This window comes from Asanoa hainanensis (assembly GCF_900188485.1).
Taxonomy (GTDB): domain Bacteria; phylum Actinomycetota; class Actinomycetes; order Mycobacteriales; family Micromonosporaceae; genus Asanoa; species Asanoa hainanensis.
On record NZ_FZPH01000010.1, the window covers coordinates 146,624 to 204,294 of the forward strand.

Below are 57,671 nucleotides of genomic sequence, written 5' to 3' on the forward strand. Positions count from 1 at the left end.
GGGATCGGTCACCGGGACCACGTCGGTTGTCGCGCCGGGAACGGCCACCGCGACCGCATCGTGCGTCGGGTTTGAGTTCGCCGCCGCGCCGGTCACGATCGGTTCCGCCTCCGACGGCGGCTCGGTCGCCGTGGCCGCCAGCGCCGCGCTCGGAGGTTCGGTCGTGCCGTGCGTCGCCGTGGTGGCGGTCGCCAGGTTGGCGAGGACCACGTCCAGGACCTTGACCGCCTCGGCCTTGGCCAGGGGGTTGTTGCCGTTGCCGCACTTCGGGGACTGCACGCACGACGGACAACCAGCCTCACAACCGCATTCCGCGATCACGTCCCGGGTCGCCCGTAGCCAGGAGGACGCCGCCGCGAAGGCTCGTTCGGCGAAGCCCGCTCCGCCCGGGTGGCCGTCGTAGACGAAGACCGTGGGTAGGCCCGTGTCCGGGTGGTTCGCCGTGGAGATGCCGCCGATGTCCCAGCGGTCGCACGTCGCCACCAGCGGCAGCAGACCGATAGCGGCGTGTTCGGCGGCGTGCAACGCGCCGGGTATGTCGGCCTGGGCGACAGAGGGCAGCGCGTCGGGGGACACCGTGAACCAGACCGCGACCGTGCGCAGTTCGCGGGCCGGCAGGTCCAGCGGCCGCGTGTCGATGACCTCGCCGGAGCCGTGGCGCCGGCGTTGGTACGACACCACCTGGCTGGTCACGTCGACCTCGCCCAGATGCATGGCGACGGGGCCGGCGGTCACCGACGAGCCGACCCCGGCCACCGACAGGGTGGTCACGTCGCGGGCGTGGGTGGAGTAGTCCGGCTCGTCGGCATGGACCAGCGCGCAACCGTCTTCGAAATCCAGGGAGTCGACCACGTACGACGCGCCCTGGTGCACGTACACCGCGCCCTCGTGGAGCATGAAGTGCGACGACGCCGCGTCCGTCATGCCCAGCAGGCGCCCGGTCGACGACTCGACGATGCAGATGGGTTGGCCGCCGCTGCCGCGCAGGTCGACGTCGGGGCGTTTGTAGGGGCGCCAGTACCAGCCCGACGGGCGGCGCCGCAGCAGGCCCGCGGCGACCAGCTCCTCCAGCACCGGCAGGGCGGCGGGGCCGAACAGGGAAAGATCGGCCTGGGTCAGCGGGCCCTCGGCGGCCGCGCAGCAGAGTTGGGGGCCCAGGACGTACGGGTTCGACGGGTCCAGCACCGTCGCCTCGACCGCCTGGCCGAACAGCGCTTCCGGGTGGTGCACGAGATACGTGTCGAGCGGGTCGTCGCGGGCCACCAGGACCGCCAGCGCGTCGTCGCCCGCTCGGCCTGCCCGGCCGGCCTGCTGCCACAACGAGGCGCGCGTCCCGGGGTAACCGCAGATCAGCACGGCGTCCAGGCCGACCAGGTCGACGCCGAGCTCCAACGCGTTCGTGGACGCGAGGCCGAGCAGCGAGCCGGAGAGCAGACCCTCTTCGAGGGAGCGCCGCTCCTCGCGCAGATAGCCCGCCCGATAGGCGGCGACCCGACCGGCCAACGCGGGGGAGACCTCTTCCAGCGAGCGCCGCGCCACGGTCGCCACCGTCTCGGCGCCGCGGCGGGAGCGGACGAACGCGACCGTGCGTACACCGGCGGTCACCGCGTCGGTCAGCAGTGACGCCGTCTCGCGGACCGCGGACCGCCGGACCGGGGTCGCGGACGTGGCCGACGGCTCCAGCGGCGGCTCCCACAGCGCGAACGTCACACCACCGCGCGGCGACGCGTCCTCGGTGACGGCCTCGACCCGCAGGCCGGTCAGCCGCGCGGCCGCCGTCTCCGGATCACCGGCCGTCGCGGAGGCCAGCACGAACACGGGTGTACGCCCGTAGCGCGCCGCCGCCCGCCGCAACCGCCGCAGCACGTGCGCGACATGCGAACCGAACACGCCCCGATAGGTGTGGCACTCGTCGACGACGACGAACGACAACCGGCGCAGGAACGTGCCCCAGGCGGCATGCCCAGGCAGGATGCTTCGGTGCAACATGTCGGGATTTGTCAGGACGAAACGCGAGTGCTGGCGGATCCACTCCCGTTCAGCCCGGGGCGTGTCACCGTCGTACGACGCCGGGCGTACATCATCGACGGACAGCGCGGCCACGGAGCGTAACTGGTCCGCGGCCAACGCCTTGGTCGGCGCGAGATAAAGCGCGGTGGCCCGGGGGTCGAGAACCAACCGCGACAGGGAAGGCAACTGGTACGCCAGCGACTTGCCCGACGCCGTGCCGGTCGCGACCACCACGTGCCGACCCTCGAAGGCCAGCGAGGCCGCCGCCGCCTGATGCCGCCACGGAGCCGAGACCCCACGCGACGCGTACGCGGAGACCACCGAAGGAGGGACCCACGACGGCCACGGAACCGGGTCGCCGGCCCGGGCGGCGACCTCCTCGACGTGGGTGACCGGAGGCCGGCTGAGCAGGCCGGCGAGCAGGGCAGCCGGCCCTCCAACCGTGGTGGTCATGCCTGCACTCTCGCACTGATGTACTGATCAGTCGACGGCGGGTCAGGTCGTCGCTGCGTACACCGCGTGTCGATGGTTAGATCGCAGGGACGACGAAGACTGCGGGAGGCGTTCGATGGAGCTGTCGCTCTCGACCCGGATCCAGGGCGAGCACACCGTGCTGGAGGTCGGCGGCGAGGTCGACGTCTACACGGCTCCGCGCCTGCGTGAACGGCTGATCGAGTTGATCGACGCCGGCGCCACGCAGATCGTCGTCGACCTCGGCCGGGTCGACTTCCTCGACTCCACCGGGCTCGGTGTGCTGGTCGGCGCGCTCAAGCGGCTGCGCGCCGCGGGTGGTGGCCTCAGCCTCGTGTGCGACAAGGAGCCGTTGCTGAAGATCTTCCGGATCACCGCGCTCGACCAGGTCTTCCCCCTGTTCGCGACCGTCGACGCGGCAACCGAGGCCGGTCCGGCCGCGTGATGGCGACAGTTCGTCTTTCCTTTTCACCCGCTCCGGTGCATGTCCGGACCGCCCGCCTGGTCGGCGTGGCCGTGGCTCGGCGCGCCGGGGTCGCGGAGGAACTGCTCGACGAGGTACGGCTCGCGATCGGTGAGGCGTGCACCCGGGCGGTCGCGCTGCACCGGCAGTACGGGCTGGCCAACCTGGTGCAGGTCGAGATGTCGGACGGCGGCAACTACGTCGTGCGGGTCATCGACCGGGCGCCGATCGAGGCGGGCCTCGGCATCGCCGCGCTGCCGCCGGAAGAGCTGGCGAAGGAGTCGCTGACCGACGAGGCGCTGACCGTCGGTGTCGGATTCGCCCTGCTCGCGGGATTGGTCGAGGATCTCCAGGTGCGTCCCGTCGACGAGGGCATCGGCACCGAAGTCCGCATGGTTTGGCCCGTCGCGCGCTAGCAGAGATCACGTTTTGTGCGCGACAACCCCGCGCCGATGTGAATACCGACACGGTGTACGGCTAGAGTACGCGGGTTATCAGCTAGCGCCCTGACCTCGCCATCCGTCCGGTCAGGTGCGTCATTGCTCTCCACCTGGAGACGTCCCACGCCGGGCTAGTCCTCCGGCGGGACGCGTTGGTCGGTTATTGGAGGACATAGATGTCCGGGTCCGGGACCTTGGCCGCCGAAGGCGGCGGGCTGTCCCTCTCCAGCGCGAACTTCTCGTACGTGATCGTGGCTCTGGTCATCGCCCTTGTGGCGCTTGGCTTCGCGGCCGCACTTCGGCGGGCGGTTCTGGCAACTGGTCAGGGCACCACCAACATGCAGGAGATCGCCGCTGCCGTCCAAGAGGGCGCCTCGGCCTACCTGCGCCGCCAGTTCAGAACACTCGCGATCTTCGTCGTGATCGCGGTGGTTCTGCTGTTCGTCCTGCCGGTGCACGGCGCGGACGGCAACGAGACGATGGTCAAGCTCGGCCGCTCGGCGTTCTTCATCGTCGGTGCGGTGTTCAGCGCGTTCATCGGCGGCGCCGGGATGGCCCTGGCCACCCGCGCCAACCTCCGGGTCGCCGCCGCGGCCCGGGAAGCCACCGGCGGCCGCGAGAAGGCGATGCAGATCGCGTTCCGCACCGGCGGCGTCGTCGGCTTCCTCACCGTCGGCCTCGGCCTGGTCGGTGCGACCCTCGTCGTGCTGCTCTACAAGGGCGACGCGCCGACCGTGCTCGAAGGCTTCGGCTTCGGCGCGGCGCTGCTCGCGATGTTCATGCGGGTCGGCGGCGGCATCTTCACCAAGGCCGCCGACGTCGGCGCCGACCTGGTCGGCAAGGTCGAGCAGGGCATCCCGGAGGACGACCCGCGCAACGCGGCGACCATCGCCGACAACGTGGGCGACAACGTCGGTGACTGCGCCGGCATGGCGGCCGACCTGTTCGAGTCGTACGCCGTGACCCTGGTCGCCGCCCTGATCCTGGGCCGGGCCGCGTTCGGCGAGGACGGCCTGGTCTTCCCGCTGATCGTCTCCGCCATCGGCGCGATCATCGCGATCGTCGGCGTATTCATCACCCGGCTCCGGGCCAGCGACCGCAACGGCCTGCAGGCGATCAACCGCGCCTTCTACATCTCGGCGGGTATCTCCGCGGTCGTGGTCGCGGTGGTCTCCTGGTTCTACCTCAAGCCGTCGTTCGCCGAGTTCAACGGGGTGTCCCCGGAGATCGCCGGCATCACCCGCGACCCGCGCTGGGTCGCCATCGGCGCGGTCGTCATCGGCATCGTGCTGGCCGCCGCCATCCAGGCGCTGACCGGCTACTTCACCGAGGTCGAGCGGCGTCCGGTGCAGGACATCGGCAAGAGCTCGCAGACCGGTGCGGCCACCGTCGTGCTCGCCGGCATCAGCGTGGGCCTCGAGTCGGCCGTCTACTCCGCGCTGCTGATCGGCGCCGGCGTGTTCGGTGCGTTCCTGCTCGGTGGCGGTTCGCTGATCCTGTCGCTGTTCGCGGTCGCGCTGGCCGGCATCGGCCTGCTGACCACGGTCGGCGTCATCGTCGCGATGGACACCTTCGGCCCGATCTCCGACAACGCGCAGGGCATCGCCGAGATGTCCGGTGACATCGACGAGGACGGCGCCAAGACGCTGACCGAGCTCGACGCGGTCGGCAACACCACGAAGGCCATCACCAAGGGCATCGCGATCGCTACGGCCGTCCTCGCCGCGACCGCGCTGTTCGGCTCGTACACGAGCTCGGTGGCCACCTCGTTGACCGACGCCGGCATCGCCGACGTCGACAACTACATCCTCAACCTGCTGAACATCAGCAACCCGCGGAACCTGGTCGGCCTGATCGTCGGTGCCGCGGTGGTGTTCCTCTTCTCCGGTCTCGCGATCAACGCGGTGGCCCGGTCCGCCGGCGCCGTCGTGGTCGAGGTCCGTCGCCAGTTCCGGGAGTTCCCGGGGATCATGGACCGCACCCAGCGGCCGGAGTACGGCAAGGTCGTCGACATCTGCACCCGTGACGCGCAGCGCGAGCTGCTCACCCCGGGTCTGCTGGCGATCCTGGCCCCGATCGCGGTCGGCTTCGGGCTCGGTGCCGGCGCGCTGGCGTCCTACCTGGCCGGTGCGATCGGCGCGGGCACCCTGATGGCGGTCTTCCTGGCCAACTCCGGTGGCGCCTGGGACAACGCGAAGAAGCTGGTCGAGGACGGCCACTACGGCGGCAAGGGCTCCGAGGCCCACGCGGCGACCGTCATCGGCGACACCGTCGGTGACCCGTTCAAGGACACCGCCGGCCCGGCCATCAACCCGCTCATCAAGGTGATGAACCTGGTCGCGCTGCTGATCGCCCCGGCGGTCATCACGTTCAGCGTCGGCGACGACTCGAACACCGGCCTGCGGATCGGCATCGCCGTCATCGCGGTCGCCGTGATCGTCGGTGCGGTGCTGTTCAGCAAGCGCAAGCCGATCGCCATGTCGGAGGCCGATTCGGGAAAAGCGGATGAGGGCACGGACGCTTCCGAAGAGGAGCGCGTGAACGCCTGATCCGGCACCCACGCGGTAACAGCCCCCGGCCAGACGCAGGCGCGTCGGCCGGGGGCTGTTGCTTCTATGCTGCACCCCATGCGTACCCCTCGCGCAGTCCTGTCCGCGGTGTTGGTCGTGCTGTCGCTCGCCGGCTGCGGTGGCGACCGGCCTGCCCCGCGGATCTGGGCGGCGGACGTGTGCGAGGCGTTGAGTCCCTGGCGGGACGAGATCGACACCCTCTCGTCGGGCACCCAGCAGCAGATGACCGCCAAGACCACCCCGGCGCAGGCGAAAGAGAACCTGGTCCGGTTGCTCGGCGGTGCCGAGCAGGCCAGTGAGACCGCTCGGTCGCAGGTCGAGCAGGCGGGAGTGCCCGACGTGGACGAGGGCCCGGCGGTCGTCGACGGCTTCGTCGGCTCGCTGGCCGGCGTGCGCGACGCCTACGGCAAGGCCAAGCGGACCATCGAGGGCCTGGACACCGACTCGGCGTTCTACGACGGGGTCGGTGTCGCGGTCGAGACCCTGAACAAGGAGTACGACGCCAGCGCGCTGGACACCAGCAAGCTCGACTCGCCGGAGTTGGCCCGCGCCTTCGACGAGGTACCGGAGTGTCGCTGACGCCGCGGCAGCTCTCGCTGTTCGGCGTCGAGGCCCGCGAACCCACGCCGGGAGACCTCGCGGGCCTGCTCGCGGGTCCCGGCCAGGTGGTGCGGATGGGCGGCACGGCCCGGGTCTCGGTGGTGGTCGACGCGGCCTGGCGGGTGCACGTGCTGGTCGCCGAGCTCACCGGGCGCGGGCTGGCGCCGACCTGGTCGCCGACCGAGGTCGAGGGCCACCTGGGCGTGCGTACCTCTTATTCCACGGCGCTCGCCGGCCTGGGTGTCGCGTGGCTGCGCGGTGCCGTGAAGCGCCCGCCGCCCAGTTTCTTCCTCGATGGGCGCAGGCTCCGGCTTTGGGTGGCAGCGGCCGGTGCGCCCGATGAATCCGGGTTTGCCCTGAGATTGGGAGCTAACGACGAGGGCCAGTGGGATCAGGTCGGTGCCGCACTGGCCGCCGTCGGCCTGCCAGCCGCGCTGCTCGGCCCGCGGGCCGGTGGTCCGGCCTACCGGGTGACGGGTCGGCGCCGACTGGCCCGGTTGGCGGAGCTTGTCGGAGATCGTCCACTACCCGCACCGGGGGAATGCTGGCCTGGGTGAACGTGTTGTTCAGCTGTTCGATCGACACCGGTTCCGGTGCGGTGGCACCCGTCACCCTTCTACCTGGGTGTACGGTGTCGCCGTCCAGCGTGACGCTGTGCTGCCGTGGAGTATCGCGACCTTCTCTCCATGCCGCGCGTTACCTTGGACATCCACGGACATGTGAGGGAGTGCAGTGCCGAGCAACGCCAGGAGCACCCGTCTTGTCATCGTCGAGTCACCGGCGAAGGCAAAGACGATCTCGGGCTATCTCGGCCCGGGCTACGTGGTGGAGGCCAGCCTGGGCCACATCCGTGACCTCCCGCGCAACGCCGCGGACGTCCCTGCCAAATACAAGGACCTACCCTGGGCGCGCCTCGGCGTCGACGTCGACAACGGGTTCGCCGCGCTCTACGTCGTCTCCGCCGACCGCAAGCAGCAGATCACCAAGCTGACCAAGTTGGCCAAGGAGGTCGACGAGGTCTTCCTCGCGACGGATGAGGACCGCGAGGGCGAGGCGATCGCCTGGCACCTGGTCGAGACCCTCAAGCCCAAGGTCCCGGTCAAGCGGATGGTCTTCCACGAGATCACCCGGCAGGCCATCCAGGCCGCCGTGGCCAACCCGCGCGACATCGACCGCGACCTGGTCGACGCGCAGGAGGCCCGCCGGATCCTCGACCGGCTCTACGGCTACGAGGTGTCGCCGGTCCTCTGGAAGAAGGTCATGCCGCGGCTCTCCGCCGGCCGCGTGCAGTCGGTCGCGACCCGCATCGTGGTCGAGCGCGAGCGCCAGCGGATGGCGTTCCGCTCCGCGAGCTACTGGGACATCCAGGCGACCCTCGCCGTCGACGCGGCCGCCGCCAAGGAGGGTCCGCGCACCTTCACCGCGACGCTGGTCGCGCTCGACGGCGACCGGATCGCCACCGGCAAGGACTTCGAGCCCACGACGGGTCACGTGCGGCCCGGCGCCGCGGTGGTCCACCTCGACGAGGCCGGTGCCCGTGGGCTGGCCGCCCGGCTCGAGGACCGGCCGTTCACCGTCACCCGGGTCGAGGAGAAGCCGTACCGGCGCCGGCCGTACGCGCCGTTCATCACCTCCACGCTCCAGCAGGAGGCGGCGCGCAAGCTGCGCTTCTCGTCGCAGCAGACGATGCGCACGGCGCAGCGGCTCTACGAGAACGGCTACATCACTTATATGCGTACGGACTCCGTCAACCTGTCGGAGACCGCGATCGCTGCCGCCCGCCGGCAGATCGCCGAGCTCTACGGCCAGGGCAGCGTCCCGCCGGAGCCGCGCCGCTACACCGGCAAGGTGAAGAACGCCCAGGAGGCGCACGAGGCCATCCGCCCCGCCGGCGACCACTTCCGCACGCCCGGCGAGGTGGCCAAGGAGCTCTCCGCCGAGGAGTTCAAGCTCTACGAGCTGATCTGGCGGCGCACGATCGCGTCGCAGATGACCGACGCGGTCGGCATGTCGGTGTCGATCCGGATCCGGGCCGTCTCGTCGACCGGTGAAGAGGCCGACTTCGGCGCGACCGGCAAGACGATCACCGACCCGGGCTTCCTGCGGGCCTACGTCGAGTCCTCCGACGACGAGTCCGCCGAGGCCGAAGACGCCGAGCGCCGGCTGCCCAACCTGGTCAAGGACCAGCCGCTGACCGCCGAGCAGCTCGAGGCGCTGGGTCACACGACGCAGCCGCCGTCCCGCTACACCGAGGCGTCGCTGGTCAAGCAGCTCGAAGAGCTGGGCATCGGCCGTCCCTCGACGTACGCGTCGATCATGGCGACCATCCAGGACCGGGGGTACGTGGTCAAGCGCGGTCAGGCGCTGATCCCGTCGTTCCTGGCGTTCGCGGTGATAGGGCTGCTGGAGGGGCACTACCCCCGGCTGGTCGACTACAACTTCACCGCCGCCATGGAAAACGAGCTCGACGAGATCGCCGGCGGCGACATGGCCGCGGCCGACTTCCTGACCTCGTTCTACTTCGGCAGCGACGTCTCCGCCGACGGCACGATCGCCGCCTCGGGCGGGCTCAAGCGCCTCGTCACCGACAACCTCAGCGAGATCGACGCGCGCAGCGTCAACTCGATCCCGCTGTTCCGCGACGAGCAGGGGCGCGACATCGTCGTACGGGTCGGCCGCTACGGCCCGTACCTGCAGCGCGGCACCGACCACGCGGCGGCCAACGGCCACAGTGAGAACGGCGACGGTGGCAGCGCCGACCACGAGGACCGGGCGTCGATCCCCGAGGGCCTCGCGCCCGACGAGCTCACCCCGGAGAAGGTCGACGAGCTGTTCCTGGGCGGGGGCGGCGAGCGCTCGCTGGGCACCCACCCCGAGACCGGCGAAGACATCGTGCTCAAGTCCGGCCGCTACGGGCCGTACGTGGCCAGCGGCGAGCGCAAGTCGTCGCTGCTCAAGTCGCACACCCCGGACGCGCTCTCGCTCGAGGAGGCGCTGCGGCTGCTGTCGCTGCCCCGGGTGGTGGGCAAGGACGACGAGGGCGCCGAGATCCTGGCCGCCAACGGGCGCTACGGGCCGTACGTGAAGAAGGGCGACGAGTTCCGCTCGCTGGAGTCCGAGGAGAAGCTCTTCACGGTCACCCTCGACGAGGCCAAGGCGCTGCTGGCGGCGCCCAAGACCCGGCAGCGCCGGGCGGCCGCCCCGCCGCTGCGCGAGATGGGCAACGACCCGCTGACCGAGAAGCCGCTGGTGATCAAGGACGGCCGGTTCGGTCCGTACGTCACTGACGGCGAGGTCAACGCGTCGCTGCGCCGGGGCATGACGCCGGAGTCGCTGTCGATCGAGCAGGCGTCCGAGATGCTCGCCGAGAAGCGGGCCAAGGGCCCGGCGCCGCGCAAGAAGGCGGCGGCCAAGAAGGCGACCACCACCAAGGCCACGACCGCCAAGAAGACGGCGGCGAAGAAGACCACCGCGAAGAAGGCGACGGCCGCCAAGAAGACGACCGCCGCCGCGAAGAAGGCAGCGCCGAAGAAGGCGAGTGCGGCGAAGAAGACGACCGACTAGCGTCTCTCCGATGTGGTCCACCACGTCGGACGTCGATGAGTTCCACGCCGTGGCGGGTGCCGCGCTGCGCGCCCGCCCGGTCGAGAACACCCTGCTGCTGACCATCGCGGCCAAGGTCGCCGACACCGGCGGGGGCGTCCCCGGCGGGTCGCCGCCGGCCTTCGGCTGGCACACCGACGGCAGCGCCTTCGTCTGGACGCCGCCGCGGGCGCTGCTGATCGGCGGATCGGCCACCGTCGCCGCTTCGACGGAGCTGGCCGAGCTGCTCGACGACGTGCCGGGCGTCAACTCCACCGACGAGGCGGCGCGCGCGTTCGCGGATGCCTGGTGCCGGCGCACCGGCGTCACCGCGCGGCCCGGCCTCCGGTCCCGCCTCTACCGGCTGGGCGAACTGGTCCCGCCAGTGGTGGCCGGCCGGGCTCGGGTCGCCGGCGCGGGCGACCGTGACCTGTTGGTGGCCTGGCTGACCACGTGTGCCGAGGAGCTGCACGAGCCGTTGGCGTCGCCGGGCCGGGCGGCCGACCTGGGCGTGCGGGACGGCGCCTACGGCCTGTGGGAGGTCGACGGCACCCCTGTGGCCCTGGCTGGGAGGCGCCGGCCGGCCGGCGGTGTCGTGCGGATCGGTCCGGTCTACACACCGCGGCAGCACCGCGGCCGCGGTTACGGGTCCGCCGTCACGGCGGCGGTGAGCGCCTGGTCGTTGCCGCACGAGGTGGTGCTGTTCACCGACCTGTCCAACCCGACCAGCAACTCGATCTACACCAAGATCGGCTACCGGCCGGTCGAAGACCGCCAGCTTTTCGAGTTCTGACGGGCGGCATCGGGCATCCTGGCGTCATGGCCGGCAAGGTGCTGGTCTGTTTCGCGGCCTGGAAGAAGTTCGTCTCGCTCTACCCGGCGCCGCGCGCCAGCGCGGGCAATGAGAAGGGGCCCCGTCCGACGGACGGGGCCCCTTTCGGTTCAACTCAGCCCAGCAGGTGACGCATGGCCCGCTTGACCAGGTCGTTGCGCTCCGCGGGCGCGAGGCCCTCGAAGCCGAACCCGGAGTAGAGGCTGTCCCTGGTGGCGATCACGGCGCCTTCCTCGAACCCGAGCTGGGTCCGGCTCCAGTCCGTGACGTTCGGGCCGGAACCCGGCGGAGGGCCGGGCACCGCGAAGCCGCCGAGGTCGGTCTCGAACCCGGTCGACGCGAACGGCTGGCCATCGCGGGTGACGCGGACGTCGTCGACGAACACGCCCAGGCCCTCGGTGCCCCAGTCGGTCATGTAGGTGATGGACAGCTCGACCTGCTTGCCCGCGTACGGGGTCAGGTCGGTCACCCACTCCTTCCAGCCGCCGGACGAGCCGGTGGCCGCGTGCCAGTCGCCGGTCGTGCCGGTGTTGAGGCACGGCGCGTTGCCGCCCTGGTAGGTGACGTAGTGGTTGAGCTGCGGGTGCAGCCGGCCCGGCGAGTTGGCCGCACAACTGTCTCCCGGGTCGTCGCCGGTCTTGCCGTTGGCGTCGACCAGCGTCGTCCAGTTCTCGGTGCCCACCTCGCGCGCCTCGACGAACAGGAAGTCCCAGTTCGCCTCGATGTCGTACGAGGTGAAGAAGCGCAGCTCGCCGCTGGAGGCACCGGCCAGGTCGACCGTGCGGCTCAGCCGCTTGTAGGCCTCGTCACCGCGCCCGCTGAAGGCGTAGTAGTCGCCCTCGTACGGGTCGAACGGCGGCGCACCCGGACGGACCCAACCGACCGGGGCCGAGCTGGGGCCGAACCACGGGAAGTCGGCCTCCGGCAGGACGCTCGACGTGGCCAGGAACGACGCGGTGTGGTCCTGGTTCTGCGCGGAGCCCGGTGCGTTGAGGGTGCCGGTGAAGCCGGTGAACCGCCCCTTGCTGCCACTGAGCGGGAGCGGGTTGCCGTCGTCGTCGGAACCCGAGCCGTCGATGTACGCGTACGCACCCAAGTAATATTGCTGGAAGTCGTTGAACAGCGGCAGGCACGGCGGGTCGCTCGGGCTCGTGCACTCGGGCTGAGTCGGGAAGTCCGGCTCGTAGTAGTAGGCGCCGTTGATCCCCTGGGCGTACATCGCGTACTTGCCCGTGATGAAGATCTTGCCGCCCTCGTTGACGTAGTCGCGGACGGCCAACTCGGTGTCCAACGCCGCCTTCGTCGCCGTGCCGCCGACCTGACCCTGCGACCGCGGGATGATGTCGTCGCCGGTCTCCCACACGACGGCCTTGTAGTGCGACAGCACGCCCAGCGGGTGGGGTGCCTTGCGGCCGCGGGTGTCGAAGTCGTAGACGTCGCTGCTGCGGCCCGCGGCGGTCAGCGAGGCCACCATCTCGTCGGCGTACTTGGCCGACGTGGCGCCGGTCTGCACCGGGCTGATGCCGGTCACGTCCTCGGCCGCCAGCACCAGCACGTCGCCGCCGATGTCCTGCGACACCGTGTAGGTGAAGTGCTCGCTGGCCACCGCGCCCTTGCCGGGCTTCTTGCCCGTAAACCAGACCTCGACCGAGTCGCCCTTCTTGGTGCCGGTCACCTTGCCGCGCAGCTCGGCGTAGTAGTCGCGGCCCTCGTTGCCGTAGCGCTCACCGCCACGCCACTCGCGGACGTTCGCGGTGCGGGGCCGGCCGCCGTTGACGACATAGTGCATCCGGACGTTCTTGAGCGCCCGCCTGGCGATCACCGCGACCGGCTGCTTGGTGCCGTAGGAGACGTCGAACTTGTCGACGACGAAGTCCGGCGTGGTGCGGCCGACCACCGAGATCGGGTCGTCCGGGTCGAGCGCCGAGCGTCCGGTCGCGATCGCGAACGGGATGTTCTTCTCGAACTCCGCCTGGATCAGGCCCTCGTCGTCCGGGAAGATGAAGTCGCTGACGCAGTCCTCGGCGAGCCACTCGTCGTCGGGCACCGAGTTGGCCGCCGCCGTGCAGGTGCTCATCTCCGGCGTGAAGCCCAGGCCGCCCCAGCGGGCCGACAGGCCCGAGTCGGCGTCACCGTTGGTGGTGTAGAGCTCGGCCGAGATGTCCGGGTCGTAGCCGGGCACCGCCGGGTGGTCGTCGTCGCCGGCCATCGCGATCGAGATGACGTCGTCCGGCGACGGGGTGCTGACCTGCCAGCCCACGCCGTAGAGCAGGAGCTGGGCGGCCGAGTGGTAGTTGATGAAGAACTCGGGCCGGATCTTGCTGTAGAGCGAGTGCAGCCCCTTGGTCTCCGGCTCGGAGTCGGGACCCGGCCCGCGGTACGTGTCGCTGGTGATCTGCGGCGACGAGCCCTCGTTGTCGTAGCCCCACTTGTAGCCGAAGTTGCGGTTGAGGTCGACGCCGTCGACGGAGGTGATCTGGCCGTCACCGTCGTTGTCACGCAGGTTCTTGCGCCACAGCCGGTTGTCGGGGGTGAACGTGTAGTCGTAGCCGTCCGGGTTGACGACCGGCACGAACCACAGCTCGGTCTTGTCGACCAGGTTGGTGATCACCGGGTCTTTGCCGTAGTTGTCGAGCACGTAGTGCAGCAGGCGCCGCGTCATCTCGACGGTGATCCACTCACGGGCGTGCTGAGCGCCGACATAGAGCGTCGCGGGGCGGGAGCCGTCGCGCACGTTGTCGGCGTTCTTCGTCACCCGGACCGCGGTGAGCTGCTTGCCCTGGGTGGAGCGCCCGTAGTTGACCACCTCGGTGAGCTTCGGGTAGCGGGCCGCGGTGGCGACGAGCTCGTCGCGGATGCCGCCCGGCTCGTTGTACGGCCGGAAGGCCTCCCAGCCGGCTGCCGCCTGCTCGCGCAGCACCTGCGAAGCCACCTTGCCACGGATCTTCTTGACCGCCAGCTTCACGCCCTGGTCGGCGAGCCGGTCGGCCTCGCGCTTGCTGAGCACGGTCTCGACCTTGGTGTTGGCGCCATCGGCCCCGACGGTCGCCTCGCCGGCGTCGACGCCCGCCTTGCGCAGCTCCTCGAGCTGGGCCGGCGTCACCGTCCCGACATACACCTCGAGGCGGTCAGCCGCGTTGGGCTCCGCCGCCCGAGCCGGCGACACCGCGACAAACGCGGTGACCAGCGTGGCAGCGGTCAACGCCGCCAGCCATCGTCTCGATCTCATCCATCCCCCTCGCTCATGACAAGGGGCTCCTCCCCTTCGAAGAGCACCAATGTGGAGCCTGCCGACTGCGTAGGCGAGGGTCAATGGATCGCGACCCTTGACGAATCCCTACGGTTTACGGCTGGCTACGCGGGGTCAACGACGGAGTCCGGTCGGTGTGGCGGACGGCCCAGAGCGCGGCCTCGGTCCGGGAGGCCGTGCCGGTCTTGCGCAGCAGGTTGGAGACGTGCACGGTGACGGTACGCACGGAGATGCCCAGGGCCCGGGCGATCTGCTTGTTGGCCATCCCGTCGCGCAGGCAGACCAGCACCTCGGCCTCGCGCGCGGTGAGATCAGGGCCGCCGTCGGCGGGCTCGCGCAGCAGCGTGGCCACGTCGTCGGCCGCCGTGGTGGCGATGAGCTCGGTCAGCCGGTACGCGTTGCCGGCGGTGCGGTCCCACACCTCCCGGGCTGCCCCTGCACCGATGTCCAGCCCCGGGTAGACCTGGGCCAGCACCTCGGCGACGTCGGCGGGCCGGAGCGGCCCGAGGTGCTGGCGCACCGCGCCGGGTGTCCCGGCGAGCCGGGCCAATGTCCGGGCGACCAGCGGGTCGGCGCTCGGCCGGCTCGTCACCAGCAGCAGGGCCGGCAGGCCGGGTGCGGCGGCCAGGTCAGCGACCAGGTTGAGGCTGGCGGGGTCGAGCGCGTGCAGGTCCTCGACCACGAGCACGGCCGGGCCGGTGCCGGCCAGCGCGCGGACCACCCGGGTGGCGACCCGGAGCAGGGCGCCGGGCGCGAACCGCTCGACCGGGGCGGCGTCGTGCTGGGCGAGCCAGGCCAGCGCCGGCCCCGGTGCCGGCAGGCCACGGGTGTCGCGGCCGCTGAGCACGGCGGCCAGCCAGTCGTACGGTGCCGGGGAGTGGATCCGGGCCTGGCCGTGCAGCACGGTCACCGGAGCGGGGTCGAGGTCGGCCAGCGCGGCCGCGACGAGGGCGCTCTTCCCGGTGCCGGGGTCCCCGGTCAGCACCGCGACCTGGGGGCCGGTGGCACCGTCGGCCGCCTGAGCCCAGGCGGCAGCCAGCTCGGCGCGTTCCCGCGTCCGACCGACCAGCGTCACCGGCATCACGCACACACCCTACGAAATACTGCGTAGAGACTGCGATCGACGGGTTTGAGATGCTCGTAACCATGCCGCCCTTGATCTTGCAGGCCGTGACCGTGACCGACGTCGGCCCGGCCCGGCCCAACAACGAGGACGCCGCGTTCGCCGGCCGCCGCCTGGTGGTGATCGCCGACGGCGTCGGTGGCATGCCGGCGGGTGAGATGGCCAGCGAGATCGTCATCTCCACGCTGGGCGAGCTGGAGGAGGTCGACAGCGTCGACCCCGCCGCGGCCCTGGCCGAGGCGGTCGCGCGGGCCAACGCCCAGATCGCCGCGGAGGGGCAGGGCGCCGGCACCACCGTCACCGCCGGCCTGCTGCACGGCGACCAGCTCGGGCTGCTGCACGTCGGCGACTCGCGCGGCTACCTGCTCGCCGCCGGCGCCACCGAGATGGTGCGGCTGACCCGGGACGACACGTTCGTCCAGCTCCTGGTCGACCGGGGCGCGTTGACCGCCGAGGAGGCCCGGGGGCACCCGCGCCGCTCGATGATCACGCAGGCCGTGCAGGGCGAGAGCTACCGCGCGGCGACCGCCCTGCTGCCGGTGGAGGCCGGCGACCGGCTGCTGCTGTGCAGCGACGGGCTGTCCGACTACGTGGAGGACGTCGTCATCGGGCGGACGCTGCGGGAGGTCCGCGACCTGGACGCGTGCGCCAAGGAACTCGTGGCGCTCGCGCTGGCGGCGGGCACGTACGACAACGTCACCGTCGTCGTCGCCGACGTCGCGGAGGCATAAGGGGAACAGCCGACGTTTCCGCTGCTCAGGCTCCTAGGACACGCTCCGTGTACGCGTTGGCGAACACCCGGTGCGGGTCAAGCCGGTCGCGCAACGCGACGAACTCGTCGAACCGTGGGTAGACCGGGCGCAGCGACTCGGCGTCCCGGTAGTGCAGCTTTCCCCAGTGCGGGCGGCCGCCCAGCTCGCGGGCGAGCGCCTCGACGGCCCGGAAGTACGGCTCGTACGGCGCGCCGGCGAACTGGTGCACGGCGACGTAGACGGAGTCCCGCCCGTACCCGTGCGACAGCGGGATGTCGTCGCCGGCGGTGAACCGCACCTCGACCGGGAACTGCACCTTGAACGGCAGCCGGTCGATGATCTTGGGCAGCTCGCCGAGCATCGTCGGGAACGCGTCGCGGGGCAGGCCGTACTCCATCTCGGTGAACCGCACCCGGCGCGGCGTGCAGAAGACCGCGTCGGACCGTCCGGTGTAGACCCGCTCGGTGAGCGCCCGGGCCGAGATCGCGTTGATCGGGCCGACCGCGGCGGGCACCGCGCGGCCCAGCCGGCAGACGCCCGCGAAGACGGTGTTGGCGAGGAAGTCGTCGTCGAGCCAGCCGCGCCAGCCGGGCAGCGGGCGGTCGTCGGCCGGCACCCGGTTGTTCGTCTTGACCTGGACCCGATCGGTGTACGGGAACCAGTAGAGGTCGCAGTGGTCGTTGTCGGCGACCAGCGCCGGCCAGTCGGCCAGCACGTCGGCCACCCGGCCGGGGCGCTCGTGCGCCCGCAGGGTGAACGCGTCGACGCACTGGAGGGTCACCTCGGTGAGCACGCCGAGCGCGCCGAGGCCGACCCGGGCCGCGCTGAACACCTCGGGGTTGGTCCGCTCGTCGCAGCGCAGCACCTCGCCGGTGCCGGTCACCAGGGTGAGGCCGGCGACGAACGTGGACAGGCAGCCGTACGCCGCGCCGGTGCCGTGCGTCCCGGTGGAGATGGCGCCGGCGATCGTCTGCGCGTCGATGTCGCCGAGGTTGGGCAGCGCCAGGCCGTGGGTGGTGAGCAAGCCGTTGAGCGTCGCCAGCGTCATGCCCGCCGGCACGGTCACCCGGCGGTGCTCCCGGTCGACGTCGACCCGACCGGGCAGCGCCGCCAGGTCGACGCGTACGCCGTCCGTGACGGCGATGTCGGTGAACGAGTGCCCCGACCCGACCGGCTTGACCCGCTCCCCGGCGGCCGCGGCCTCGGTGACGATCGCGGCGAGCTCGTCGAGTCCGGACGGACGCGTCTCGCGCGTCGTCGCCCGCTGGTTGCCCGCCCAGTTGCGCCATTGCGGCACGCTGGTCGCGGTTGCTCGACTCGCGGTCACGGCGCCCTCCATAATATGAATAGCCTTCATATCAGTGTTTGGTTCCGCGCGTAAGAGCGTCGCACCCCGTACTCCCTGCAAATACCGCCCTTCTGCTGAATACCTCTCATCCGGGTTGCTCGTTGAGCCGAGTAACGTTCCCCCCGCGCGGCGGGGCCGAAAGAGGAAGGATGTGGTGAGGCATGACGACATCAGCCGTCACCACGGGCCCCCTGCGCCGGGTGCCGGTGCAGGGCCGCAGCGTGGCCCGCGTTCAGCGGATGCTCGATGCGTGCGCCGAGATCGTCGACGAGGTCGGCTACGAGGGCCTGACGACCACATTGCTCGCCGAGCGCGCCGAAGTGGCGATCGGCTCCGTCTACCAGTTCTTCCCCGACAAGCGGGCCATCGTGCAGGCACTCACGCTGCGCAACATGGAGGCCTATCTGGAGCGGTTGGCCAACCGCTTCGGCAGCGGCACGTTCGCTGACTGGTGGGAAGGCGTCGACGCGGGCATCGACGAATACATCGAGATGCACCGCACCGTGCCCGGCTTCCGGACCCTGCACTTCGGCGACGTCGTCGACGTGCACCTGCTCGACGAGGAGCGCGACAACAACGCGGTCATCGCCGAGCAGCTCGCCCGGCTGCTCGTCGAGCAGTTCCACGTGGCCGACGAGCCACGCCTGCGGTTCGCGCTGGAGATCGCCGTCGAGGCGGCCGACGCGCTGATCAAGCTGGCGTTCCGTCGCCGCACCGACGGCGACGAGCAGGTGCTGGCGGAGGCCAAGGCCTTGATCCGCGAGTACCTGCACCGGCACGTCTCGGTGTAACCCGTTCAGAGGAAGGCGTGGCCCGCACCTCGGTAGGTGCGGGCCACGGCCGTCACGGCGCCGTCCTCGACCAGGTGCAGCTCGTTGACGTGCTCGCAGAGCTCACCGGCCTTCGCATGGCGGAACCAGACCCGGTCGCCGACCCGCAGCTCGTCGGCGGCGGCGCCGCGCAGGGGCGTCTGCACCTCGCCGGCGCCCTCGGTGCCGATCATCTTCAGCCCGCGGGGCAGCCAGGGCGTCGGCTGCCGGCTCGGCTCGGTCGGGCCGGAGGCGATCCAGCCGCCGCCCAGCACGGTCACGACGCCCGGCCCGGGCCGGCGGACCACCGGCTGGGCGAAGAACGCGGCCGGGGTCGGGCGCCAGGCGGTGTACGCGTCGAACAGGGTCGGTCCATAGAGGCCCGAGCCGGCGGTGATCTCGGTGACCGAGGGGTCGGCGCCCGTGAGGCGTACGCTGCCGGTGCCGCCGCCGTTGACGAACTCGAGGTCCGCGACGGCCCGCACCGCGTCGACCGCGGCGCCGCGCCGCGCCAGCAGCTCGCGGTAGGAGCGGCGCTGGATGGCCCGGATGGCCAGCCCCCGGGCGCGCCGGCCGGGTGGCGCGTCGCCCAGGCCGGCGATCTGGGCCTCGTACGACATGATGCCGACCAACCGGAATCCAGGACGCTTGGCGATGGTCTCGGCGAGCGTGCGGGCCTGGCCGGGCTCGCGCACCGGAGAGCGGAACACGCCGAGGTGCACCCGGCCGCCGGCGAGCCGGTAGGACGCGTCGAGGTCGATGCAGAGCCGGATCTCGGTCTCGGCCGTCACCGATGCGATGAGGTCGAGCTGTTCGACACTGTCCACCATCAGGGTGACGCCGGCCCGCAGCCGGTCGTCGTGGGCCAGGTCACGCAGGGCGGCCCGGTCCGCAGTCGGATAGGCGACGACGGCGTCATCCGTAACGCCGCTGCGCACGAGCCAGTTGGCTTCGGCGAGCGTGTATGCCAGCACCCCCTGCCAGCCCGGCCGGCGCAGCACGCGGGTGAGCAGCTCGGTGCAGCGCACCGACTTGCTGGCCACCCGCAGCGGCTTGCCGCCGGCCCGCTCCACCAGCGCATCCGCGTTGGCGTCGAACGCGGCGAGGTCCACGACGGCGAAGGGCGGATCGAGTTCCGCGGTCGCCTTGTCGAGAGTTTCTCTTTGGGAGGTTCCGGACACATCTGCACGGTAGCGGGTGGGCTCGCAATGCGAAACACCCTCGCGTACTACGGGGCCCTCTGAGGCGTATCAGGGCAGCCAGGGTCAGGGGAATGTCGGGGTGGGCGAGGTCGTCCGCGCCGCTAAAGTGTGGTCCGGGGGAGCCCAGCGATGGGCCGGACGCGGAGGTACGGCCATCGACACGAACGTGAGCGGCGAAGAGTTAGAAGAGCGGCCTGCCCGGTCCGGGAGCGCCGCCGCCAATCGCTCGCAGCAGGTGGACCTCTCCGGCGTCAGCGCGTTGCGTGCCGTGCTCCGGATCCGCCCGTTCCGCCGGCTGTGGCTCGTGCTCGGTGTGGCGTCCCTCGGCGACTGGCTCGGCCTGCTGGCCACCTCGATCTTCGCGTCGGCCCAGGTCAGCGGCGACACCGCGAAGGGCCTGGCGTTCGGTGGCGTGATCGCCGTGCGGCTGCTGCCCGCGCTCGTGCTCGGGCCGGTGGCCGGCGTGCTCGCCGACCGGTTCGACCGCCGCTACACGATGGTCATCTGCGACCTGCTGCGGTTCGTGCTGTTCGCGTCGATCCCGGTGGTCGCGCTGCTCGGCTTCTCCGGCGGGATCGTCGTCGGTTGGGCGGCGATCGCCACCTTCATGATCGAGGCCATCACGCTGATCTGGATCCCGGCCAAGGAGGCCGCGGTACCCAACCTGATCCCCAAGTCCCGCCTCGAGGTCTCCAACCAGCTGACCTTGATCACCACGTACGGCCTCACGCCGGTGCTCGCGGCCGTCGGCCTGGCCGCCCTGGACGCCAGCGTCCGCGGCATCACCGGCACCGCGCCGGCGGACTGGGCCGAGCCCGCCCAACTCGCGCTCTGGTTCAACGCGTTCTCCCGGCTGGCCACGGCGATCGTGGTGTTCTACGGCATCAAGGAGATCAGCGGCCGCACCGCACCCGGGGACCGCGAGAACACCAGCATGCTGCGGCAGTTCGTCGACGGCTGGAAGTTCATCGGCAACTCGCCACTGGTACGCGGCCTCGTGCTGGGCATCTTCGGCGCCTTCGCCGGCGGCGGCGTGGTGATCGGCACCGCCCGGTTCTTCACCCAGTCCCTCAGCGCCGGTGACGCCGCCTTCTACCTGCTCTTCGCGTTCCTGTTCATCGGGCTCTCGGTCGGCATCGGCCTCGGTCCGGCGATCATCAAGGACCTCTCGCGGCGCCGCTGGTTCGGCATGAGCATCGTGCTCGCCGCCGCGTCCGTGATCGTCCTCGCCGCCTCGATCCACCTCTCGATGGCGATCGTCGGCGCGGTCCTGGTCGGTGCCGGAGCGGGCATGGCCTTCCTGGCCGGCATCACGCTGCTCGGCATCGAGGTCGCCGACGAGGTGCGGGGGCGGGTCTTCGCGGTCGTGCAGACCGGCACCCGGGTCGTGCTGATGATCGCGATCGCCCTGAGCAGCCTGCTGGTCGGCGTCGGCGGCTCGCGCAAGCTGGAGATGGCCTCGCTGGGCGTCTCCATCTCATCGACCCGCCTGCTGCTGCTGATCGCCGGCGTCGCCGGCATCCTCTCCGGCATCAGCGCGTTCAAGCAGATGGACGACAAGCCCGGCGTCGGCGTGCTGGCCGACCTCTGGGGCTCGATGCGCGGCCGGCCACTCTCCGCCTCCGAGCCGTCCGCCTGGCGCGGCGTGTTCGTGGTCTTCGAGGGCGGCGAGGGCAGCGGCAAGTCCACCCAGGTCGCCGCGCTGGCCGACGCACTGCGGGCGGAGGGCCGCGACGTCGTGGTCACCCGCGAGCCGGGCGCGACCGAGATCGGGCGGCGGATCCGCGAGATGGTGCTCGAGGGCGACAGCGAGCTGTCACCCCGATCCGAGGCGCTGTTGTACGCGGCCGACCGCGCCAACCACGTCGCCACCGTCGTCCGGCCGGCACTGGCCCGCGGTGCGGTGGTGGTCAGCGACCGCTACGTCGACTCCTCCCTGGCCTATCAGGGCGCCGGTCGTACGCTGCCGGTCGAAGAGGTGTCCTGGCTCTCGTCCTGGGCGACCGGCGGCCTCAAGCCCGACCTGGTGGTCCTGCTCGACATCGAGCCGACGGTCGGCCTGTCCCGCGCCGCCGCCCGCGGCGCCCACGACCGGCTGGAGACCGAGGCGCTCTCGTTCCACGAGCGGGTCCGCTACGCGTTCCTCGACCTGGCCGCCGGTGACCCGCGCCGCTACCTGGTGCTCGACGCGACCCGGCCCGCCGACGAGATCGCGCTCGCCGTGTTCGACCGCGTGACGCCGATGCTCGGCGACCCTGGCCCGGAGCACCCCGGCCCGGCCAAGCAGCCCGACACCACGACCGAGCCGGAGCTCTCCGAGGAGGAGATAGCCTCGATAGCCGAGGCGGCGAGCCGGGGCGAGCCGGCCACGGACGAGTCTTCACCCGACGGCCCGGCCCCTGACGACGGCAAGCCGTCCGCGCTGAGTGCCCAGCGTGCCGTGCCGCCACCAGATCGGGAGTTGGAACCACGTGGCTGACGTCTTCGCCGACCTGGTCGGGCAGGAAGAGGCCGTCGACACCCTGCGCCGCGCGGCGGCGGGTGCGGTGGCCATCCTCGACGGCTCGGGCACCGGATCGGCGATGACGCACGCGTGGATCTTCACGGGTCCGCCCGGCTCCGGCCGCTCGGTCGCCGCCCGGGCCCTCGCCGCGGCGCTGCAGTGCGCCACCGGGGTGGGCTGCGGGGAGTGCACCGGCTGCCACACCACCCTCGCCGGCACCAACGCCGACGTGCGGATGGTCACCCCGGACGGGCTGTCCATCGGCGTCAACGAGATGCGCGCGCTGGTGCTCCGGGCGGCCAGCTCACCGACCGGCGGCCGCTGGCAGGTGGTGGTCATCGAAGACGCCGACCGGCTCACCGAGCAGGCCGGCAACGCGCTGCTCAAGGCGATCGAGGAACCGCCCCCGCGCACCGTTTTCCTGCTCTGCACGCCCTCGACGCATCCCGACGACATCTCCGTGACGATCCGGTCCCGCTGCCGGGTGGTCACCCTGCGCCAGCCGCGCGCCCTCGCGGTCGCCTCGGTGCTGACGTCCCGCGACGGCGTGGAGCCCGACACCGCCGCCTGGGCCGCCGCGGCCGCCCAGGGGCACGTCGGCCGGGCCCGCCGGCTGGCCCGCGACGCCGACGCCCGCCGTCGCCGCGAGGCGGTGCTGGCCGTACCGCGCCGGCTGACCGGCGTCGGTGCCTGTTTCGACGCCGCGTCGGCGCTGATCGAGGCGGCCGAGGCCGAGGCGGAGGCCGCGGTGTCCGAGATGGACAGCAGCGAACGCAGCGCGCTGGAGACCGCACTCGGCGCCGGCGGCACGGGCCGCGGCGCGACCGGCGCGATCCGGGGCGCCGCCGGCCAGCTCAAAGACCTGGAGAAGCGACAGAAGTCGCGGGCCACCCGCGCGCAGCGCGACGCCCTCGACCGCGCGCTGGTCGACCTGGCCGGCTTTTATCGTGACGTGCTGGTCCGCACGCTCGCGGCGCCGGTCGCTCCGGTCCACACCGACGCGACGCCGCTGGCGGAGGCCGCGGCCCGCAAGTGGTCACCCGACGACGCACTGCGCCGCCTGGAAGCGGTCCTCGAATGCCGCACGGCGATCGAGGCCAACGTCAAGCCCCGCATCGCCGTAGAAGCGATGATGCTCTCCCTCTGGCGGTAGTTATCCACAGGCGGGGTTTCGCCCCGCTGCTCGCAGCGGTACGGTTCGATGCCTGGACGACGTGTGGTGGTGGTCGCGACACCGTCGGTGAGGGAGCCGAATGCCGCGAGAGATCGACGAAGCCTGGGTCGAAGAGGCGATCACGCGCTACCGCCGCATCGAGTCCCTGCGTGCCGAGTTCGACCAGGCGGTGCGGGCGACCGAGGTGACGGTCCGCTCGCCCGACGGCCTGGTCGAGGTGGTGGTGACCGCGGCGGGGGAGGTGACGGCGGTGCGCGTGGTGGGCAACCTGCAGGGCCTTGGCAACCGCGACATCTCGGTGTCGCTGACCAGCACGATCGCGGCGGCGGCCGACGCGGGCCCGCTGGGCCCGCGACAAACTACGCGCCGAGACCTTCGGCGACTACCCGGCGATGGGGGAGCTGTGACGTCACCACTCGGCCCCGCCGCCGCCCGGCTCGACGCGCTCGCCGTCCATCTTGGCGGCTCTCCCGCGGCCTTCGACCCGGGCCCACGCGCCTTCGGCGCTGACCTGCCGGGGCGGCTGGGTGAGCTCGGTCGCGAGCTGCACGGGCGCTGGTCGGCCGAGCTGTCCGCCGGGGCCGACACGGCGGCGATGCTCGCGGCCCGGTTGACCGAGACGGCGACGACGCTCCGCGCCGCCAGCAGCGGCTACGCGGGCGTCGAGGACGACGCCGCCCGCCGCACGACCCTGGCCGGTGAGCCATGAGCGACGCGCTCGACCACCTCGCTCGTCCGGCCGGGCACCTGCTGGCGCGGGTCGACGATCTCTTGACCCGGTTCGGTGCGGCTGATGACGACCCGATCTGGCCGCTGTTGCGGCGGGTGCGGGCACTGCCTGGAGAGGCCACGGCGGCGCTGACCTCGACGCTGCGGGCCGAGCCGATCACCGCGGCCGGCGCGGCGGTGCGGGCGCGGACGACGACCTACGACGAGGCTCGGGCGGCGGTGAGTGCGCCGGTGGCCTGGGAAGGCCCGGCGGGGGACGCCTTCGAGGCGCACGCCGCGCGGCTGGCGGCCGACCTGACCGCCGCCACCGACCACCTTGCGGCGACCGCCCGGCTGGCCGACGAAGCGGCCGACTGGGTGGTGCGCACCCGGGCGAGACTGGCCGCCGTCCTGGCCGAGGTGCTCACCTCGGGCGAGGCGGTCGCGGTCGTGCTCGGCGCCAACGATGCCGCCCGGGCGGCGGTAACCATCGCCACGCGGGTGCTGACCGCACTCGACTCGGCCGGCGTCGACGCCGAGACGATCTCGCACCCGGGCCGCGGTCTCAGATCGGGGCCGGTCTCGGCGTTGCCCCCGGCGAACTACGAACGCATCACCCGGCTGAGTTACTGAGCGACTCGAGTGGGGCCAGCGGGTCGGCCAGCCGGGCCGGGTCGACGATCTCGCGCGAGCGGATCAGCTTCTGGATCGGCTCGGTGACGTCCCAGACGTTGACGTTCATGCCGGCCAGGACCCGCCCACCGGCCAGCCAGAAGGCGACGAACTCGCCTGACGCCCGGTCGCCGCGGAACACCACCTGGTCGTAGCCGTCCGGCTCGACGTAGCCCGTGTACTCCATGCCCAGGTCGTACTGGTCGGTGTAGAAGTACGGCAACCGGTCGTAGGAAACCTCCTGGCCGAGCATCGCCCGGGCGGCGGCCTGCGGCCGGTTGAGGGCATTGGCCCAGTGCTCGACACGGATGTGCCGACCCAGGAACGGGTGGTACGCGTTGGCTACGTCGCCGGCGGCGTAGACGTCCACCGCGGACGCACGCAGATGTTCGTCGGTCACGATCCCGTTGTCGACGGCCAGGCCCGCCACGGTGGCCAGGTCGGTGTTGGGGCTGATGCCGACACCTACGACCACCGCGTCGGCCGGGATCCGGGTGCCGTCTGCCAGCAGCACGGCGTCGACCGTGCGGGCGTTGCCGGTGAGCTCGGCGATCCGCGCGCTCGTGCGCAGGTCGACCCCTCGTGCGCGGTGCAGGTCCGCGAAGATCCGGGCCACCTCGCGGCCGAGTACCCGCAGCAGCGGCAGTTCGGCGGCCTCCAACACCGTGACCCGCGCGCCCGCGGACACCGCGGCGGCGGCCGTCTCCAGGCCGATCCGCCCCGCGCCGATCACCACGATCCGGGCGCCAGGCTGGAAGGCGTCTTTGAGGCGGTCGCTCTCGTGGGCCTGGCGCAGGTAGTGCACCCCGGCCAGCTCGGCGCCCGGCACCGCGAGCGGGCGGGGCGTGGAGCCGGTGGTCAACAGCAGCTTGGCGTACGCGAGAACGCTGCCGTCGGCCATGGTCACCTGGTGGGCGGCGGGGTCGACCGCGGTCACCCGGGTGCCGAGGCGTAGGTCGACGTCGTGCTCGGCGTACCAGTGCGGTGTGTGGACGTAGATCTTCTCGCGTTCGTCCTTGCCCAGCAGATAGCCCTTGGACAGCGGCGGCCGTTCGTAGGGCCGCTCATGCTCGTCGCCGATCAGCACGACCGGCCCGGTGAACCCCTCTTCGCGCAGGGTCTGTGCGGCCTTCGCCCCGCCCAACCCAGCTCCGACGATCACATGTGCGTTGGTCATGACGGTCCTTCCGGCGCTTGAGGTCAGCGGACGACCCCGGTGAGGGCGAGAAACTCGCTGCGCGAGCGGGCGTCGTCGCGGAGCAGGCCGAGCAGGGTGGAGGTGATGGTCGACGAGCCGTCGGCGCGGACGCCGCGCAGGGTCATGCACGTGTGCTCGGCTTCGATGACCACGCCGACGCCCTTCGGGTCGAGCTGGGTCCGCAGCCAGTCGGCGACCTGCTTGGTCAGGCGTTCCTGCACCTGCGGCCGGCAGGCGAAGTGCTCGACGACCCGGGCCAGTTTGGACAGTCCGAGAATCCGCTGACCCGGCAGGTAGCCGACGTGCGCCGTGCCGACGAACGGCAGCAGGTGGTGCTTGCAGACCGACCGCACGGGGATCGAGCGAGCCAGGACGAGTTCGTCGTAGCCCTCGTCGTTCGGGAACGTGGTCAGGTCGAACGGCCGAGGGCTGAACAGCTCGGCGTAGGCGTGGGCCATCCGCCTGGGCGTACGTCGCATGCTCTCGGTGTCGGTGCGGACCCCGAGGGCGCGCAGGAACTGGCCGGCGGCCTGTTCGGCGGCGTCGAGGTCGATGCCGTCGGACTCGTGCACCACGCGCAGTGGAGCGGGTGTCCGTCCGGTCCGGTGGGTGGCGCGCTCGATCGACACGGCTTCCTCCTCAGTTTCGCCAATAAGTATTGGCGTAATCAACGAAGGCGGTCAAGCGAAAGAGTTATACCAATCAGTTTTTGCGTTATGGTGTACGGGTGACGCCCATCGAGGACCTCGCGGTGCTGGCCGACGAGCAGCGCCGGAGGATGTTCGGCTTCATCCGCCGCGTGCGCCGGCCCGTCACGCGCGAGGAGGCGGCCGCCGACGCCGGCATCTCGACCAAGCTGGCGGCCTTCCACCTCGACAAGCTCGTCGCGGCCGGCCTGTTGCGGGCGAGCCACGACGGCCTGGCCGGCGTCCGAAGAGTCGGCCGCAAGCCGAAGGTCTACGAGCTCACCGACGTCGACATCCGGGTCAGCATCCCTGAGCGCCGACCCGACCTGATCGCCGAGATTCTGCTCGACGCCGTGCTCGCGCAGCGGCCCGGCGAGCAGTCCCGAGCCGCGGCGCTGCGCACCGCCCACGAACGCGGTGAGTCGCTCGGTGCCGCCGAACGCGCCCGGGTCCGTCCCGGTCGGCTCGGCCCCGAACGTTCGCTGACGCTGAGCGAGGCGATGCTGGAGCGCGCGGGCTTCGAGCCGGACCGCGCCGCCCCGACCGCGGTGCGGCTGCTCAACTGCCCGTTTCATCAGCTCGTCGAGCGCTCGACGGAGTTGGTGTGCGGGATCAACCACGCGTACCTGTGCGGATTTCTCTCCGGTCTGGAGGCGACGGGGGTCGAGGCGGTTCTGGCGCCTCGGCCGGGGCAGTGCTGCGTCGAGCTGCGTGCCCCTTAACTTCTTCGGGCTCGGGCCAGGTGCGCGAGCGCGCCGATGATGGTGGCGTTTAGCGGGGCGCCGATGGCGACCCCGACGAACGGGATCGTGGCCAGCAGCGAGACCGGCGCCGTCAGGATCAGCATGTAGATCGCCGCGAAGGAGGCGTCGGGGCGGGTCACCGCGCGGTCGATCAGGAAGTACGCCACCGCGGTGGCGACCAGCAGCAGGTAGATCCGGCTCGGCCAGTTGTCGATCGGGAAGCGGAGCCAGGACCGGGCATGTGAGCGCGCGGGAGCGTCGGTCATCGATGCATTGTGCCCGGCGTGAGCAACGTTCGGGAATGGCAACGGCGTCGCGCTCGGGAGCATCCGCTCCGGCTGCGACGCCGTGGCCTCTTTCCTGCACCCCCCGCAGGCTTGGTGCTTTCACTCAACGCGAACCGGTCAGGCTTGTCCCGCGATCGGCGGTGGTTTCAACCGTCCGGTGACCGACATCGATACGAATCGGGGGACGGCACGACCCGAGTGTGCCGACCCCCGAAGCCTGATCGCACACCGGCCAACGAGGGCGGTTCGGCGGGGTTGCGGTGGTGGCGGGTGTCCCATTCGTACGGACAATGCAATTCGTCCAAAAGTCGCATGGTCGTGTACGCCACACCGGCCGACGTAAGGTGACGGCTATGGGCATGCTGTGCGCGGTCAGTTTCAACCGTTACGGCCGCCTCTACTACCTTGATCCCGTCGACCTGACCCCCGTGGTCGGCGACCGGGTGCTCGTCCCGACCGAGGACGGGCCCGAGGTGGCGGAGTGTGTCTGGGCGGCGCAGTGGGTCGACGACGACACGTCGGGCTTCCCGAAGCTGGCCGGCCTGGCGACCGACGCGGACCTCGCGCGCGACGAGACCCAACGCAAACGCAAGGCCGAGGCCAAGGCGGCGGCCAAGAAGCTGATCCGCGAGCACAGCCTGCCGATGAAGGTCGTCGCAGTCGACCACGTGCTCGACGCGTCCGGGGCGAGCGCCCGCACGACGATCTACTTCACCGCGCCGCACCGCGTCGACTTCCGCTCGCTGGTCCGCGACCTCGGCGCGACGCTGCACTGCAGGGTAGAACTGCGCCAACTGTCGGCCCGCGACTCGGCAAGAGTGCAAGGCGGCATCGGCTCGTGCGGCCGCGACCTGTGCTGCGCCACGTTCCTCACCGACTTCGAGCCGGTCACGATCCGAATGGCCAAGGACCAGGACCTACCCCTGAACCCGCTACGCATTTCGGGCGCATGCGGACGTCTCATGTGTTGTCTGAAATATGAGCACCCGCTGTACCAAAGCTTCCAGTCGAGCGCACCCGCCGTCGGCTCACGCGTAACCACCCCGGAAGGCGATGGCCGGGTAGTAGCCCACAGCGTCCCGCGCGACTCGGTCGTAGTCCGCCTGGACGCGGACGGCTCCCGCTGCTCATGCAGCCGCGCGAGCGTCTGCGGCCCACGAAAGGCCCACGACGAGCAATACGCGCCGAGCTAGCCCGTTAACAAGGGCCCTTGCTTACCTCAGGACGAAGGGCTCGTCGGCCGCGCGGTAGATCAGGGATTGGGCCGGTTCTAGCCATGGGCGTTCGTCCGGGGCTGTTGGGTTCGGGCGCCACTCGCGGCAGATGCGGTCCACCGCTACCGGGTAGACGGTCAGTGCGCCGTCCGCCGCTATGTGCAGGCGCAGGAAGCTCTTGACGTCGTCGATGCCCTGGCCCGCGTACAACTCGTTGATGTTGACCCCGAAGTGGCCCGCGACCAGAAGGTAGAGGGCGACCAACTGCGAGCCGACCAGGCCGGCCAGTGGGCCGTAGACCGCGATCGCGATCAGTAGCGAGAACGGCCACGGCCAGTCCGGGAACGGGGTCATCAGCCAGAGCCAGGTGCCGAGGGCGGCCAGGCCGATCTGGGCCAGGCCGTGGCCGCCGCCCAGGAACCAGTGGCGCAGGGAGCGTTTGCCTACGGCGGTGGGTGGCTTGGCGAAGAAGGCCGCGCCGAGCAGCGTGATCACCAGCATCGTGACCAGCGGGATGCTGAACAGCCGCAAGCCCGTCTCGTTGCGCTGCTGGGTGGCGATGCCCGCCATCGACAGCATCAGCAGTGTCTGCAGCCCGCCGATCAGCGTCGCGAAGCCCGCGTTGCGGCTCGGCAGCCGGCCGAACACGCCCCAACCCAGGCGGCGCGACGTCGGTTTGTCCGGATAAGTGGCGGTCAAGTGGTACGGCCGTGACTGGCTCGACCGGCGCGACAGCGTGTCCGGCGGCGGCACGGTGATCTCGTCGGGCAGCTCGTGGGTGGGATAGAGGTACGCGCCTCCGCCGCCGCACGTGACCAGCTCCCGGTCGACGCCGCTGTAGCGGGCGTAGTGGTGCAGGTCGCCGGAGAGCATCAGCCGCACCCGGGCGCCGGTCGGCGCGATGATCGTGCGGATGAAGTAGTCGACCGCGTCGTACGCCTCGGGGCTCTTCTCCAGTGCCGCCTTGACCCACGACGGCTCCGGCACCGCCAGAATGATCTTGTCGTCCGGGCCGAACTCGCGGGCCGCCGCCTCGAAGTAGTTGAGCTGCGGGTCGTCGACGTACGCGCCGAACTGCTCGTCGAGCGCCAGCAGCCACCAGTCGGCCGGCAGCTTCACCGCGAAGTACGAACGGGACTGCTTGGTGCGCCAGCCACCGAGCGAGGCGTCCCGCTGCCGGGCGAACAGCCGCAGGAACGCGGTCAAACCGTCGTACCAGTCGTGGTTGCCGGGCACCGCGTAGAGCGTCGGCTGTGGCGCGGAAGCGGGCGGGCAGGGCAGAGCCGCCGTGTACGGGCCTTTGCAGCGATCTTCGTAGTCCGGCGCGCTGGCCGTCGGGTAGACCTGGTCGCCGCCCATCACCAGCACCTGGCCGCGGGGCAGGGTCTGGCCGCCCAGCTCCAGCTCGGGCTGCGCCAGCAGATAGGCGACCGAGTATGTGGAGTTGAACCCGTCGCCCAGGTCGGCGACGTAGTCGAGCCACAGCTCGCCGTCGGTGCCGGGTTCCTGGATGACGTCGCCGGGCAGCGAGTTCTGCAGCTCGCGCTTGTCGAGGTACGCGCCGAACAGGATGGCCAGCAGCGTGCGCACCCCGGTGCTCAGCAACAGCAACGGCCCGAGCCACGGCACCGGCCGGCGCGGCTGGAAGCCGAGCTCGATCGGATCCATGGTGCGCGGGCGGGGTCGCCGGGTGGCCATGGCCTCGGCCTGCGGAATGCGCTCGACGGGGGGCGACACGGTGGCATCATCCGTCACGTGCGGGAGCCTATCGGCGACTGGGCCGGCACGGACAGCCGTCGATCGGGAGTCTGACCGGTGGCGTGACACCGGTAACGGTGCCGTATGCTTGGCGGGCCGCTAGCCGGCACGCCGCCTTAGCTCAGTCGGTCAGAGCGACGCACTCGTAATGCGTAGGTCGACGGTTCGATTCCGTCAGGCGGCTCAGGAAAAGGCCCTGACCAGCAGCGATGCTAGCCAGGGCCTCATGTGTATCTATGTAGTTCTGAATCGCCCCCCGGAAACCCCCCGAAAACTCATGGCGGCGATCAGATTCGGGATCGCCGGTCGGCGGGTGCGGACGGTTTGTCCCGGGACTACGCCGCTTGCCGTTTCCCCCGGTCTCGGCGGTCTGGGGCGTCAGTCGGCTGGTCCGCGCCGAGTCGCTCGAGTATCTGGGAACTGTCTGGTGCGAGGGCGGGCTTGACGATGTAGTGCTTCTTGGTTATCTCCTTGTTTGCGTGCCCGAGTTGGGCGGCGGCGCTGTCGGCATCGGCCTCACTGTCGATCAGGGTGGCGACGGTCTTGCGGAAGGTGTGTGGAGTGACCCATTCGAGGCCTGTGTCAGCGCGCGCCTGACGCCACTGGCGGCGGACGTTTTGCGGCGATAGCCACGTGCCTCGCCGCGAGGCGAAGATCGCATTCACCTTCGGTGCCACCGCCCACGCCGTCGTCCACGCAGGAGCCACCCCGGTCTTCGCCGACATCACCCCAGAAACCTTCACCCTCGACCCGGACGCCGCCGCAGCCGCGATCACCCCCCGCACCGCCGCGATCATGCCCGTCCACCTGTTCGGCCAACCAGCCGACATGCAACGCCTCACCGCCCTGGCAGAACTGCGCGGCCTTGTCGTCGTCGAGGACGCCGCGCAGGCCATCGGTGCCGCGCTCGACAGCACGCCGGTAGGCACCTTCGGCCACGCCGCCGCGTTCAGCTTCTACCCGACCAAGAACATGCACACCATCGAAGGCGGCATGATCGTCACAGCCGACAACCACGTGGCACACCGGCTCCGCCTCCTGCGCAACCAGGGCATGAACGGCCGCTACGAATACGAGATCGTCGGCTACCACGCCCGCACGACCGACGTGTCCGCCGCCATCGGCCGCGTCCAACTCGCCGCCCTGCCCCGGCGCAACGCCTGCCGCCAGGCCAACGCTGCCTTCCTCAACGATCAGCTCTGCGGCGTGATCACCCCGCCGCTGCGCCCGGGCGCCGTGCACGTCTACCACCAGTACGTCATCCGCCACCCCGACCGCGACGCTCTTCGCCAGCACCTCGCTGACCAGGGCATCGGAACCGACATCCACTATCCGGCGCCGGTGCACCACAGCCCTGCCTACAACGTGCCCGCCACATTGCCGCACACCGAACAGGCCACCGCCGAGGTGCTATCCCTGCCGGTCCATCCCCACCTCACCGCCCTTGACCTGGCCCGAATCGTGGCCGCGGTCAACCGATGAACACCCCATTGCGAGCGGGACTCATCGGCCTGGGCATGATGGGCCGCCACCACGCCCGCATCCTCAGCCAGCTCCCGGGCGTGCAACTCGTCGCCGCTGCCGATTCCAGCGGAGACCCTCACCACGCCGCCGCGAACATTCCGGTCGTCGCCAATGTCGAGCAGCTCCTTGCACACCGACTCGACTACTGCGTGGTCGCCGTTCCCACCGCCGACCACGCCCAAATCGGCTTCGCCCTCGCTGCGGCGGGCATCCCCGCACTAATCGAAAAGCCACTCGCGCCGGACCTGGCCACCGCACGAGCCCTCGCCGTAGCATTCGACGCTGCCGGCCTCATCGCCGCCGTCGGCCACACCGAGCGGTACAACCCAGCGCTTCGAGCCCTACGCGCGCGTCTTGCGGATGGTGCGCTCGGCACGCTTTACCAAATCAGCACGCGGCGGCAAGGCCCCTACCCACCACGGGTCCGAGACGTCGGCGTCGTGTTCGACCTCGCCACCCACGACCTGGACGTCACCACCTGGGTCACGGGCATGCCGCTGGTCTCCCTCGCCGCCCGCACCGTCGCCCGCAGCGGTCGAATCGCCGAAGACCTCGTCGTCATCCTCGGCGAACTCAGCGACGGCACCGTCACCAGCCACCTCGTCAACTGGCTGTCACCACTAAAAGAACGCGTCACGACCGCCACCGGCGCCAACGGCTGCCTCGCCGCCGACACCGTCCACGGCGACCTCACCTTCTACGCCAACGGTTCCGCTAAGACCGAATGGGCCGCCGCCGAGGTGTTCCGCGGGGTCACCGAGGGCGACATCACTAGATACGCCATCCCCAAACGGGAACCGCTGCTCGGCGAGCACGAAGCGTTCCGCGACGCCATACTCGGCAAAGACGCACCCATCGTGACCCTCTGGCAAGCCGCCGCGACGATCGCCGCCGCCGAAGCGGTCCTCACCTCGGCAACCACCGGCGGCACCGCTGCGCCTGAGCAACCTCGGATACCTCGGCCGCGCCTGGCGAGCGACTACGCATTGGCTACCACGGACCCGTCCTCCAGATAGACGCCACCGTGATCGATGGCCGCGAGACCCGCGGCGGCCCGGCGAGCGAGCCGGGGAATCAACACGTCACCCAGCCGGGACGGATCGACGAACTCGAACCGATCCAACTCATCCGCGCACAACCGGATCGCGGCGATCCGCTCCGCGCTCAACACACCACCGTCGAACAGGAACATCAGCCCGCCATCCCACGGCGCGCTCGGCGGGAGCGCGAGGGGTCGTCGGGCATCGTCTGCCCACGGTAAGAGCTAACTATGAAGAGCCGGGCACGGTGCAGCGGTCTGGATCGAGCCGCGGATCGGGGTTCGCGTCCCTGTCCGACCCGCTGAGCCGGGTCTACTACGACCGCAAGAGATCCGATGGCAAGAAACACAACGCCGCCCTCATCTGAATCGCCCGCCGCCGTGTTGACGTCTTGCACGGCATGCTCCGCACCGCAACGCCCTACCACACCACAAACCAGCAGAAGAGCTCACCCTCGCCGCTTGAGCACAGCCCATAGGGACACCCCGGAAATCCCCTCGGTAAGGGCAGCGGGGGTCAGATTCGACGGTCTGCCGATCGCCCCGTCCGTGTGCAGGTCTTGGCCGACGTCGGTTGGTCGCGGCGATCATTAACGGATCGCAGGCTCCGGCGTCAGCAGGTAGAAGGCGGTCGCGGAGTCGCTGTCGACCGTGAGCTCGAACCAGCGGTCGTCGACCCACGACAGCTCAGCGGTCAGGGACGGCGGCTGCTTGCCCTGCTGCCGCGCCACCGACCGGGTGAGGCGCAGCTGCGCCAGCGCGCTGCGCCACCGCACGAGCAGATCGCGCGGCCACGCCGAATACGACGCGGGCACGCCGTTGATTCGTTCCGACTCACGGCGCTCGCCGTCAACGGTCAAGAAGTCCTTCAGGGAGGTCTCGTGCAAGTCGGGCATCGTGCTGTACTCGCCTTCGGTTTGCGCCGCCTACGACTGGGGGTCCAGCAGACCGAAGCGATCTCGGTGTCTCCTAAATTCCCCGTAGCGTGGAAGTCACCAGATTGAGTGACGCTCCCTCAACACCGGCCGACTGCATCTGCTGAAAGCGGCAAGCGCGACGCCGGATTTCCGCTGCATCCTCGAAACACGCACTCCAGACTGCTCCCGCGAGCCACTCGGACATGAAGATCACGATCTACGACTGGCTAGGTGTCGAGCACGAGTGAATGCTCGACGAGTCGCTCTAGGCGGATCTTCCAGTTGAAGGCCATCTTTGTCCGCTCTTGAGCCTTGCAGTATCTTTTGTAGGGCATTGGAGGTGGGGCGGCGACCTAACTCGTGGTGTTTACGGTCTGTTTCTAGGCCGCATGACTGTCGGCATTTTCCGTGATTGCGGACGAAGACCACTGGGATCGAGCCATTTCGGCTGGCACTGCCGGGGGTTCGACTTCACCTGTGCTTCATCTAGTTCTTGTAAGCCATCTATTATGACCTAATTCGGTCATAATCTTTTATTCATACAAAGAATGCCAGATCCGTCGATGTAGAGTGCGGACGAGGGGCGCAAGCATCTCCAAATGGGGCAATTGGTTGGCCTGTATCACTGGCTGTTACTTATTGACTACGAGATCGATTTGTTTATAGCGTCTGGCTACTTTCGGCTGCGCCTTGAGGAGGCACGGTGGGTGGTCGGTGGGCCTTGAGCCCTGCGCGTCATCGTTCGGGTGGTTACAGACGCCGTTTTCATAAGTTGACCGATCGAGGTGTGGCGGTCTTCGTCGCATTGGTGCTGGTCATTACGCTGGGTCAAGTTGTAGAGCGTCCTGCTGTGGCGGTCGCTGGTCCGGTCCAGCCGTTGACAGCGGTCGAGCCGCAGGTGTTGGAGCGGCCTGACAGGATGTCGGCGTTGATCACGGCGCGGATGACGGGTCGCCGGGTGCGGATCTCCGGGATGACGTCGGGGACGGCCGAGTACGTGGCTCTGCCGGAGGGTCAGATCGAAGCGCAGCTGAGCGCCGGTGTCGTGCGTCTTCGGCGCGGCGATGGCTGGGTGCCGGTTGATCTGACGTTGCGTGAGCAGCCGGACGGGTCGATTGCTGCTGTGGCGGATCCACACGAGGTGCGGTTGTCTGGGGCCCGATCCGGCGGTGGCGTGGGCGAGTTGGCGGGTGTGGGTGTCGGGGCTGGACGGTTGTCGTTGGGTTGGTCGGGCCCGTTGGCGGCGCCTGTCCTGTCCGGTAACCGTGCCACGTATCCGGAGGCGCTTCCCGGTGTCGATCTAGTTGTCGAAGTCTCCCGCGATGGTGTCGAGACGTTCCTGATCGTGAAGTCCGCGGCCGCTGTGGACCGGGTCAGAGCCGTGCGGTTCCCGGTGTCAGGCAAGAAGGTCGCGTCGTTCAAGCGCGACGCGGGAGGGAACGTCACGTTCGTCGACGCGGCGGGCAGAACGGTTGCGACGTCGGCGGCACCGGCGATGTGGGATGCCTCGTCCAACGCTAAGGGCGGCGCGTTGGCTCTGCGGACCAAGGTCGGCTCCACTGTCCGCCGTACGGCTGCACGGTCAGGGACGCCTGCCGCAGTGGAGCTCGCATTGACCCCCGACGCCGATTGGCTGTCGTCCTCGGATCGGGTCTTCCCCATCACCATCGACCCGTCCATCACCATCGGCTCCACGACCTTTGACACATACGTCAAGGACGGTGACACAGCCGACCGCTCGGGCGAGAACGCGATGATGCTGGGCCGCGCCGGCGGCGCGAACCCGGGGGTGGCCCGGTCCTTCACCGCCTGGAACGTGAGCGCTCTGCGCGGCCATACCGTCACCTCAGCGACGACGTCGTTCTGGAACTATTACGCTCCGTCCTGCGCCGGCAAGGCGTGGCAGATCTGGACGACAGGCGCGGTCAACTCGTCGACCCGCTGGACGAACCAGCCGACGTGGGACTTCATGGAGGGCGAGTCGACGGCCACCCGCGGGTTCGACGCGTCGTGCGACGACGGCTGGATCAACATGACGTCCACCAACTTCTTCAACCGTGCCGCTCAGGCCCAGGTATCGACGGCGTACATGGGGATCCGGGCCAAGGACGAGACGGACCTGTCGGCGTGGAAGGAGCTCCGGACCAACCACACCGCCAACGCAAACCACATCCCGACGACCACCGTCACCTACAACGCCTCCGCCGGCGTACCGGCACGGGCCACGGTGCCGTCGACGACCTGTGTGATCGGGAGCGGCCGACCGTTCATCAACACCACGACACCGCAGTTCAAGGCTCAGGTCACCGACCCCGAGGGTGCGCAGGTCTCGGCGAACTACGAGTGGTACGTGACCAACACGACCAACCGGCTCGGCTCCTCGGTCCAAGGACCCGGTGCATCGGGGTCGTGGCTGCCGCCCGCAGTTGTACCGGCGGGGCAGCTCGCAAATGGCGGCACCTACTCATGGCGGGTGCAGGGCCTCGACGGTCTTGGCTACGGCCGGTGGGCGTCGTGGTGCGAGTTCACCGTCGACACCACCGCACCCGCAACGGCGCCGACGGTGTCGTCCTCGAACTACCTGGAAGGCTCGTGGTCCGGCGGCGCCGGAACCGCAGCGTCGTTCACCTTCGGCGCCTCGGGCGTGGCCGATGTGGCCAGCTACGAGTACGACCTGGACGTCAACCCGCCCGCGCAGTCAGTCAACGCCACAGCGTTAGGTGCCGGCGCGAGCGTGTCCGTCCCGGTTCCCAACGATGGCCCGCACACCCTCTACGTCCGCGCGGTCGACCGCGCGGGAAACCGGTCGCCGACGAAGGCGTACGTGTTCAACGCGGGTGCGGGTGGCGTGACAGCGCCTGGCACCGGTGACATCACCGCGGCGAAGGCGGCGATCACGACCGTGGCGGCTCCTGCGGTGACGTCGGTGACGTACCAGTGGCGGCGCGGTGACGCCGACGCCTGGACCACGATCCCGGCCGCGAACGTCACCAAGGCCGTCGGCGGCGGCGCCGTGACCTGGCCACTGCCCACCACCGGGGGCGGGCAGTTCGAAAAGCTGAACTGGGACGTCGCGAAGACCCTCAATGACGCCGAGACGGGCCCCGATCCGTTGGACGGGCCGTTCCAACTCCGGGCGTTGTTCAACACCGGCGCGGGCTCGAGCGCGGTCGCGTTGACGTTCGACAAGAACAACTCCTCCGCGGCCACCTCCTCGGTAGGGCCATGCGCGGTGAACCTGATCACTGGCAACTGCGGTCTGGATGACAGCGACGTGTCGGTCGACTCCTATGGCACGGACCTGACTGTGACCCGCAGCTTCAACACCCGCCAGCCAGCCAAGACCGACACCGCGAACATGTTCGGACCCGGCTGGGTGTCCAGCGCCATCGTCGAAGACTCCGAGGCCCCCTACACCAGCCTGACCCGGACTGGCTCCCTGGTCCAGGTTGGTTTGCCAGAGGGCGACACCATCGGGTTCGGCAAGAAAGGCGCGATCACGGGCGGTGAGTCGTTCACCCCCGAGGTCGGCATGGAAGACCTCAAGCTGACCTACACCAGCGCGTCCGACTCGTACACGCTGTCGGACCAGGATGGCAACGTCGCGACCTTCACCCGGGTATCCGGCGCGCCGGCAGGCCTCTACAACCCCACTGCGGTCACCGTTCCGGGGTCCGGTCAGACCACCACCCTGTCCTGGCAGTCCGCGACCGTGGCCGGGGCGACCGTGGTCCGCCCAACTCGGATGCTCGCACCCGTGCCGAACGGTGTCACCTGTACCGCGATGGTTCGCGGCTGCCGGGCCCTGAACCTCACCTACGCCACCACCACAACCGCCACGGGTACCGCCGAGACGCAGTGGGGCGACTACACCGGCCGCGTCAAGGAAATCACCTTCACCGCCTGGGACCCGGACCTGAGCACCCCAGCCATGCGCACCATAGCGATGGCCCGCTACGCCTACGACAACACCGGCAAGCTCCGCGCGTCCTGGGACCCACGCCTGGACTGGACAGACACCTCCGTTACCCGGCACCTGTGGGACCGCTACGCGTACAACGCCGACGGCACCCTCGCCTGGGTCCTTCCGAACGCCGAACCTGGATGGCGGCTCAACTACACCACCGTCCCCGCCGACTCCGGCGCTGGACGTCTCGCGTCTGCTTCCCGCGCCGCCGCTGTCATCGGACCGACGGGTGCCGGCCCGATCGTCTCCGCGATCTTCCCCGGCACTGCCGAATTCCCGGGCCCAGGACGACTATGCGCGGACATCGAGAGCTCAGGCACCGCCAACGGCACCACCATCAAAACGTTCAACTGCAACGGCACCGGAGCACAAAATTGGGCCTTCCACAGCGACGGCACCATCCGCGGCCTCGGCAAATGCCTCAGCGTCTCCGGGAACTCCACCGCCAACAACGCACTCATCGTCCTCTGGACCTGCGACGGCTCACCCGGACAGCAATGGCGGCCAACCGATAACGGCACGCTGGTCAACCCAAACTCCGGCAAATGCCTCGACAACCCCAACAGCAGCCCCTGGCCCGGCACCCAGCTCCAAATCTCGACCTGCGGCACCGGCGTGAACCCGGCGCAGGACTGGACCACCAGCCTATCCACCGTGGTCTACCGCGTGCCCACCTCAGGGACCGGCGCCGCATACGACCTGTCCGGCACCCAGACCGCCCGCTGGGGCCAGACCGAGCCACCCACCGACGCCGCCGCCGTCTACCCGGCCACCCAAATCCCCACCGGCAACCAGGGCGCCGGCACCGCCCCCGACTCCTACGAACGAGCCACCGTCACCTACCTCGACGCCAACGCCCGCCAAGTCAACACCGCACAACCCGGCGGCAACATCACGGCCACCTGGTACGACCGGTACGGCAACACGATCAGGGAACTGACCGCCGCCAACCGCGAAGCAGCGCTGGACGCCAGCGGCAGCGACAACGCCGGCCAGGAAGCCGACCTCGCGAAAATTCGGTCGACTCTCAGCACCTACAGCGCAGACGGGCAGCGTCTCACCGACACGTGGAGCCCCGAACACGACACCATGCTCGCCGACGGATCAATCGTCAGCGCGCGTACGCGCACCCGATCCGTATACGACGAAGGTGCCCCCAACGGCGGCCCCTACAACCTGGTCACCACACAAGTTGTCTCCGCCTGCTACGGCTCAGGAGCCTGCGCCGAAGCCGAACCACGCGTAACCAAAACCGAATACGACTGGACGCTACGGCAGCCCACCAAGGTCACCCAAGACCACGGCGGCCTCAACCTGGCGACCCGCACCAGCTACGACTCCGTCACCGGCCTCGTCCTGGCCACCACCGCCCCGCGCGGCGGCACCGTCGACACCACACCCTCAACCCGCAAAACGACCTTTTACCGGTCCACATCCGGTTCCGGGTACACAGAATGCGACTCCAAACCAGAATGGGCCAACCTGACCTGCCGCACCGAACCCGGCGGACAACCCGGATCAGGCCCCGAACTCCCCGCCACCATCACCACGTACGACATCTTCAACCAACCACGAGTCGTAACGGAGAAGATCTCCACCGGCACGCTCCGCACCACCACAACCACCTACGACGCGGCCGGACGCGGCTACGAGCGAACCGTCACCGCAGCCGCTGGCCTCGGTACGGGCGTGCCCAAACAGCGAACCGTCTATGACCAAGCGACCGGACGCGCCACGCGCACTCAATCAATCGACAGTGGCGGATCGGTCACCGCACAGGTCATCCGCCAATACGACGCATACGGCCGGCAGACCAGCTACACCGACGCAGACGGCACCACCTCAACCACCACCTACGACATGGCCTCACGACCCGCCACCACCAACGACGGCAAGACAACCCGCACCTACACCTACGACGGCGGAAACGAACGCCGCGGCCTCGTCACCGGCATCAGCGACGGACAAGCCGGCGCATTCGCCGCTTCCTACGACGCCGACGGGAACCTCACCACCCAAACCTGGCCAACCGGCACCAGTGCCGGCACCAGCTACGACAGCACCGGCACCGCCACCGCATTGACCTACAACAAACCAGGCTGCGGACAAGCCGACTGCACCCTCTACACCGAGACCATCACCGAGAACACCCACGGACAGTGGAGGCAGCACGCCTCCACCCTTTCCGGGCAAAACCACACCTACGACAACGCCGGACGCCTCACCACCGTCGAAGACACCGTCAACGGCGAATGCACCACCCGCGCCTACGGCTACGACAACGCCACCAACCGAACCTCAACGACCACCTACGCCCCCGACAGCGGCGGCACCTGCCAAATCACCTCCCCAAGCGCCTCCACCACGAAGACGTTCGACGCCGCCGACCGAATCACTACCGGCGGCACCGGCTACGACGCGCTCGGCCGCACCACCACGGTTGCCGCCGAGGACACCACCAACGCGGGCGGCGGACAAATCACCGTCTCGTACCACCACACCAACTTGGTCCGTTCGATCACCCAGGGTTCTCGAAGCACCATCTACACGCTCGACGTCACCAAAGAGCGCATCCGAACGTGGACTGATAATGCACAGGGAATCGCAGTAACGGCTACACATCACTACGACAGCGACGACGACAACCCCGCTTGGACGCAAGAGACGGGTAACCGATACACCCGCGCGATCAGCTCAATCGACGGCCTCGTCGGCATCTACGACAGTGATGACGGAGAAATTGATTGGCAATTGTCGAACCTGCACGGCGATCTGGTGGTCACCGTTGTCGGCACAGCCAATGGAATATCATCCGCACACGAGGCCACTGAGTACGGCGACATGCGCAGCCCCACCGACACCGGGAATCGCCGTTACGGATGGCTAGGCGCCAAACAACGGGCTGCCGACACGCCAGCTGGTATCGTCCTCATGGGCGTCCGCCTTTACAACAGCGCCACGGCCAGGTTCCTGTCCGTCGATCCGGTTGAAGGGGGCAGCTGTAACGCGTACGAGTACGCATGCGGCGATCCTGTCAACAAGGAAGACCTTGACGGCAAGAAGGCCAAATGGCTCGTCCGGGCATGCCAATCGTTCAAGAACTGGTGTGCGCGGGGAGTGGGAAACCTCGCGAGACTCTATTCGCGGGGATCTCAGTACGGCATAAATAGCTTCCTCTACGGTGCGTTTAGAGTTCGCAACGGGCTCGCCAGAGCCGGGAGCGTGATAAGGAAAACGTCTGTTCGGTGTCTCCGATTCCCGAACGCTGGCGGTTTCGGTTGTGACCTACGTTATGGAGGAACACGGAAATTTGGCATTCACTACCATCGCAGCAAGAACGGGAAGTACCGGCCGCACTACCATCGTCGGCCCGGGATCGGCAAGCACCGGCCATGGGAAGGAGGATGGTGAAAAATAACCAAGCGCTTCCACGCTTTCCGCTGCGTTACATAGATGATGAAGGCGATGAGTATCTGCTCGAAGACGAAATGGCGGTGCAGACGCGGACAGAGTTTCTTGAGGACACAGATTCCTACAGCTGCTACGATGCTGATGGGAATCGTGTAAGGCTCATCACGTACGGGCTTGAACTCTTAATCTGCCAAATAGTCCCAGACACCTTCGATCATCTTAATCTGAAGATTGCAGGAAATGGCAGAAGAGACAACGAATCGATCTTCGTTGAACATTACCGCGGCGCACCGCTTCGAAGCTTGCGCGGCCAAGGCAATGCCAATCCCCATCACTGGGCCACGCCCTTTTCCCTCGGAATAGCGCTCTCAGAACTAACCGAAAATGTGATGACAAATCTAGACTTCCACAAAAGATGGATGGGCGCGCGCATAGGCAGACGTTATCCATGAAGATAAGGCCACGTTAGCGTGTAGACGCCTTGCTCACGTTGTGCGGAACTGGGATATTAACGTCATTGCAGGCCCCGGCGGACAGCGAATTCCGCCGGGGCCCGTACGGGTCTACGGCTATGACGCGGGAAGCAACCGCACCACAACTTTTCGAGCGGTCAATCAGCGAACGCCACTGACCGTCTTGCCATTTGAGGCGTCGGATGCGTCCGCGCCATGCCATCATCATTTCTCGATGGATTGTATTAGCGGGCGTGCTGGTGGGCCGTCTACCGCCGGCGGGCGGGAGAACGACTTGAATCTGGGCACCCGCAATACCGTGGACCCGAGAACAAGGGGAGAAGAGGCTGGCAGTCCAACTTCGTTGACCGCTCACACAACAGCAATTATCACGTGAACGCCGTTCTCCGTGGAGGTGGGCACCCGTCTCGACTCGGGCTGATCCGCAGAGCTGGTGGCCTAACCAGCGGACGGACGCCACCAGGCCATACGCGGCAGCGCGGTTGTCCCAGTGTCCGCCATTGCGCCCCCCGTTTACCCCCCGAAAACTCTTGCCAACGGACGACCGCCGGAGACAAGCAATGACTAGCCCGATCCGGCATCACCGCAGGTCAGCGGCCACTTTCGACAACCAGTGACAAGCCGGGAAACGCGATAATCGAGCAGCGAAGGTCGACGGTTCGATTCCGTCAGGCGGCTCCACCCCAAGGTTTCGCCCTCCCGGCTCCGGGTAGCGGCACCGTATGAACAGTCCCGAACGGCGCTGGGATCCTTTCGCAGAGCTTCAGTCGTTGCGGGCCGAGCTCGGTCGGCTCGTGGGCTCCGGCTTCGGCCGCGGCGCACTGAACGACGTCGACCTCGAGCAGTCCGACACCGCGTTCACCGTCACGGCCCGGCTGCCGGGGGTCGCGCCGGAGGAGGTCGCGATCGACGTCGACGTCCGGGAGGTCGTGGTGCGGGCGCGATCAGCGCGGGAGACCCGGGCCTTCGAGTACCGCGTCGCGTTGCCGGCCGACGTCGACCCCGATCGGGTGGACGCGACGATGGACCACGGCCTGCTGACGGTCACCCTTCCCAGGGTGGTCCGGGCGGGCCGCCGGACGATCACGCTCGGCGCCAGCGGCGCCCTCCAGGGCCGGCCGCCGTCGCCCGACGATCCGGACGCCGCGCGGGAGATGCACAGCCCAGGCCCCTCGTAAGCCGCTTCCTTCCCATCAGCCCCTCAGTCGATGCCGACCAGGGGGCCGCGCAGTGGTCCGCTGCACATTTGATGGCAGATGCAGGTATCGCCGGCAGAGACTTGCGCAATGAGCACCGAAGCCCCCGCCCGCCCCCAGCTGAGCCACAAGCAAATCCTCCTTCTCATGTCGGGCCTGATGCTCGGCATGCTGCTGGCGGCGCTCGACCAGACGATCGTGGGCACCGCGCTCCCGACGATCGTCGGCGAGCTCGGTGGCATCAACCACTACTCGTGGGTGGTCACCGCCTACCTGCTGGCGTCGACGGCTTCGACGCCGCTGTACGGCAAGATCTCCGACCTGATCGGCCGCCGGCCGGTGTTCCTGTTCTCGATCGGCACGTTCCTGGTCGGCTCGCTGCTCGCCGGGCTGTCGCAGAACATGACCGAGCTGATCTTCACCCGCGGCATCCAGGGCATCGGCGCCGGCGGCCTGATGACGCTCGCCTTCACGATCATCGGTGACGTCGTCTCGCCCCGGGAACGCGGCCGCTACCAGGGCCTCTTCGGTGCGACGTTCGGTCTCGCCTCGGTCGCCGGCCCGCTGGTCGGCGGCTACTTCGCGGAGACCAACTGGCGCTGGATCTTCTACATCAACGTCCCGCTGGCCATCGTCGCGATCGTCGTCGCGTACAAGGTCATGCGGTTGATCCCGTTCAAGAAGCGCGAGCACAAGATCGACTGGGTGGGCGCGGGCCTGCTCGTGATCGGTGTGAGCGCCCTGCTGCTGGCCCTGAGCTGGGGCGGTTCCGAGTACGCCTGGGGCTCGGGCACGATCCTCGGCCTGTTCGCGGTCGGCGCGGTGTTCGCGGTGCTGTTCCTGGTGCAGGAAAGCCGGGCGGCCGAGCCGATCCTGCCGCTGCACCTGTTCCGCCGGCCGACCTTCGCGCTGGCCAACGGCGCCGGTTTCATCCTCGGCCTGGTGATGTTCGGGTCGATCATCTTCATCCCGCTGTACCTGCAGATCGTCAAGGGCGCGTCGCCGACCAAGAGCGGCCTGCTGATGCTGCCGATGATGGCCGGCATCATCGTCACGTCGGTGCTGGCAGGCCGGGCGATGAGCCGGATCGGCCGCTACAAGTGGTTCCCGGTGGCCGGTTCGGTGCTGCTCGGCGTCGGCATCCTGCTGTTCACGCAGCTCCAGGTGGACTCGCCGCTCGGCGTCGCGTTCTGCTTCATGATCGTGATCGGCGTCGGCCTCGGCCTGTCGATGCAGTCGCTGGTGATGGCGGTGCAGAACTCGGTCGAGATGCGAGACCTGGGCGCGGGTACGAGTGCCGCGACGTTCTTCCGCTCGCTCGGCGGCTCGTTCGGCGTGGCGATCCTGGGCTCGATCCTGAGCAGCCGGCTGGCCACGGAGACGGCCTCGCGGGTGCCGGGCGCCATCGGCCAGCTCACCCCCGAGCAGGCCGCGGGCGTCCAGTCGACGCTCGGCACCGGCAGCATCTCGATCAACGAGCCGTCGAAGATCCTGGCGCTGCCGGACGTCGTACGCAATGCGATCCAGGTGTCGTTCGTCGACTCGCTGCACACGGTCTTCCTGGTCGCCGGCCTGACGGCGATCATCGCGGTGATCGTCACGCTGCTGGTGCCGGACGCGGAGCTACGCGGTGGCCCGGCCGCCAACCAGGAGCCGACGCCGGCCGAGATGGAAGCCCGCGCCGAAACCCTCATCTGACCGGTAGTCGCCTGTGAGCTGCGCCACTAGGTTGTTGGTATGCGCAGCACGATGATGGATGCCCCTCTCCTCGTCTCCCGGATCCTCGAGCACGGCGCGACCGTGCACGGCGCTTCCGAGGTGGTGACCTGGACGGGTGCCGAGCCCAGGCGGATGAGCTACGCCGAGGTCGGCGCGGCGGCGGCCCAGCTGGCCCACGCCCTCCGCGACGACCTCGGCGTGACCGGCGACCAGCGCGTCGCCACCTTCCAGTTCAACAACAACGAGCATCTCGTCGCCTACTTCGCGGTGCCGAGCATGGGCGCGGTGCTGCACACCCTCAACATCCGGCTGTTCCCCGACCAGGTGTCCTACATCGCCAACCACGCCGAGGACAGCGTGGTCATCGTCGACTCGGCGCTGATCCCGTTGCTGGCCAAGGTGCTGCCGCAGATGTCGACGGTCGAGCACGTGGTGGTGGTCGGTGGCGGCGACCCCGCCCCGCTGGCCGGCCGGGTCACCATCCACCACTGGGACGAGCTGCTGGCGGGAAAGCCGACGACGTACGAGTGGCCGGAGCTCGACGAGCGCGACGCGGCGGCCCTCTGCTACACGTCCGGCACGACCGGCAACCCCAAGGGCGTCGCGTACTCGCACCGTTCCATCTGGCTGCACTCCATGGAGGTGTGCATGCCGGAGGCGTTCGGCCTCGCCTCCACCGACCGCGAGCTGGCCATCGTGCCGATGTTCCACGCGATGTCGTGGGGCATCCCGTTCGCCGCCTTCATGTCCGGCGCGTCGCTGATCATGCCGGACCGGTTCCTGCAGGGCGCGCCGATCGCCGAGATGATCGCCGCGCTCCAGCCGACCAAGGCCGGCGCGGTGCCGACCATCTGGAACGACGTGCTCGGCCACCTGGCCGCCGGTTCGGCGTTGCGCGAGGCGATCGTCGGCGGCTCGGCGTGCCCGCCGGCCTTGATGGACGCGTACGCTTCGCGCTTTGGCATCGAGATCATTCACGCCTGGGGCATGACCGAGATGTCGCCCCTCGGCTCGGTGTCCCGCCCGCCGGCGGGCGCGACGGGCGACGCGTTGGTGGCCTACCGCGACAGCCAGGGCCGCTTCCCGGCCGGCGTGCAGGCGCGGATCATCGGCCCGCTGGGCGAGCAGGTCCCGGCCGACGGCGAGTCGGTCGGCGAGCTGGAGGTCCGCGGACCCTGGGTGACGGCGCACTACCTGGGCGAGGAAGAGCCGGACCCGGAGAAGTTCCGCGACGGCTGGCTCCGCACGGGCGACGTCGGCACGCTGTCGGCCGACGGCTACCTGGTCCTGACGGACCGAGCCAAGGACGTGATCAAGTCGGGCGGCGAGTGGATCTCGTCGGTCGAGCTCGAGAACGTGCTGATGGCCCACCCGGCGGTGCTCGAGGCCTGCGTGGTCGGGGTGCCCGACGAGCGCTGGGACGAACGCCCCCTGGCCACGGTGGTGATCCGCGAGGGCGCGACGGCGACACCCGACGAGTTGCGCGCCTTCTTGGCGGAGCGGATGCCGAAGTGGCAGCTACCGGAACGGTGGAGCTTCATCCAGGAGGTCCCGAAGACCTCGGTCGGCAAGTTCGACAAGAAACGAGTCCGCTCCGACTACGCCGGCGGCGCCCTGGAGATCCACACCCTCGACTGAACTCGGTTGTGGCTGGCGTACGTTGTGCGTACGCTTTCCTCATGAGTGCGAAGGCGGAGCGACTTCATCTACGTCTCGACCCCGAGCAGAAGGCCCTGCTCGAGGCCGCGAGCGAGGCGACCGGCTCCACCCTCTCGACGTTCGTGCTGGCCGCCGCCACCGAGGCGGCGGCCGGCGTGCTCGCCGACCGGCGCGTTTTCGTGCTCGACGAAGCCGAATGGCAGGCCTTCGACAAGGCGCTCGACCGACCGGCGGCGATCGTTTCCGGCCTTCCCGAGCTGCTCGCCGCGCCCACGATCCTCGACCGCGACCGGCCGGAGGCCGAAGGGTGAGCTTCCGCTTCTCCGGGGTCGAGACGCTCGGCCCGACGCACGCCGTGGGCGGGTTCGACTGTGGCTCGGCCGCCCAGTCGGAGTGGCTGGCCGAGCATGCGCTCCAGTCCCATCGCGCCGGCCTGTCGCGCGTTTATGTGGTGCGCGGCATCGAGGCCGGACTTGATCGGGTGGTCGGCTATTACGCGCTGGCGGCAGGCAGCGTCGCCCCGGCATCCGCCTCTAAGCGGATGATGCACGGCACCGGCCGCTACCACCAGCCAGTGGTGCTGCTGACCCGGCTGGGGGTCGACAGATCGGCGCAGGGTGTCGGGCTCGGCCGGGCGCTCGTCGTCGACGCGCTGCGTCGCATCGCGGGAGCGGCCGAGGTCATCGGCGTCCGCGCGGTGCTCATCCACTGTGAGTCCCCGTCGGCTCGGGATTTCTACCTGCGGTTGGCTGAGTTCGAGCCCAGCCCGACCGACCCCATGCACCTGCTGTTGCTCATGAAGGACCTGCGTCGTGCGCTCAACCCGGCAGCCGCTCTGAGCACCGTCGGAACCCCGACCGGCTAGGCCGACTTGCGGGTCGTCTTCTTCGCCGTGGTCTTCTTTGCCGCCGGTTCGGCCTTCTTGGCTGCTGTCTTCTTCGCCGGCGCCGCCTTCTTGGTCGCCGTCTTCGTGGCCTTCTTCGCCGCGGTGATCGGGGTCGCCGGGCGGGCCTCGCCGTCGTCGGTCTCCGCCGGTGCCTCGCCGCGCGCCGCGCGGGCCCGCTCGACTGAGGCCTTCAAGGCCGCCATCAGGTCGACGGCCGCCGAGGGAGCCTCTTCCTGCTCCTCGGGCTGGATGATCTCGCGGCCCTCGACCTTGGCGTCGATGACCTCCTGGAGCGCGGCCCGGTAGTCGTCGGTGAACGCGTCCGGGACGAAGTCGCCGGCCATCGAGTCGACCAGCGACGAAGCCATCGCGAGCTCCGGTGGGCGGACCGAGATGTCCTCGTCGAGGAAGCCGAAGTCCGCCTTGCGGATCTCGTCGGGCCACAGCATGGTGTTGAGCACCAGCACGCCCTCGCGGACCCGCAGGGTCGCCAGTTGCTCGCGCTGGCGCAGGGCGACCTTGACGATCGCGACCCGTTCCGAGTCGGACAGGGCGTCGCGGAGCAGCACATAAGGCTTGGTCGCCGTGCCCTCGGGCTCCATGAAGTAGGCCTTGTTGTAGAGGATCGGGTCGACCTGGTCGGCCGGCACGAACTCCAGCACGTCGATCGACCGCGACGTGGAGAGCGGCAGGTCCGCGAAGTCCTCGTCGCTCAGCACGACCATCTCGCCGCCGCCGATGTCGTAGCCCTTGGCGATGTCGTCGTAGGTGACCTCTTCGCCGCAGACCGAGCAGGTGCGCTTGTAACGAATCCGGCCGCCGTCTTCCCGGTGCACCTGGTGGAACCGGATGTCCTTTTCTTCGGTCGCCGAATAGAGCCGAACCGCGATCGACACCAAGCCGAACGAAACGGCGCCCTTCCAGATCGCCCGCATGACGCTCCCATCGTGCTCGCCGGAAACCCCCGCCGCCGGTCAGCAGCCCAGTCACCGACCATGCTCGCACCGTCGCCATGCTTCTGACCAGCATCGCCGGGCTCTAAGGTAAAGAACGTGCCGGGCACACCGATCAAACCGATGCTGGCCACCACGGGTGACCTGCCGTCCGGTGCCGGCTGGATTTACGAGTTCAAATGGGATGGCGTACGCGCTATTGCCGATATATCCCAGGGACGTCGCCGGATTTGGGCCCGTTCCGGCGCGGAGATCACGGCTGCCTATCCAGAGCTGGAAGGGCTCGCCGCGACGACCGACGACGCGTTGTTCGACGGCGAGGTCGTCGTCTTCGACGAGCGGGGAGTGCCGTCTTTCACTCAGCTCGCCGAGCGAATGCACGTACGCGACAAGATCCGCGCCGCCCGGCTCGCGGCCAGCCTCCCGGTCACCTACATGATCTTCGACTTGCTCCGGCTCGACGGGGTCGACCTGACCGGCCGGCCGCTGACCGAGCGCCGGGCAGCACTCGACGCGCTCGGCCTCGGGGCGCCGAGATGGGCCGTGCCGCCCACCTTCACCGACGGCGAGGCGACCCTGGCCGCCGCGGAGGAATACCGGCTGGAGGGCGTGGTCGCCAAGCGGGACGGGTCGATCTACCGGGCGGGCGCCCGTACCCCCGACTGGGTCAAGGTCAAGTTGGAGAGCACCGCCGAGTTCGTGATCGGCGGCTGGCGCCCCGGCGTCCGCAAGATCGGCGGGCTGCTGGTCGGCACGCCCACCGACCGAGGGCTGGCCTTCCGCGGCCGGGTCGGCGGCGGGATCAGCGGGGCCGCCGAGCGCGCCCTGCTCAAGGTCCTCGAACCGCTGGTCACCACGACCAGCCCGTTCGTCACCGGCGACCAATCCGTGCCCCGGGAGGATGCCCGCGGTGCGATCTGGGTAAAGCCCGACATCGTACTAGAAGTGCGATATGGCCAGCGGACCCCCGACGGACGCCTGCGGTTTCCTCGGTACCTCCGGCTGCGCCCCGACCTGACGGCGGAGGACGTGACCGATGGCTAAGCAGCCGGCCCGCATCCGGGTCGACGTCGAGGGGCAGGAGGTGGAGCTGTCCAACTTGGACAAGGTGCTCTACCCCGCCGCCGGGTTCACCAAGGGCGAGATCATCCACTACTACACCCAGGTCGGCCCGATCCTGCTGCCGCACCTGCGCGACCGGGCGCTGACCCGGATCCGCTACCCGAACGGCGTCGACGGCCCGTCGTTCTTCGAGAAGAACGCGCCCGGCGGCACTCCTAAGTGGGTGCGCCTGGCGAAACTGCCGACGCCGGGATCGAGCCAGGGCCGCGAGACCATCGACTACGTGGTCTGCGACGACCTGCCCACGCTGGTGTGGGTGGCCAACATGGCGGGCCTGGAGCTGCACACTCCACAGTGGCGGATCGGCCGGACCGAGGAACCCAAGCCGGACCTGCTGGTCGTCGACCTCGACCCCGGCGCGCCGGCCGGGCTGGCCGAGTGCGCGGCCGTCGCGGTGCTGTTGCGGGAACGGCTGGCGGCGGACGGCATCGACAGCTACCCCAAGACCTCCGGCAAGAAGGGCATGCAGCTCTGCTGCCCGATCGCCGGAACCCAACCCGCCGAGATCGTCACCGGGTACGCCAAGGTGGTGGCCGAGGAACTGGAGAAGGCCCACCCACGGCAGATCATCTCGAAGATGGCGAAGAACCTGCGGCCGGGCAAGGTGTTCATCGACTGGAGCCAGAACAACGCGGCCAAGACCACGGTCGCGGCCTACTCGCTGCGGGCCCAGCCGACACCGACCGTCTCGACCCCGCTGACCTGGGACGAGGTCGAAGACGGCGCGGTGCGCCAGTTCACCGCCATGGAGGTGCTGGAGCGCCTCGACGAGTTCGGCGACCTGATGGCACCCCTGCTGGAGAAGGGCCCGAAGGTGCCCGACAGCCCCCCGGCCGTCGGGCCCCGGGTCAACCGTTAGGCAAGGACGTCGTCGGCGTCGACGATCGTGTACGCGTAGCCCTGCTCGGCCAGGAACCGCTGGCGGTGTGCCGCGTACTCGGTGTCGATCGTGTCCCTGGACACCACCGTGTAGAAGTGCGCCTGCCGGCCGTCGGACTTCGGGCGCAGCACCCGGCCCAGCCGCTGGGCCTCCTCCTGGCGCGAGCCGAACGTGCCGGACACCTGGATCGCCACCGCCGCCTCGGGCAGGTCGATCGAGAAGTTGCCGACCTTGGAGATGACCAGCGTCGGGATCTCGCCCGAGCGGAACGCGTCGAACAGCCGCTCCCGCTCCTTGTTGGTGGTGGCGCCCTGCACGATCGGCGCGTCGAGGTAGTCGCCGATCTGGTGCAACTGCTCGATATAGGCCCCGATGACCAGGATCTGGTCACCCTTGTGCTTGTCGACCAGCGCGCGGACCACCGGCAGCTTGGTGCGCGCCGTCGCCGCCGCGCGGTAGCGCTCCTCGGTCTCCGCCGTCGCGTACGCCATGCGCTCCTCGTCGGTGAGGGTGACCCGCACCTCGGTGCACTCGGCCGGCGCGATCCAGCCCTGCGACTCGATGTCCTTCCAGGGCGCGTCGTAGCGCTTCGGCCCGATCAGCGAGAACACGTCGCCCTCGCGGCCGTCTTCCCGGACCAGCGTCGCGGTCAACCCGAGCCGGCGGCGGGCCTGGAGGTCGGCGGTGAACCGGAAGATGGGCGCGGGCAGCAGGTGCACCTCGTCGTAGATGACCAGGCCCCAGTCGCGGGCACCGAACAGGTCGAGGTGGGCGAACGCGCCGTTGCGCCGGGTCGTCAGCACCTGGTAGGTCGCGATGGTGACCGGGCGGATCTCCTTGCGCTCGCCCGAGTATTCCCCGATCTCGTCCTCGGTCAGCGAGGTGCGGGCGATCAGCTCGCGCTTCCACTGCCGCCCGGCGACCGTGTTGGTGACCAGGATCAGCGTGGTCGCCTTGGCCTCGGCCATCGCCGCCGCGCCGACCAGTGTCTTGCCAGCGCCGCAGGGAAGCACCACCACGCCGGAGCCGCCCGCCCAGAAGGACTGGACCGCTTCCTGCTGATATGACCGAAGCTGCCAACCGTCTTGCGCGAGGTCGATCTCGTGCGCCTCGCCGTCGACGTAGCCCGCCAGGTCTTCGGCCGGCCAGCCGAGCTTGAGCAGCGCCTGCTTGAGCCGGCCGCGCTCCGAGGGGTGCACGATGATCGTGTCGTCGTCGACCTTGCTGCCGAACATCCCGGCCAGCTTCTTGCTCTTGGTCACCTCGACCAGCACCACGCGGTCGGTGGCCTGCAGGACCAGACCGTGCGTCGGATGGTTGACGAGCTGCAGCCGGCCGTAGCGGTCCATCGTCTCGGCGACGTCGACCAGCAGCGAGTGCGGCACGGGGTAGCGCGAGAACTTGATCAGCGCGTCGACCACGCCCTCGGCGTCGTGGCCGGCGGCCCGGGCGTTCCACAGGCCGAGCGGGGTCAGCCGGTAGGTGTGCACGTGTTCCGGTGAGCGTTCGAGCTCGGCGAACGGCGCGATGGCCATCCGGCAGGCGACCGCATCAGGGTGGTCGACCTCGAGCAACAGGGTCTTGTCGGACTGGACGATCAGCGGGCCGTCGTTCACGCGGGCACTCCCGAAAAGGGTCTGGAAGGCGACCCTCCAGTGTTGCACGAAAGAAAACGCCGGGGGATCCGCAACCTGTGGAGGTTCCTGGACGTCTATGAAGCGACGACAGTCCTGGGGAGGGCCTCGATGCACGGTGTGCGCGCAACGTCCATGCGTCTCGTTGCCGTTGCTGTCGTCACGGTGGTCGGTGCCGGCGCGTGCACGTTCGCGCCGTCGCAGTCCTCGGCAGCGGGTGGTGATCCGGTGCCGGTGAGTGCGACGGCCGGAACGGGGGCGAGCGGCCCGCCGGAACCGACCGCCACACCGTCCACCGTTGCCCCAAAGCCCGACAAAACCCCACAAAAGCCGAAGGTCACGTCGAAGCCCAAGCCGGCCGGCTGCCCGACGGGTGACCGCCACCGCGACGTCGAGGTCGCGCTGGCCGACCTCGGCACGTTCGGCCCGATCACCGTCGACGGCAAGCAGTCGCCGCAGGACTGCCAGGCCATCAAGCGTTTCCAGAAGCGCTTCGGGATCTCGCCGGCCGAGGGCCGGGCCGGGCCGACCACGGCCTCCGTGGCCAAGCGCCTGGTCAAGACCGACCCGCGCAAGTGCAAGGCCGGCCAGGGCCTGACCTTCTGCGTCGACCTGACCAACCAGACGGTGCTGGCGATGCGCGGTGGCAAGGTCATCCTCGGGCCGACGGTCACCCGCACCGGCATGTCCGGCGGCTTCCAGACGCCGGCGGGCAACTACAAGGTCAACTTCCGCAACGTCAAGGAATGGTCCGACCCGTACGAGGTGTGGCTGCCCTACTGGCAGCACTTCGTCAACGGGATGGGCTTCCACGAGACGACCACCTACATCCACAACGGCGCGATCGGCTCACACGGCTGCGTCAACCTGCTGCCCGCCGACGCGCGCAAGCTGTGGAGCCTCGGCAAGGTCGGCACCCCGGTCCACGTGTACGGTCGGCGCCCCGGAACCTAGACCCCCTGGCCGATCGATGTCACTCTTGGTTCATGGTCGTCGATGAGCGGGGTCGGGCAGCCGCACCCGTGTCCCGGCTGACCGTCGCCTCGTACGCGCTGATGGGCGTGGGTCTGGTCGCCTGGTTCCTCTATGGCTGGCTCGTGCAGCGGCAGGGCCTGGTCAACTCGATCGGCGAGACCGCGGGCACCGGCTTCGCCGTCCTGCTGATGATCTCGATCATCGGGAGCGTCCGGCGGGCCCGCGGTTAGGGCAGCCCTACCGCCAAGAGGCCCGTAGCCGTGACTGCTTCGCGGCCCCGGCGCCGGTGCAATTGACAGCATGGACACGCAGACGAGGCAACAGCCGGCGCAGCCGCCGACCGTGACCGCACCGGCGGTCGAGCTCCAGGCGGTGACCCGGGTGTACGGGGGGCGGGCCGCCGAGGTCCGCGCACTGGACAATGTGGACATCGCGTTTCGCGCCGGTTCCTGGACGGCCGTGATGGGCCCCTCCGGATCCGGCAAGTCGACGCTGCTGCACTGCGCGGCCGGGCTCGAACGGGTCAGCGACGGGCGGGTGCGGATCGCCGGCCAGGACATCACCGACGCCTCCGACGCCGAGCTCACCCGGCTGCGCCGTACCGTCGTGGGCTTCGTCTTCCAGAGTTTCAACCTGATCGGGTCGCTCTCCGCCGAGCAGAACGTGGCGATGCCGCTGCGGCTGGCCGGCCGCCGGCCCCGGCGCCGCGAGGTCCGCGACGTGCTCGCGTCCGTGGGTCTGGCCGACCGGGCCCGGCACCGCCCGGCCGAGCTTTCCGGCGGCCAGCAGCAGCGCGTCGCGATCGCCCGGGCGATGGTGACCAGGCCCGCGGTGCTCTTCGCCGACGAGCCGACCGGAGCGCTGGATACCCGCACGGCCCGCACGGTGCTGACCATGCTGCGCGCGATGGTCGACCACAGCGGGCAGACGATCGTCATGGTCACCCACGACCCGGCCGCCGCGGCCAGTGCGGACCGCGTGGTCTTCCTGGGCGACGGGCGGGTGGTCGACGCGCTGGAGCGGCCGACCACCCGCGAGGTCGCCGACCGGCTCGCGCGTTGGGAGGAGTAGGGCCATGTTGCGGATGTCGTGGAGCACGTTCCGGGACCGCTGGCCGGTCTTCCTCGGCGCGATCGTCACCGTCCTGCTGGGCGTCGCGCTGGTGCAGTCCTCGCTGCTGACCCTGGTGTCGGCGGCCACCGCCGACGTGCCGGCGGGGCTGTCGCTGGCCGAGGCAAGCGAGCTGCGCGACGGCTACGCCGCCGCGATCACCTTGATGGGCATGACGCTCGGCCTGGCCTTCTTCGTCGCGATCTTCGTGGTCAGCTCGACGTTCGCGTTCACCGTTGCCCAGCGCCGCCGTGACCTGGCCCTCCTCCGGCTGACCGGTGCCGGCCGGGGCCAGGTGCGCACGCTGCTGCTCGGCGAAGCGCTGCTGCTCGGCATCATCGGCTCCGGGCTCGGCGTGCTCGCCGGCCTGCCGGTGATGCGGCTGCAGGGCCGGATGCTCACGAGCTTCGCGTTGGCGCCGCCCGGGTTCACCGGCGAGTGGCGCTCGTGGATCGTCTACGTGTCCGCCGGCACCGGAGTGGGCGTCGCGGTGCTGGGTGTGCTGGCCGCGTCCCGGCGCGCGTCACGGGTCCGGCCGCTCGAGGCGTTGCGTGACCTCGGCGCGGCCGCCAAGGTGATGACCGGGTCCCGCTGGGTGATCGGCCTGTTCTTCCTCGCCGGCAGCATCGCGTTGCTGATCCTGGTGCCGGCGGTCGGCGGGGACGGCGCGCTCCCGCTGTCCATCAACGCGACGTTCACCCTGGTCACCGCGTTCGCCGTGCTGGCACCCCTGATCGTGCCGCTGGTGGCGGCGCCGTTCGGGATGGTCTTCCGTGGGCGGCTGGGTGTGCTCGCGCACGCGAACCTGCGCACCGGCGTGCGCCGCAGCGCCTCGACCGCGGCGCCGATCATGGTGTTGGTCGCGTTCGTCGTCGGGATGGCCGGCATGACCGGGACCCTGGCCGAGGCGGGCCGTGGCGAGATCGCCCGGGACCTGCGCGCGGACCTGGTGCTCGACACGTCCGGGCCGGTCCGTGACCAGGTCACCGCGGCGCCGGGCGTAACCGCGGTGTCCGAGGAGGCGGCCGTCAGCTTCGACATCGCCGAGGACGAGGGCGAGGACGGGCTGGCGTGGGAGTCCGCCAGCGCGGTCGCGGTGGACCCGGGCGCGTACGAGCAGACGCATCGCATCGCGCTCGTCGCCGGCAGCCTGGCCGAGTTGCACGGCGCGACGATCGCGTTGAGCCCCGGCGCGGCCACGGGCTGGCGGCTCGGAGACCAGGTGCCGGTGCGCATCGACGGCGGTCCGAGCCAGCTACGGGTGGTCGCGCTGCTGCCCGACACCCTGGCCGGGCCGGGTGCGTTGCTGCCGGCCGATCTCATGCCCGACGGGCCGCGGCGCTACGTGGTGCGGGCCACCGACCCGGCCGCGGCAGCCACCGGCCTGGCGGGTCTCGGTCAGGTGCGCACCACGGCCCAGTGGATCGACGCGTACAACGACCAGCAGCAACAGATCGGCGCGCACATCATGGTGGCGTTGATCGGCATGGCGATGGTCTACACCGTGATCGCGATGATCAACGCCGTGGTGATCGCCGCTTCGGACCGCCGGGCCGAGTTCGCGGCGGCCCGCGTCACGGGCCTGACCCGTGGCCAGGTGGTGCTCGCCGCGCTGGCCGAGTCGTTGGGGGTCGTCGTGATCGGTGTGCTGCTCGGTCTGCTCGCGGCCACGGCCACGATCGCCGGCATGGCCTCCGCCGTCCGTGACCTGGTCGGGATCGGCGTGGTCAGCGTGCCGTGGACGATGTTCGGGGGCGTGGTCCTGCTCGCCGTCCTGGTGGTCGGCCTGACCAGCGTGCTCACCACGCTCACGGCCACCCGCACACCACCGATCCGGCTGGTCGCGGCCCGCGAGTGACGAGGCGTGTCCTGCCGATCAAGGTGAGCCGAGCCGGCATCACCGCCGAGTGGCCCGGGATACCGGGTCCCGGGACGCCAACAGATGGCCTCCGGGCCCGGCGCAGGCCGCGTTGATCGGCAGGACGGGCCTAGTCCAGAACAGCTGCGCTGATCCGGTGCAGGGCGAAGGTGTGCAGCATCTCGGTGCGCTCGTCCTCGGCCCGCAGGTAGCCGGCGCCGATCGAGACCGGGCGGACCAGGCGGGAGGCGGTCGAGCCGTGCGCGTCGACGTAGCCCACCCAGACCAGCGCCTTGTCGCGGATCGCCTGCTGGAGCACGGCCAGTGCCTGGCTGTGCGTCTGCACCGCGACCGGCCCGGAGCCGTTGCCCGGTCGTACGGCGGCCGGTGCGCGCCGGGCCGTCCGCGAGGCCACGTCGCCACGCCGGATCTGCTCGACGATGCCGAGCAGGCGGGGCTGGGTGAGCTGGACGCCGGCGACCGCGTCGACCGGGCCCAGCCGGGCCAGCCCGGCGGTTCGGGCCGGCGCGCGCCGCACCCGGACCCGGCCGCGGACGGTCGCGCCGTTCGCGTCTTCCGGCACCGGCGCGTAGCCGGCCTCGCGCAGCTCCTGCAGGAGCCGCGCGCTCGGCATCGGCGTGACCAGCACGGTCGGGGCCAGCTTGCGCAACGCCAGCCCGGACAGGCGGCGATCGGCGAGCACCTCCGAGACCAGCGACTCGTCGTCGCTGCGCAGGTAGGAGCCGGCGCCGCCGACCCGCAGGCCACCATGCCGGCGGGCCACGTCGTCGATCAGGTACGTGAGTGCCTGCGGCACCGGGGTGCGCGACCGGCGGCGGAACAGCGAGTGCAGGTCGTCCGCGGCGTACCCGGTGTCGAGGGCGTGCCGCACGGCTTCCGGCGTGACCCGGTAGACGCTGGCGCCGCCGGCGGACTCGGGCTCCGCGACCACGTCGAGCTCTGCGGCCAGCTCGGGAACGGGCGGCCCGGGCACGACGACGCTCAGGTCGGCCTGCAGCAGGAAGTGGTCGACCGGGGCGGGCAGCAGGGCGTCGAGCACCTTGACCGTGCTCGGCGGGTCGTCCGGGGAGAGCGCACCCTCGGGCCGCATGCCCAGCGGGTCGGCGGCGACGCGCTCGTCGTGCCCGAGCTCGGCGGCGTCGTCGGCGAGCAGGGCCCGGCCCTGCGCGGTGAGCGCACCCAGGCCGGTGACGCCAAAGAGCGCGGCCTCGATGAGCACCTCGCGGTAGGCGCTCTCCCGGCCCCGGGTGCGCCGCGGCGCCTCCCAGTCGAGCAGGCCGAGCAGCTCGTCGGTGGCCGGCGCGGTGCCGGGCGGCTGGGCGACGAGGATGCCGAGCACCGCCCGCCGGGTAGCCGGGGCACCGGACCGCTCGACCTCGGGCGCCAGCACGGTGATCGGGCGGTCGCGTTCGTCGCGCTGCCCGACCAGGCCGGGCTGGCGGGTCATGGTCAGCCAGGCGCCCGCCAGGTCGGTCCAGCGGCGGGCGATAGACGAGGCGCGCCAGGCGTCGAAGCGGGCGGTCGGCAGCACCTGGGTCTCAGGGCTGGGCCGGCCGACCGGCGCCGCGTGCGCGTCGGCCTCGCCGGCGAGCCCGGCGGCGTACGCGGCCTCCAGCAGGGTCGCCGCGCTGGCGTCGTCGAGCCCGGCGGACCGGGCCAGCCGGCGCAGTTCGCGGACCCCGATGCCGCCGGAGCGCAGCACCGCGGCCGGCTCGGCCTCCAGGGCGACCAGCAGCGCCTCCGTGTGCCGCACCGCGTCCATCGCCTGGCCGGCGCCGGCTGAGTCGGCGGCCTTCGGCTCCCGGGCCGGGGCGTTGATCTTGGGTGGGCTCGGGTGCAGCGCGCCGAGCGGGCCGGTCTCCCGGCGCAGCAGCAGGCCGACCTCACGCGGCAGCTCGAAGCCGCCGCTGGGCACCGGCACGAGCAGGGCGT

At 69.9% G+C, this 57,671-nt stretch carries 44 protein-coding genes, 1 tRNA gene and 3 pseudogenes (1 of these 48 cut by a window edge); 33 read left to right on the forward strand and 15 right to left on the reverse strand.

The genetic code is table 11. The annotated features are described in order from the left end of the window. Positions 1-2,463 (reverse strand): DEAD/DEAH box helicase (locus CHC05_RS23810; protein ID WP_089252510.1); only part of this gene is annotated, 2,463 nt, incomplete at its 3' end. 115 nt (positions 2,464-2,578) lie between these two features. On the opposite strand from CHC05_RS23810, the gene CHC05_RS23815 reads away from it, so the two are divergent. From CHC05_RS23815 to CHC05_RS23845, 7 genes are all read left to right on the forward strand, one after another. Continuing rightward, the gene (locus CHC05_RS23815; protein ID WP_089252512.1) at positions 2,579-2,926 is read left to right on the forward strand and encodes an STAS domain-containing protein; all 348 of its coding nucleotides are present in this window, start codon (positions 2,579-2,581) and stop codon (positions 2,924-2,926) included. Beyond that, the gene (locus CHC05_RS23820; RefSeq protein WP_089252514.1) at positions 2,923-3,360 is read left to right on the forward strand and encodes an ATP-binding protein; all 438 of its coding nucleotides are present in this window, start codon (positions 2,923-2,925) and stop codon (positions 3,358-3,360) included. Before CHC05_RS23815 ends, CHC05_RS23820 begins: the two co-directional genes overlap by 4 nt. A 200-nt stretch (positions 3,361-3,560) precedes the next feature. Beyond that, a complete protein-coding gene (locus CHC05_RS23825; RefSeq protein WP_089252516.1) occupies positions 3,561-5,933 on the forward strand; it encodes a sodium-translocating pyrophosphatase in 2,373 nt (790 codons plus the stop codon). A 78-nt stretch (positions 5,934-6,011) separates the two neighbouring features. Next, positions 6,012-6,533, forward strand: a complete 522-nt coding sequence (locus tag CHC05_RS23830; protein ID WP_089252518.1) for a hypothetical protein — start codon at positions 6,012-6,014, stop codon at positions 6,531-6,533. Then, a complete protein-coding gene (locus CHC05_RS23835; protein ID WP_089252520.1) occupies positions 6,524-7,111 on the forward strand; it encodes a hypothetical protein in 588 nt (195 codons plus the stop codon). Before CHC05_RS23830 ends, CHC05_RS23835 begins: the two co-directional genes overlap by 10 nt. A gap of 175 nt (positions 7,112-7,286) precedes the next feature. Continuing rightward, positions 7,287-10,118 carry a type I DNA topoisomerase gene (gene topA / locus CHC05_RS23840; protein ID WP_089252522.1) on the forward strand — a complete coding sequence of 944 codons (2,832 nt, stop codon included), beginning with the start codon at positions 7,287-7,289 and terminating at the stop codon, positions 10,116-10,118. Positions 10,119-10,128: 10 nt separating this feature from the next. Then, positions 10,129-10,929, forward strand: a complete 801-nt coding sequence (locus CHC05_RS23845; protein ID WP_089252524.1) for a GNAT family N-acetyltransferase — start codon at positions 10,129-10,131, stop codon at positions 10,927-10,929. Positions 10,930-11,083: 154 nt separating this feature from the next. On the opposite strand, the gene CHC05_RS23850 is transcribed toward CHC05_RS23845, so the two are convergent. Both CHC05_RS23850 and CHC05_RS23855 read right to left on the reverse strand, forming a co-directional pair. After that, positions 11,084-14,197 (reverse strand): M14 family metallopeptidase, encoded by a 3,114-nt coding sequence (locus CHC05_RS23850; protein WP_089252526.1) that lies wholly within the window; start codon positions 14,195-14,197, stop codon positions 11,084-11,086. A 115-nt stretch (positions 14,198-14,312) separates the two neighbouring features. Further along, positions 14,313-15,299, reverse strand: coding sequence for an AAA family ATPase (locus CHC05_RS23855; protein WP_089252528.1), 987 nt, complete (start codon positions 15,297-15,299; stop codon positions 14,313-14,315). Positions 15,300-15,364: 65 nt separating this feature from the next. On the opposite strand from CHC05_RS23855, the gene CHC05_RS23860 reads away from it, so the two are divergent. Then, positions 15,365-16,072 (forward strand): PP2C family protein-serine/threonine phosphatase, encoded by a 708-nt coding sequence (locus CHC05_RS23860; RefSeq protein WP_089252807.1) that lies wholly within the window; start codon positions 15,365-15,367, stop codon positions 16,070-16,072. A gap of 25 nt (positions 16,073-16,097) precedes the next feature. On the opposite strand, the gene CHC05_RS23865 is transcribed toward CHC05_RS23860, so the two are convergent. Then, positions 16,098-17,420, reverse strand: a complete 1,323-nt coding sequence (locus tag CHC05_RS23865) for a D-arabinono-1,4-lactone oxidase (protein ID WP_425426834.1) — start codon at positions 17,418-17,420, stop codon at positions 16,098-16,100. A gap of 182 nt (positions 17,421-17,602) precedes the next feature. Here CHC05_RS23865 and CHC05_RS23870 point away from each other — a divergent pair, with 182 nt between their 5' ends. Further along, positions 17,603-18,232, forward strand: a complete 630-nt coding sequence (locus CHC05_RS23870) for a TetR/AcrR family transcriptional regulator (protein ID WP_089252532.1) — start codon at positions 17,603-17,605, stop codon at positions 18,230-18,232. A 5-nt stretch (positions 18,233-18,237) separates the two neighbouring features. On the opposite strand, the gene CHC05_RS23875 is transcribed toward CHC05_RS23870, so the two are convergent. Further along, entirely contained in the window at positions 18,238-19,431 is a 1,194-nt protein-coding gene (locus CHC05_RS23875) for an amino acid deaminase/aldolase (protein ID WP_089252534.1), read from the reverse strand. 325 nt (positions 19,432-19,756) lie between these two features. On the opposite strand from CHC05_RS23875, the gene tmk reads away from it, so the two are divergent. The 5 genes and pseudogenes from tmk to CHC05_RS23900 all read left to right on the forward strand — a co-directional run bounded on the left by tmk (position 19,757) and on the right by CHC05_RS23900 (position 24,470). Next, positions 19,757-21,931, forward strand: a complete 2,175-nt coding sequence (gene tmk / locus CHC05_RS23880; protein ID WP_089252809.1) for a dTMP kinase — start codon at positions 19,757-19,759, stop codon at positions 21,929-21,931. After that, a complete protein-coding gene (locus CHC05_RS23885; RefSeq protein ID WP_089252536.1) occupies positions 21,924-23,108 on the forward strand; it encodes a DNA polymerase III subunit delta' in 1,185 nt (394 codons plus the stop codon). The genes tmk and CHC05_RS23885 overlap by 8 nt, the downstream gene beginning before the upstream one ends. A 100-nt stretch (positions 23,109-23,208) precedes the next feature. Further along, positions 23,209-23,536, forward strand: a pseudogene (locus CHC05_RS23890) (YbaB/EbfC family nucleoid-associated protein). Continuing rightward, positions 23,533-23,838, forward strand: coding sequence for a hypothetical protein (locus CHC05_RS23895; protein WP_089252538.1), 306 nt, complete (start codon positions 23,533-23,535; stop codon positions 23,836-23,838). The pseudogene CHC05_RS23890 and the gene CHC05_RS23895 overlap by 4 nt, the downstream one beginning before the upstream one ends. Next, positions 23,835-24,470, forward strand: coding sequence for a hypothetical protein (locus CHC05_RS23900; protein WP_089252540.1), 636 nt, complete (start codon positions 23,835-23,837; stop codon positions 24,468-24,470). Before CHC05_RS23895 ends, CHC05_RS23900 begins: the two co-directional genes overlap by 4 nt. On the opposite strand, the gene CHC05_RS23905 is transcribed toward CHC05_RS23900, so the two are convergent. Then, a complete protein-coding gene (locus CHC05_RS23905; RefSeq protein ID WP_089252542.1) occupies positions 24,451-25,686 on the reverse strand; it encodes an NAD(P)/FAD-dependent oxidoreductase in 1,236 nt (411 codons plus the stop codon). The two genes, CHC05_RS23900 and CHC05_RS23905, sit on opposite strands and share 20 nt — an antisense overlap. 23 nt (positions 25,687-25,709) lie before the next feature. After that, positions 25,710-26,336 carry a GTP cyclohydrolase I FolE gene (folE, locus tag CHC05_RS23910; protein ID WP_425426835.1) on the reverse strand — a complete coding sequence of 209 codons (627 nt, stop codon included), beginning with the start codon at positions 26,334-26,336 and terminating at the stop codon, positions 25,710-25,712. Positions 26,337-26,434: 98 nt separating this feature from the next. Here folE and CHC05_RS23915 point away from each other — a divergent pair, with 98 nt between their 5' ends. Then, the gene (locus CHC05_RS23915; RefSeq protein WP_245871182.1) at positions 26,435-27,115 is read left to right on the forward strand and encodes a helix-turn-helix transcriptional regulator; all 681 of its coding nucleotides are present in this window, start codon (positions 26,435-26,437) and stop codon (positions 27,113-27,115) included. Here the strand turns inward: CHC05_RS23915 and CHC05_RS23920 are convergent. Next, positions 27,112-27,402, reverse strand: coding sequence for an SCO4225 family membrane protein (locus CHC05_RS23920; protein ID WP_089252546.1), 291 nt, complete (start codon positions 27,400-27,402; stop codon positions 27,112-27,114). The genes CHC05_RS23915 and CHC05_RS23920 overlap by 4 nt on opposite strands. 374 nt (positions 27,403-27,776) lie before the next feature. On the opposite strand from CHC05_RS23920, the gene CHC05_RS23925 reads away from it, so the two are divergent. Then, positions 27,777-28,616, forward strand: coding sequence for a PSP1 domain-containing protein (locus tag CHC05_RS23925; protein WP_089252548.1), 840 nt, complete (start codon positions 27,777-27,779; stop codon positions 28,614-28,616). 21 nt (positions 28,617-28,637) lie between these two features. Here the strand turns inward: CHC05_RS23925 and CHC05_RS23930 are convergent, their stop codons facing one another. Then, the gene (locus CHC05_RS23930) at positions 28,638-30,335 is read right to left on the reverse strand and encodes a metallophosphoesterase family protein (protein ID WP_245871195.1); all 1,698 of its coding nucleotides are present in this window, start codon (positions 30,333-30,335) and stop codon (positions 28,638-28,640) included. A gap of 170 nt (positions 30,336-30,505) precedes the next feature. On the opposite strand from CHC05_RS23930, the gene CHC05_RS23935 reads away from it, so the two are divergent. Beyond that, positions 30,506-30,579: transfer RNA gene (locus tag CHC05_RS23935), tRNA-Thr, on the forward strand. A gap of 151 nt (positions 30,580-30,730) precedes the next feature. On the opposite strand, the pseudogene CHC05_RS23940 reads toward CHC05_RS23935, so the two are convergent. Continuing rightward, positions 30,731-31,054 (reverse strand): annotated as a pseudogene (locus tag CHC05_RS23940) (tyrosine-type recombinase/integrase); the annotation flags it as partial. Between CHC05_RS23940 and CHC05_RS23945 the strand changes: the two are divergent. Both CHC05_RS23945 and CHC05_RS23950 read left to right on the forward strand, forming a co-directional pair. Further along, on the forward strand, positions 31,029-31,877 hold the full coding sequence (locus CHC05_RS23945; protein WP_089252552.1) for a DegT/DnrJ/EryC1/StrS family aminotransferase: 849 nt from the start codon (positions 31,029-31,031) through the stop codon (positions 31,875-31,877). The pseudogene CHC05_RS23940 and the gene CHC05_RS23945 overlap by 26 nt on opposite strands. After that, positions 31,874-32,935 (forward strand): Gfo/Idh/MocA family protein, encoded by a 1,062-nt coding sequence (locus CHC05_RS23950; protein ID WP_089252554.1) that lies wholly within the window; start codon positions 31,874-31,876, stop codon positions 32,933-32,935. Before CHC05_RS23945 ends, CHC05_RS23950 begins: the two co-directional genes overlap by 4 nt. On the opposite strand, the gene CHC05_RS23955 is transcribed toward CHC05_RS23950, so the two are convergent. Then, the gene (locus CHC05_RS23955) at positions 32,899-33,111 is read right to left on the reverse strand and encodes an NUDIX hydrolase (protein WP_089252556.1); all 213 of its coding nucleotides are present in this window, start codon (positions 33,109-33,111) and stop codon (positions 32,899-32,901) included. The genes CHC05_RS23950 and CHC05_RS23955 overlap by 37 nt on opposite strands. Positions 33,112-33,233: 122 nt before the next feature. Here CHC05_RS23955 and CHC05_RS42655 point away from each other — a divergent pair. Next, positions 33,234-33,437: pseudogene (locus CHC05_RS42655) on the forward strand (hypothetical protein); the annotation flags it as partial. 111 nt (positions 33,438-33,548) lie between these two features. Here the strand turns inward: CHC05_RS42655 and CHC05_RS23965 are convergent. Continuing rightward, positions 33,549-33,845: a hypothetical protein gene (locus tag CHC05_RS23965; RefSeq protein ID WP_144022736.1), complete on the reverse strand. Its 297-nt coding sequence runs from the start codon at positions 33,843-33,845 to the stop codon at positions 33,549-33,551. 817 nt (positions 33,846-34,662) lie between these two features. Between CHC05_RS23965 and CHC05_RS43115 the strand changes: the two genes are divergently transcribed. The 7 genes from CHC05_RS43115 to CHC05_RS23995 all read left to right on the forward strand — a co-directional run bounded on the left by CHC05_RS43115 (position 34,663) and on the right by CHC05_RS23995 (position 47,165). Next, complete coding sequence (locus CHC05_RS43115) at positions 34,663-41,253, forward strand: ricin-type beta-trefoil lectin domain protein (RefSeq protein WP_144022737.1); 6,591 nt, start codon at positions 34,663-34,665, stop codon at positions 41,251-41,253. Beyond that, positions 41,247-41,705: a hypothetical protein gene (locus tag CHC05_RS40875; protein ID WP_144022738.1), complete on the forward strand. Its 459-nt coding sequence runs from the start codon at positions 41,247-41,249 to the stop codon at positions 41,703-41,705. The genes CHC05_RS43115 and CHC05_RS40875 overlap by 7 nt, the downstream gene beginning before the upstream one ends. A 743-nt stretch (positions 41,706-42,448) precedes the next feature. After that, positions 42,449-42,904 carry an Hsp20/alpha crystallin family protein gene (locus CHC05_RS23975; RefSeq protein ID WP_089252561.1) on the forward strand — a complete coding sequence of 152 codons (456 nt, stop codon included), beginning with the start codon at positions 42,449-42,451 and terminating at the stop codon, positions 42,902-42,904. A gap of 108 nt (positions 42,905-43,012) precedes the next feature. Then, on the forward strand, positions 43,013-44,620 hold the full coding sequence (locus CHC05_RS23980; protein ID WP_089252563.1) for an MDR family MFS transporter: 1,608 nt from the start codon (positions 43,013-43,015) through the stop codon (positions 44,618-44,620). 39 nt (positions 44,621-44,659) lie between these two features. Further along, positions 44,660-46,279 (forward strand): fatty acid--CoA ligase, encoded by a 1,620-nt coding sequence (locus CHC05_RS23985; RefSeq protein ID WP_089252565.1) that lies wholly within the window; start codon positions 44,660-44,662, stop codon positions 46,277-46,279. A gap of 41 nt (positions 46,280-46,320) precedes the next feature. Next, complete coding sequence (locus CHC05_RS23990; protein WP_089252567.1) at positions 46,321-46,611, forward strand: type II toxin-antitoxin system TacA family antitoxin; 291 nt, start codon at positions 46,321-46,323, stop codon at positions 46,609-46,611. Continuing rightward, positions 46,608-47,165 carry a GNAT family protein gene (locus tag CHC05_RS23995; protein ID WP_089252569.1) on the forward strand — a complete coding sequence of 186 codons (558 nt, stop codon included), beginning with the start codon at positions 46,608-46,610 and terminating at the stop codon, positions 47,163-47,165. The genes CHC05_RS23990 and CHC05_RS23995 overlap by 4 nt, the downstream gene beginning before the upstream one ends. Here CHC05_RS23995 and ku read toward each other — a convergent pair. Continuing rightward, complete coding sequence (gene ku, locus CHC05_RS24000; protein WP_089252571.1) at positions 47,162-48,121, reverse strand: non-homologous end joining protein Ku; 960 nt, start codon at positions 48,119-48,121, stop codon at positions 47,162-47,164. The two genes, CHC05_RS23995 and ku, sit on opposite strands and share 4 nt — an antisense overlap. A gap of 117 nt (positions 48,122-48,238) precedes the next feature. Between ku and ligD (CHC05_RS24005) the strand changes: the two genes are divergently transcribed. Both ligD (CHC05_RS24005) and ligD (CHC05_RS24010) read left to right on the forward strand, forming a co-directional pair. Continuing rightward, positions 48,239-49,183: a non-homologous end-joining DNA ligase gene (gene ligD / locus CHC05_RS24005; RefSeq protein WP_089252573.1), complete on the forward strand. Its 945-nt coding sequence runs from the start codon at positions 48,239-48,241 to the stop codon at positions 49,181-49,183. After that, positions 49,176-50,120 (forward strand): non-homologous end-joining DNA ligase, encoded by a 945-nt coding sequence (gene ligD / locus CHC05_RS24010; protein ID WP_089252575.1) that lies wholly within the window; start codon positions 49,176-49,178, stop codon positions 50,118-50,120. The genes ligD (CHC05_RS24005) and ligD (CHC05_RS24010) overlap by 8 nt, the downstream gene beginning before the upstream one ends. On the opposite strand, the gene CHC05_RS24015 is transcribed toward ligD (CHC05_RS24010), so the two are convergent. Further along, complete coding sequence (locus CHC05_RS24015) at positions 50,117-51,757, reverse strand: DNA repair helicase XPB (protein ID WP_089252577.1); 1,641 nt, start codon at positions 51,755-51,757, stop codon at positions 50,117-50,119. The two genes, ligD (CHC05_RS24010) and CHC05_RS24015, sit on opposite strands and share 4 nt — an antisense overlap. A 153-nt stretch (positions 51,758-51,910) precedes the next feature. Between CHC05_RS24015 and CHC05_RS24020 the strand changes: the two genes are divergently transcribed. The 4 genes from CHC05_RS24020 (at position 51,911) to CHC05_RS24035 (ending at position 55,718) form a co-directional block, all read left to right on the forward strand. Further along, positions 51,911-52,729 carry a L,D-transpeptidase family protein gene (locus CHC05_RS24020; protein WP_425426837.1) on the forward strand — a complete coding sequence of 273 codons (819 nt, stop codon included), beginning with the start codon at positions 51,911-51,913 and terminating at the stop codon, positions 52,727-52,729. Between the two features lie 32 nt (positions 52,730-52,761). Next, complete coding sequence (locus CHC05_RS24025; protein WP_089252581.1) at positions 52,762-52,980, forward strand: hypothetical protein; 219 nt, start codon at positions 52,762-52,764, stop codon at positions 52,978-52,980. A gap of 70 nt (positions 52,981-53,050) precedes the next feature. Further along, positions 53,051-53,821 (forward strand): ABC transporter ATP-binding protein, encoded by a 771-nt coding sequence (locus CHC05_RS24030; RefSeq protein ID WP_089252583.1) that lies wholly within the window; start codon positions 53,051-53,053, stop codon positions 53,819-53,821. Between the two features lie 4 nt (positions 53,822-53,825). Next, positions 53,826-55,718 (forward strand): FtsX-like permease family protein, encoded by a 1,893-nt coding sequence (locus tag CHC05_RS24035; protein WP_089252585.1) that lies wholly within the window; start codon positions 53,826-53,828, stop codon positions 55,716-55,718. A gap of 130 nt (positions 55,719-55,848) precedes the next feature. On the opposite strand, the gene CHC05_RS24040 is transcribed toward CHC05_RS24035, so the two are convergent. Further along, on the reverse strand, positions 55,849-57,671 hold the 3' portion of the coding sequence (locus CHC05_RS24040; RefSeq protein WP_089252587.1) for a helicase-associated domain-containing protein. The gene runs 580 nt beyond the window's last position; 1,823 of the gene's 2,403 nt are visible here — the last part of the coding sequence; the start codon falls outside the window, past its right edge; its stop codon occupies positions 55,849-55,851.

Bases quoted from the DNA above. Each gene is read 5' to 3' on its own strand.
- CHC05_RS24035 (WP_089252585.1), top strand. From the start codon at position 53,826: ATGTTGCGGATGTCGTGGAGCACGTTCCGGGACCGCTGGCCGGTCTTC.
- CHC05_RS23845 (WP_089252524.1), top strand. From the start codon at position 10,129: ATGTGGTCCACCACGTCGGACGTCGATGAGTTCCACGCCGTGGCGGGT.
- CHC05_RS23850 (WP_089252526.1), bottom strand. From the start codon at position 14,197: ATGAGATCGAGACGATGGCTGGCGGCGTTGACCGCTGCCACGCTGGTC.
- CHC05_RS23870 (WP_089252532.1), top strand. From the start codon at position 17,603: ATGACGACATCAGCCGTCACCACGGGCCCCCTGCGCCGGGTGCCGGTG.
- CHC05_RS23825 (WP_089252516.1), top strand. From the start codon at position 3,561: ATGTCCGGGTCCGGGACCTTGGCCGCCGAAGGCGGCGGGCTGTCCCTC.
- CHC05_RS23985 (WP_089252565.1), top strand. From the start codon at position 44,660: ATGCGCAGCACGATGATGGATGCCCCTCTCCTCGTCTCCCGGATCCTC.
- CHC05_RS23975 (WP_089252561.1), top strand. From the start codon at position 42,449: ATGAACAGTCCCGAACGGCGCTGGGATCCTTTCGCAGAGCTTCAGTCG.
- CHC05_RS23925 (WP_089252548.1), top strand. From the start codon at position 27,777: ATGGGCATGCTGTGCGCGGTCAGTTTCAACCGTTACGGCCGCCTCTAC.
- CHC05_RS23905 (WP_089252542.1), bottom strand. From the start codon at position 25,686: ATGACCAACGCACATGTGATCGTCGGAGCTGGGTTGGGCGGGGCGAAG.
- CHC05_RS23830 (WP_089252518.1), top strand. From the start codon at position 6,012: ATGCGTACCCCTCGCGCAGTCCTGTCCGCGGTGTTGGTCGTGCTGTCG.
- CHC05_RS23855 (WP_089252528.1), bottom strand. From the start codon at position 15,299: ATGCCGGTGACGCTGGTCGGTCGGACGCGGGAACGCGCCGAGCTGGCT.
- ku (WP_089252571.1), bottom strand. From the start codon at position 48,121: ATGCGGGCGATCTGGAAGGGCGCCGTTTCGTTCGGCTTGGTGTCGATC.
- CHC05_RS23955 (WP_089252556.1), bottom strand. From the start codon at position 33,111: ATGTTCCTGTTCGACGGTGGTGTGTTGAGCGCGGAGCGGATCGCCGCG.
- CHC05_RS24020 (WP_425426837.1), top strand. From the start codon at position 51,911: ATGCGTCTCGTTGCCGTTGCTGTCGTCACGGTGGTCGGTGCCGGCGCG.
- CHC05_RS23990 (WP_089252567.1), top strand. From the start codon at position 46,321: ATGAGTGCGAAGGCGGAGCGACTTCATCTACGTCTCGACCCCGAGCAG.
- CHC05_RS23860 (WP_089252807.1), top strand. From the start codon at position 15,365: ATGCCGCCCTTGATCTTGCAGGCCGTGACCGTGACCGACGTCGGCCCG.
- CHC05_RS23900 (WP_089252540.1), top strand. From the start codon at position 23,835: ATGAGCGACGCGCTCGACCACCTCGCTCGTCCGGCCGGGCACCTGCTG.
- CHC05_RS23920 (WP_089252546.1), bottom strand. From the start codon at position 27,402: ATGACCGACGCTCCCGCGCGCTCACATGCCCGGTCCTGGCTCCGCTTC.
- CHC05_RS23980 (WP_089252563.1), top strand. From the start codon at position 43,013: ATGAGCACCGAAGCCCCCGCCCGCCCCCAGCTGAGCCACAAGCAAATC.
- CHC05_RS23815 (WP_089252512.1), top strand. From the start codon at position 2,579: ATGGAGCTGTCGCTCTCGACCCGGATCCAGGGCGAGCACACCGTGCTG.
- CHC05_RS40875 (WP_144022738.1), top strand. From the start codon at position 41,247: ATGGTGAAAAATAACCAAGCGCTTCCACGCTTTCCGCTGCGTTACATA.
- CHC05_RS23950 (WP_089252554.1), top strand. From the start codon at position 31,874: ATGAACACCCCATTGCGAGCGGGACTCATCGGCCTGGGCATGATGGGC.
- CHC05_RS24030 (WP_089252583.1), top strand. From the start codon at position 53,051: ATGGACACGCAGACGAGGCAACAGCCGGCGCAGCCGCCGACCGTGACC.
- ligD (WP_089252575.1), top strand. From the start codon at position 49,176: ATGGCTAAGCAGCCGGCCCGCATCCGGGTCGACGTCGAGGGGCAGGAG.
- CHC05_RS24025 (WP_089252581.1), top strand. From the start codon at position 52,762: ATGGTCGTCGATGAGCGGGGTCGGGCAGCCGCACCCGTGTCCCGGCTG.
- CHC05_RS23930 (WP_245871195.1), bottom strand. From the start codon at position 30,335: ATGGCCACCCGGCGACCCCGCCCGCGCACCATGGATCCGATCGAGCTC.